Source organism: Nocardiopsis codii (genome assembly GCF_036327455.1).
Lineage (GTDB): Bacteria > Actinomycetota > Actinomycetes > Streptosporangiales > Streptosporangiaceae > Nocardiopsis > Nocardiopsis codii.
The window spans coordinates 115,344-170,412 of sequence record NZ_JAUZMY010000007.1 but is presented as its reverse complement, the minus strand read 5'-3'; the positions used below and the strand labels follow the sequence as shown (position 1 = coordinate 170,412).

At 72.6% G+C, this 55,069-nt stretch carries 59 protein-coding genes and 2 pseudogenes (1 of these 61 running past the window's edge); 32 read left to right on the top strand and 29 right to left on the bottom strand.

The window, feature by feature from the left end; all coding sequences use genetic code 11:
• The 5 genes from Q8791_RS09620 to Q8791_RS09600 form a co-directional block, all read left to right on the top strand.
• Window positions 1–870: the 3' portion of an ATP-binding cassette domain-containing protein gene (locus tag Q8791_RS09620; protein WP_330091271.1), read on the top strand. 807 nt of this gene lie to the left of the window's left edge; 870 of the gene's 1,677 nt are visible here — the last part of the coding sequence; the start codon falls outside the window, past its left edge; its stop codon occupies window positions 868–870.
• 329 nt (window positions 871–1,199) lie between these two features.
• Complete coding sequence (locus Q8791_RS09615; protein ID WP_330091270.1) at window positions 1,200–2,234, top strand: iron-siderophore ABC transporter substrate-binding protein; 1,035 nt, start codon at window positions 1,200–1,202, stop codon at window positions 2,232–2,234.
• Between the two features lie 2 nt (window positions 2,235–2,236).
• Window positions 2,237–3,274 (top strand): FecCD family ABC transporter permease, encoded by a 1,038-nt coding sequence (locus tag Q8791_RS09610; RefSeq protein ID WP_330091269.1) that lies wholly within the window; start codon window positions 2,237–2,239, stop codon window positions 3,272–3,274.
• Entirely contained in the window at window positions 3,271–4,323 is a 1,053-nt protein-coding gene (locus Q8791_RS09605) for a FecCD family ABC transporter permease (protein ID WP_330091268.1), read from the top strand. The genes Q8791_RS09610 and Q8791_RS09605 overlap by 4 nt, the downstream gene beginning before the upstream one ends.
• Window positions 4,320–5,147 carry an ABC transporter ATP-binding protein gene (locus Q8791_RS09600; protein ID WP_330091267.1) on the top strand — a complete coding sequence of 276 codons (828 nt, stop codon included), beginning with the start codon at window positions 4,320–4,322 and terminating at the stop codon, window positions 5,145–5,147. Before Q8791_RS09605 ends, Q8791_RS09600 begins: the two co-directional genes overlap by 4 nt.
• Before the next feature lie 194 nt (window positions 5,148–5,341).
• On the opposite strand, the gene Q8791_RS09595 is transcribed toward Q8791_RS09600, so the two are convergent.
• From Q8791_RS09595 to Q8791_RS09575, 5 genes and pseudogenes are all read right to left on the bottom strand, one after another.
• Entirely contained in the window at window positions 5,342–6,556 is a 1,215-nt protein-coding gene (locus Q8791_RS09595) for an AI-2E family transporter (RefSeq protein WP_330091332.1), read from the bottom strand.
• Window positions 6,557–7,030: 474 nt separating this feature from the next.
• A complete protein-coding gene (locus Q8791_RS09590; protein ID WP_330091266.1) occupies window positions 7,031–7,312 on the bottom strand; it encodes a hypothetical protein in 282 nt (93 codons plus the stop codon).
• Window positions 7,313–7,574: 262 nt separating this feature from the next.
• Window positions 7,575–7,760: pseudogene (locus Q8791_RS09585) on the bottom strand (BldC family transcriptional regulator); the annotation flags it as partial.
• 337 nt (window positions 7,761–8,097) lie between these two features.
• The gene (locus Q8791_RS09580; RefSeq protein WP_330091265.1) at window positions 8,098–8,325 is read right to left on the bottom strand and encodes a hypothetical protein; all 228 of its coding nucleotides are present in this window, start codon (window positions 8,323–8,325) and stop codon (window positions 8,098–8,100) included.
• Window positions 8,322–8,807: an ATP-binding protein gene (locus Q8791_RS09575; RefSeq protein ID WP_330091264.1), complete on the bottom strand. Its 486-nt coding sequence runs from the start codon at window positions 8,805–8,807 to the stop codon at window positions 8,322–8,324. The genes Q8791_RS09580 and Q8791_RS09575 overlap by 4 nt, the downstream gene beginning before the upstream one ends.
• Window positions 8,808–8,980: 173 nt before the next feature.
• Between Q8791_RS09575 and Q8791_RS09570 the strand changes: the two genes are divergently transcribed.
• The 3 genes from Q8791_RS09570 (at window position 8,981) to Q8791_RS09560 (ending at window position 10,420) form a co-directional block, all read left to right on the top strand.
• Window positions 8,981–9,808 (top strand): Scr1 family TA system antitoxin-like transcriptional regulator, encoded by an 828-nt coding sequence (locus Q8791_RS09570; protein WP_330091263.1) that lies wholly within the window; start codon window positions 8,981–8,983, stop codon window positions 9,806–9,808.
• The gene (locus tag Q8791_RS09565; RefSeq protein ID WP_330091262.1) at window positions 9,805–9,987 is read left to right on the top strand and encodes a DUF397 domain-containing protein; all 183 of its coding nucleotides are present in this window, start codon (window positions 9,805–9,807) and stop codon (window positions 9,985–9,987) included. The genes Q8791_RS09570 and Q8791_RS09565 overlap by 4 nt, the downstream gene beginning before the upstream one ends.
• A gap of 253 nt (window positions 9,988–10,240) precedes the next feature.
• The gene (locus Q8791_RS09560) at window positions 10,241–10,420 is read left to right on the top strand and encodes a DUF397 domain-containing protein (RefSeq protein WP_330091331.1); all 180 of its coding nucleotides are present in this window, start codon (window positions 10,241–10,243) and stop codon (window positions 10,418–10,420) included.
• A 356-nt stretch (window positions 10,421–10,776) separates the two neighbouring features.
• Here the strand turns inward: Q8791_RS09560 and Q8791_RS09555 are convergent, their stop codons facing one another.
• The 4 genes from Q8791_RS09555 to Q8791_RS09540 all read right to left on the bottom strand — a co-directional run bounded on the left by Q8791_RS09555 (window position 10,777) and on the right by Q8791_RS09540 (window position 13,356).
• Complete coding sequence (locus Q8791_RS09555; protein WP_330091261.1) at window positions 10,777–11,523, bottom strand: phosphotransferase family protein; 747 nt, start codon at window positions 11,521–11,523, stop codon at window positions 10,777–10,779.
• A 123-nt stretch (window positions 11,524–11,646) separates the two neighbouring features.
• Window positions 11,647–12,432, bottom strand: a complete 786-nt coding sequence (locus Q8791_RS09550) for a protein kinase (protein WP_330091260.1) — start codon at window positions 12,430–12,432, stop codon at window positions 11,647–11,649.
• Between the two features lie 153 nt (window positions 12,433–12,585).
• A complete protein-coding gene (gene cutA / locus Q8791_RS09545; protein WP_330091259.1) occupies window positions 12,586–12,864 on the bottom strand; it encodes a divalent-cation tolerance protein CutA in 279 nt (92 codons plus the stop codon).
• 219 nt (window positions 12,865–13,083) lie between these two features.
• On the bottom strand, window positions 13,084–13,356 hold the full coding sequence (locus Q8791_RS09540; RefSeq protein WP_330091258.1) for a hypothetical protein: 273 nt from the start codon (window positions 13,354–13,356) through the stop codon (window positions 13,084–13,086).
• A 24-nt stretch (window positions 13,357–13,380) separates the two neighbouring features.
• Here Q8791_RS09540 and Q8791_RS09535 point away from each other — a divergent pair, with 24 nt between their 5' ends.
• Both Q8791_RS09535 and Q8791_RS09530 read left to right on the top strand, forming a co-directional pair.
• On the top strand, window positions 13,381–14,406 hold the full coding sequence (locus Q8791_RS09535) for a protein kinase family protein (RefSeq protein ID WP_330091257.1): 1,026 nt from the start codon (window positions 13,381–13,383) through the stop codon (window positions 14,404–14,406).
• Between the two features lie 208 nt (window positions 14,407–14,614).
• Entirely contained in the window at window positions 14,615–14,749 is a 135-nt protein-coding gene (locus Q8791_RS09530) for a hypothetical protein (protein ID WP_330091256.1), read from the top strand.
• A gap of 192 nt (window positions 14,750–14,941) precedes the next feature.
• Here the strand turns inward: Q8791_RS09530 and Q8791_RS09525 are convergent, their stop codons facing one another.
• Window positions 14,942–15,517 carry a DUF6875 domain-containing protein gene (locus Q8791_RS09525; RefSeq protein WP_330091255.1) on the bottom strand — a complete coding sequence of 192 codons (576 nt, stop codon included), beginning with the start codon at window positions 15,515–15,517 and terminating at the stop codon, window positions 14,942–14,944.
• 331 nt (window positions 15,518–15,848) lie between these two features.
• On the opposite strand from Q8791_RS09525, the gene Q8791_RS09520 reads away from it, so the two are divergent.
• The 5 genes and pseudogenes from Q8791_RS09520 to Q8791_RS09500 form a co-directional block, all read left to right on the top strand.
• Window positions 15,849–16,670 carry a hypothetical protein gene (locus Q8791_RS09520; protein ID WP_330091254.1) on the top strand — a complete coding sequence of 274 codons (822 nt, stop codon included), beginning with the start codon at window positions 15,849–15,851 and terminating at the stop codon, window positions 16,668–16,670.
• Between the two features lie 296 nt (window positions 16,671–16,966).
• Window positions 16,967–17,563, top strand: a complete 597-nt coding sequence (locus Q8791_RS09515) for a TetR/AcrR family transcriptional regulator (protein ID WP_330091253.1) — start codon at window positions 16,967–16,969, stop codon at window positions 17,561–17,563.
• Window positions 17,564–17,618: 55 nt separating this feature from the next.
• Entirely contained in the window at window positions 17,619–18,434 is an 816-nt protein-coding gene (locus Q8791_RS09510) for an NADPH-dependent F420 reductase (RefSeq protein ID WP_330091252.1), read from the top strand.
• A gap of 75 nt (window positions 18,435–18,509) precedes the next feature.
• Window positions 18,510–19,208, top strand: coding sequence for a nitroreductase (locus Q8791_RS09505; protein WP_330091251.1), 699 nt, complete (start codon window positions 18,510–18,512; stop codon window positions 19,206–19,208).
• A gap of 220 nt (window positions 19,209–19,428) precedes the next feature.
• Window positions 19,429–19,548: pseudogene (locus Q8791_RS09500) on the top strand (VOC family protein); the annotation flags it as partial.
• 111 nt (window positions 19,549–19,659) lie between these two features.
• Here the strand turns inward: Q8791_RS09500 and Q8791_RS09495 are convergent.
• Window positions 19,660–20,022, bottom strand: coding sequence for a hypothetical protein (locus Q8791_RS09495; protein ID WP_330091250.1), 363 nt, complete (start codon window positions 20,020–20,022; stop codon window positions 19,660–19,662).
• A 185-nt stretch (window positions 20,023–20,207) separates the two neighbouring features.
• Here Q8791_RS09495 and Q8791_RS09490 point away from each other — a divergent pair, with 185 nt between their 5' ends.
• Window positions 20,208–21,062 (top strand): serine/threonine-protein kinase, encoded by an 855-nt coding sequence (locus tag Q8791_RS09490; protein WP_330091249.1) that lies wholly within the window; start codon window positions 20,208–20,210, stop codon window positions 21,060–21,062.
• A 201-nt stretch (window positions 21,063–21,263) separates the two neighbouring features.
• Here Q8791_RS09490 and Q8791_RS09485 read toward each other — a convergent pair whose 3' ends face one another.
• Window positions 21,264–21,944, bottom strand: coding sequence for a GntR family transcriptional regulator (locus Q8791_RS09485; RefSeq protein ID WP_330091248.1), 681 nt, complete (start codon window positions 21,942–21,944; stop codon window positions 21,264–21,266).
• 82 nt (window positions 21,945–22,026) lie between these two features.
• On the opposite strand from Q8791_RS09485, the gene acnA reads away from it, so the two are divergent.
• Entirely contained in the window at window positions 22,027–24,687 is a 2,661-nt protein-coding gene (gene acnA / locus Q8791_RS09480; protein ID WP_330091247.1) for an aconitate hydratase AcnA, read from the top strand.
• A 90-nt stretch (window positions 24,688–24,777) separates the two neighbouring features.
• Here the strand turns inward: acnA and Q8791_RS09475 are convergent, their stop codons facing one another.
• From Q8791_RS09475 to Q8791_RS09430, 10 genes are all read right to left on the bottom strand, one after another.
• Entirely contained in the window at window positions 24,778–26,313 is a 1,536-nt protein-coding gene (locus tag Q8791_RS09475) for a tripartite tricarboxylate transporter permease (RefSeq protein WP_330091246.1), read from the bottom strand.
• 1 nt (window position 26,314) lies between these two features.
• Window positions 26,315–26,860 (bottom strand): tripartite tricarboxylate transporter TctB family protein, encoded by a 546-nt coding sequence (locus Q8791_RS09470; protein ID WP_330091245.1) that lies wholly within the window; start codon window positions 26,858–26,860, stop codon window positions 26,315–26,317.
• A 24-nt stretch (window positions 26,861–26,884) separates the two neighbouring features.
• Window positions 26,885–27,895, bottom strand: a complete 1,011-nt coding sequence (locus Q8791_RS09465) for a Bug family tripartite tricarboxylate transporter substrate binding protein (protein WP_330091244.1) — start codon at window positions 27,893–27,895, stop codon at window positions 26,885–26,887.
• Window positions 27,892–28,311 (bottom strand): universal stress protein, encoded by a 420-nt coding sequence (locus Q8791_RS09460; RefSeq protein ID WP_330091243.1) that lies wholly within the window; start codon window positions 28,309–28,311, stop codon window positions 27,892–27,894. Before Q8791_RS09460 ends, Q8791_RS09465 begins: the two co-directional genes overlap by 4 nt.
• A 203-nt stretch (window positions 28,312–28,514) precedes the next feature.
• Window positions 28,515–29,549, bottom strand: coding sequence for an ABC transporter ATP-binding protein (locus Q8791_RS09455; RefSeq protein ID WP_330091242.1), 1,035 nt, complete (start codon window positions 29,547–29,549; stop codon window positions 28,515–28,517).
• A complete protein-coding gene (locus Q8791_RS09450; RefSeq protein WP_330091241.1) occupies window positions 29,542–30,561 on the bottom strand; it encodes an ABC transporter ATP-binding protein in 1,020 nt (339 codons plus the stop codon). The genes Q8791_RS09455 and Q8791_RS09450 overlap by 8 nt, the downstream gene beginning before the upstream one ends.
• Window positions 30,558–31,541: an ABC transporter permease gene (locus Q8791_RS09445; protein WP_330091240.1), complete on the bottom strand. Its 984-nt coding sequence runs from the start codon at window positions 31,539–31,541 to the stop codon at window positions 30,558–30,560. The genes Q8791_RS09450 and Q8791_RS09445 overlap by 4 nt, the downstream gene beginning before the upstream one ends.
• Window positions 31,538–32,476 (bottom strand): ABC transporter permease, encoded by a 939-nt coding sequence (locus tag Q8791_RS09440; protein WP_330091239.1) that lies wholly within the window; start codon window positions 32,474–32,476, stop codon window positions 31,538–31,540. The genes Q8791_RS09445 and Q8791_RS09440 overlap by 4 nt, the downstream gene beginning before the upstream one ends.
• A 4-nt stretch (window positions 32,477–32,480) precedes the next feature.
• Window positions 32,481–33,899, bottom strand: a complete 1,419-nt coding sequence (locus Q8791_RS09435; protein ID WP_330091238.1) for an ABC transporter substrate-binding protein — start codon at window positions 33,897–33,899, stop codon at window positions 32,481–32,483.
• A gap of 382 nt (window positions 33,900–34,281) precedes the next feature.
• A complete protein-coding gene (locus Q8791_RS09430; protein WP_330091237.1) occupies window positions 34,282–35,211 on the bottom strand; it encodes a 5-dehydro-4-deoxyglucarate dehydratase in 930 nt (309 codons plus the stop codon).
• An 89-nt stretch (window positions 35,212–35,300) separates the two neighbouring features.
• Between Q8791_RS09430 and Q8791_RS09425 the strand changes: the two genes are divergently transcribed.
• From Q8791_RS09425 to Q8791_RS09395, 7 genes are all read left to right on the top strand, one after another.
• Window positions 35,301–36,089: an IclR family transcriptional regulator gene (locus tag Q8791_RS09425; protein WP_330091236.1), complete on the top strand. Its 789-nt coding sequence runs from the start codon at window positions 35,301–35,303 to the stop codon at window positions 36,087–36,089.
• A gap of 59 nt (window positions 36,090–36,148) precedes the next feature.
• Window positions 36,149–36,352: an SMI1/KNR4 family protein gene (locus Q8791_RS09420; RefSeq protein WP_330091235.1), complete on the top strand. Its 204-nt coding sequence runs from the start codon at window positions 36,149–36,151 to the stop codon at window positions 36,350–36,352.
• 766 nt (window positions 36,353–37,118) lie between these two features.
• Window positions 37,119–38,369, top strand: coding sequence for an MFS transporter (locus Q8791_RS09415; protein WP_330091234.1), 1,251 nt, complete (start codon window positions 37,119–37,121; stop codon window positions 38,367–38,369).
• Between the two features lie 174 nt (window positions 38,370–38,543).
• A complete protein-coding gene (locus tag Q8791_RS09410; RefSeq protein ID WP_330091233.1) occupies window positions 38,544–39,620 on the top strand; it encodes an NAD-dependent epimerase/dehydratase family protein in 1,077 nt (358 codons plus the stop codon).
• Between the two features lie 71 nt (window positions 39,621–39,691).
• Entirely contained in the window at window positions 39,692–40,465 is a 774-nt protein-coding gene (locus Q8791_RS09405; protein ID WP_330091232.1) for a glycosyltransferase family 2 protein, read from the top strand.
• Window positions 40,462–41,133, top strand: coding sequence for a TIGR04282 family arsenosugar biosynthesis glycosyltransferase (locus tag Q8791_RS09400; protein WP_330091231.1), 672 nt, complete (start codon window positions 40,462–40,464; stop codon window positions 41,131–41,133). The genes Q8791_RS09405 and Q8791_RS09400 overlap by 4 nt, the downstream gene beginning before the upstream one ends.
• The gene (locus Q8791_RS09395) at window positions 41,130–41,801 is read left to right on the top strand and encodes a class I SAM-dependent methyltransferase (protein ID WP_330091230.1); all 672 of its coding nucleotides are present in this window, start codon (window positions 41,130–41,132) and stop codon (window positions 41,799–41,801) included. Before Q8791_RS09400 ends, Q8791_RS09395 begins: the two co-directional genes overlap by 4 nt.
• 39 nt (window positions 41,802–41,840) lie before the next feature.
• Here Q8791_RS09395 and Q8791_RS09390 read toward each other — a convergent pair whose 3' ends face one another.
• Both Q8791_RS09390 and Q8791_RS09385 read right to left on the bottom strand, forming a co-directional pair.
• Window positions 41,841–42,374, bottom strand: coding sequence for a hypothetical protein (locus Q8791_RS09390; RefSeq protein WP_330091229.1), 534 nt, complete (start codon window positions 42,372–42,374; stop codon window positions 41,841–41,843).
• Window positions 42,374–43,741: a molybdopterin-dependent oxidoreductase gene (locus tag Q8791_RS09385; RefSeq protein WP_330091228.1), complete on the bottom strand. Its 1,368-nt coding sequence runs from the start codon at window positions 43,739–43,741 to the stop codon at window positions 42,374–42,376. The genes Q8791_RS09390 and Q8791_RS09385 overlap by 1 nt, the downstream gene beginning before the upstream one ends.
• A gap of 188 nt (window positions 43,742–43,929) precedes the next feature.
• Between Q8791_RS09385 and Q8791_RS09380 the strand changes: the two genes are divergently transcribed.
• The 6 genes from Q8791_RS09380 (at window position 43,930) to Q8791_RS09355 (ending at window position 49,455) form a co-directional block, all read left to right on the top strand.
• The gene (locus Q8791_RS09380) at window positions 43,930–45,324 is read left to right on the top strand and encodes a hypothetical protein (protein WP_330091227.1); all 1,395 of its coding nucleotides are present in this window, start codon (window positions 43,930–43,932) and stop codon (window positions 45,322–45,324) included.
• 50 nt (window positions 45,325–45,374) lie between these two features.
• Window positions 45,375–45,950 (top strand): hypothetical protein, encoded by a 576-nt coding sequence (locus tag Q8791_RS09375; protein ID WP_330091226.1) that lies wholly within the window; start codon window positions 45,375–45,377, stop codon window positions 45,948–45,950.
• A gap of 245 nt (window positions 45,951–46,195) precedes the next feature.
• A complete protein-coding gene (locus Q8791_RS09370; RefSeq protein WP_330091225.1) occupies window positions 46,196–46,804 on the top strand; it encodes an RNA polymerase sigma factor in 609 nt (202 codons plus the stop codon).
• Between the two features lie 101 nt (window positions 46,805–46,905).
• A complete protein-coding gene (locus Q8791_RS09365; protein ID WP_330091224.1) occupies window positions 46,906–47,529 on the top strand; it encodes an SCO family protein in 624 nt (207 codons plus the stop codon).
• Window positions 47,526–48,791, top strand: coding sequence for a Dyp-type peroxidase (locus Q8791_RS09360; RefSeq protein WP_330091223.1), 1,266 nt, complete (start codon window positions 47,526–47,528; stop codon window positions 48,789–48,791). The genes Q8791_RS09365 and Q8791_RS09360 overlap by 4 nt, the downstream gene beginning before the upstream one ends.
• Window positions 48,792–48,891: 100 nt before the next feature.
• Window positions 48,892–49,455, top strand: a complete 564-nt coding sequence (locus Q8791_RS09355) for a copper chaperone PCu(A)C (RefSeq protein ID WP_330091222.1) — start codon at window positions 48,892–48,894, stop codon at window positions 49,453–49,455.
• Between the two features lie 44 nt (window positions 49,456–49,499).
• Here Q8791_RS09355 and Q8791_RS09350 read toward each other — a convergent pair whose 3' ends face one another.
• The 5 genes from Q8791_RS09350 to Q8791_RS09330 all read right to left on the bottom strand — a co-directional run bounded on the left by Q8791_RS09350 (window position 49,500) and on the right by Q8791_RS09330 (window position 53,135).
• Window positions 49,500–50,933 carry a PepSY-associated TM helix domain-containing protein gene (locus tag Q8791_RS09350; RefSeq protein WP_330091221.1) on the bottom strand — a complete coding sequence of 478 codons (1,434 nt, stop codon included), beginning with the start codon at window positions 50,931–50,933 and terminating at the stop codon, window positions 49,500–49,502.
• 252 nt (window positions 50,934–51,185) lie between these two features.
• Complete coding sequence (gene rpsN, locus Q8791_RS09345; RefSeq protein WP_330091220.1) at window positions 51,186–51,491, bottom strand: 30S ribosomal protein S14; 306 nt, start codon at window positions 51,489–51,491, stop codon at window positions 51,186–51,188.
• Window position 51,492: 1 nt separating this feature from the next.
• Window positions 51,493–51,729: a 50S ribosomal protein L28 gene (rpmB, locus tag Q8791_RS09340; RefSeq protein WP_330091219.1), complete on the bottom strand. Its 237-nt coding sequence runs from the start codon at window positions 51,727–51,729 to the stop codon at window positions 51,493–51,495.
• A gap of 42 nt (window positions 51,730–51,771) precedes the next feature.
• On the bottom strand, window positions 51,772–52,032 hold the full coding sequence (gene rpsR / locus Q8791_RS09335) for a 30S ribosomal protein S18 (protein WP_330091218.1): 261 nt from the start codon (window positions 52,030–52,032) through the stop codon (window positions 51,772–51,774).
• A 2-nt stretch (window positions 52,033–52,034) separates the two neighbouring features.
• The gene (locus Q8791_RS09330; RefSeq protein ID WP_330091217.1) at window positions 52,035–53,135 is read right to left on the bottom strand and encodes a CobW family GTP-binding protein; all 1,101 of its coding nucleotides are present in this window, start codon (window positions 53,133–53,135) and stop codon (window positions 52,035–52,037) included.
• A 335-nt stretch (window positions 53,136–53,470) separates the two neighbouring features.
• Here Q8791_RS09330 and Q8791_RS09325 point away from each other — a divergent pair, with 335 nt between their 5' ends.
• Window positions 53,471–53,755, top strand: coding sequence for a hypothetical protein (locus Q8791_RS09325; protein ID WP_330091216.1), 285 nt, complete (start codon window positions 53,471–53,473; stop codon window positions 53,753–53,755).
• Between the two features lie 382 nt (window positions 53,756–54,137).
• Window positions 54,138–54,926 carry a hypothetical protein gene (locus Q8791_RS09320; protein WP_330091215.1) on the top strand — a complete coding sequence of 263 codons (789 nt, stop codon included), beginning with the start codon at window positions 54,138–54,140 and terminating at the stop codon, window positions 54,924–54,926.
• The last annotated feature ends 143 nt before the right edge of the window (window positions 54,927–55,069 follow it).

Sequence of the window (55,069 nt, the reverse complement as noted above, 5' to 3'; positions counted from 1 at the left end):
GCCGAGTTCGAGCAGCAGAGGGCCGAGCACGCCCGCCTGACCCAGGACCTGTCGGAGGCCCGGAACCGGCTCGTCAGCGGTTGGCGCCCGGACAAGGGCACCGGCAAGCACCAGCGGGCGACCCGGGCCCCCGGCCTGGTGCGCGCCGTCCACCGGCGGCGCGACGACCTGGAGGAGCACGCGATCACCGTGCCCCCGCCCCCGCTGCGGTTCCGCATGCCCGAGCTGCGGGCGCGCCCCGGGACGACCCTGGTCGGCGCCGAGGAGGTCACCGTGGCGGGGCGTCTGGAGCAACCGGTCACGGTCGCGCTCGCGTCCGGCGCGCGGCTCGTGGTCACCGGGGCCAACGGCGCGGGCAAGTCGACGCTCCTGGCGGTGCTCGCGGGCCGGATCGAGCCGACTGGCGGCGGTCTGCGCACCGCCCGCACGGCCCGCGTGCGGTTGCTGGCGCAGGAGTCCCCGCGGGCGGACGCGCGTCGCGCCCGCGACGTGTTCGGCGCCCACCTGGGCCGGCTCGTCAGCTCGGGCGCGCTGGAGGAGGGGGAGGCCGTCCCCCTCTCCTCCCTCGGGCTGCTCTCGTCCGCGGATGTCGCCAAGCCGCTGCGCGAGCTGTCCATGGGGCAGCAGCGCAGGCTCGACCTCGCGATGGCGCTGGCGTCGCGCCCCGACGTGCTGCTGCTCGACGAGCCGACCAACCACCTCTCGATCGCCCTCGTGGAGGAGCTCACCGAGGGGCTCGGCTCCACCGGCGCGGCTGTGGTGATCGCCACCCACGACCGGCAGCTCCGACGGGACGTCGCGTCCTGGGAGCACCTGGTCCTGCGTCCCTCCGCGGCCGTCCGGCCCGCGGCGGAGGGGATCCCGCGGTGACCCGTCCGGGGCCGCGGCCGTGCGCCCGCCGCGGCCCCGGACGCCCGTCCCGGGGACAGGGGCGGCGGCGTGCGGTCGCGCGCCGTGTGCCGCGACCGGTGCGGGCCGCCGGTTCGGGCCGCCGGTGCGGGCCGCCGGTTCGGGCTGCTGCCGCGGAGGCCCGCGGAGGCGGGGGTCCGGCCGTCCGGCGCCTTCCCGCGGGGGGCTTCTCTCAGAGCTCTGCGGGGCGCAAACAGGAGGTTTTCATGCCTACCTCCGTTTTGGGATGATTTAGGGTCTGCTAATTTAGGCGAGCCTACCCTCATTCCTCCAAGAGTGGATGTATTCTGATGCGCTCCCATCGGTTCGCGGCACTGACCGCTGCCGCAGCCACGGTCCTGACCCTCGCCGCCTGCGGCGCTCAGCCGGAAGGCGAGGAGGCCGCCGCCGAAGGCGGCTCCGGCGAGTACCCCATCGTGATCGAGCACGCCCTGGGCACCACGACCATCGAGTCGCAGCCGGAACGCGTCGCCTCGGTGAACTGGGCCAACCACGAGGTGCCGCTCGCCCTCGGCGTCGTGCCCGTCGGCATGGCCGAGGCCAACTTCGGCGACGACAACGACGACGGCGTCCTCCCCTGGGTCGACGAGAAGCTCCAGGAGCTCGGCGCCGAGACGCCGGTGCTGTTCGACGAGAACGACGGCATCGACTTCGAGGCCGTCGCCGACACGCAGCCCGACGTCATCCTCGCCTCCTACTCCGGGCTCACCCAGGAGGACTACGACACGCTCAGCGACATCGCCCCCGTCGTCGCCTACCCCGAGGGCCCGTGGGCCACGTCGTGGCGCGACATCATCCGGCTCAACAGCCAGGCCATCGGCCTGGCCGACGAGGGCGACGAGCTGATCACCGAGCTCGAACAGGAGATCGCCGACGTCGTCGCCGAGTACCCGCAGCTCGAAGGCAAGTCGGCCATGTTCATGACGCACGTCGACCCGACCGACGTGAGCGAGGTCGGCTTCTACACCACGCACGACACCCGGACCCTCTTCTTCGAGGACCTGGGTCTGGAGACCCCCGGAAGCATCGCGGAACTCTCCGCCGGCACCGACCAGTTCTCCCTCACCCAGAGCACCGAGCAGATCGACGCCTTCGACGACGTCGACATCATCACGGGCTACGGCGACGACACGGGCGAGCTCCTCGACATCCTCCAGAGCGACCCGCTCCTCTCGAAGATGCCCGCCGTCGAGCGCGACTCCGTGTTCCTCCTGCCCGGCAGCTCCCCCCTCGCCACCGCGGCGAACCCGACCCCGCTGTCGATCTCGTGGGTGCTCGACGACTACGTCGCCGCGCTCGCCGAGGCCGCCGACAAGGTCCAGTGACGATGACCGACACCAGTCCCGCACCGGACGCCGACACCACACGGCGCCCGGTGCGGGCGCGGTCGCTCTGGCTGCTCCTCGCGCTCGCGGCGCTCACGGCGGCCATGCTGGCCTCCGTCGCCTGGGGCTCCCGCATCGTCGGCCTCTCCGACGTCGTCGCCGCCCTGGGCGGCGCGGACGAGACGATCGCCCAGGCCGCCGTCACCAAGCGGGTGCCGCGCACCGTCCTCGCGGTGCTCGTCGGCGCCGCCCTGGGCCTGTCCGGGGCGGTCATGCAGGGCGTGACCCGCAACCCCCTCGCCGACCCGGGCATCCTGGGCGTGAACATGGGCGCCTCGCTCGCCGTGGTCTGCGGCATCGTCTTCTTCGGGCTCACGTCCCCGAGCGGCTACATCTGGGTCGCGATCGGCGGAGCCGCCGCGGCGGCCGTCTTCGTGTACACCGTGGGCTCGCTCGGCCGGGGCGGGGCCACACCCCTCAAGCTCGCGCTCGCGGGCGCCGCCACCTCGGCGGCGTTCTCCTCGCTCGTGACCGCCGTCGTCATGCCGCGCAACGACGTGGCCGGGGGCTTCCGCATGTGGCAGATCGGCGGAGTCGGGGGCGCGTCCTTCGACGGCGTCGTCCGCGTCCTGCCCTTCCTCGCAGTGGGACTCGCCCTCAGCTTCCTGTCGGCGCGGGCCCTGAACTCCCTCGCCCTGGGCGACGACCTCGCGGCGGGGCTCGGTGAGCGTGTCGCCGTCGTGCGCGCGATCGCCGCCCTGGGCGCCGTGCTGCTGTGCGGCGCGGCCACCGCGGTCGCCGGTCCCATCATGTTCGTCGGCCTCGTCGTACCGCACATGTGCCGTCTGCTGATCGGTGTCGACCACCGGTGGATGCTGCCGTTCTCCGCCCTGCTCGGCGCGGCGCTGCTGACCGCCGCCGACGTCGTCGGCCGCGTCGTGGCGCGCCCGTCCGAGGTCGAGGTGGGCATCGTGACCGCGCTGATCGGCGCACCGGTCTTCATCTACATCGTCCGTCGGCAGAAAGTGCGTGCCCTGTGAGCGCGGAAACCGTCACCCGCCCCGTCGACGTCGAGGCCGTGACCCGCGGCCGGATCCGGCGCACGGCCAGGCGGGGCACCGTCATCGCGGTGCTCGCCGTCCTCATCGTCGCCGTGTTCGCCACCAGTCTCATGGTGGGCCGGACGTTCTACCCGCCGGCCGACGTCATCGCCGTGATCCTGGGCGAGCAGGTTCCCGGCGCGTCGTTCACCGTCGGCACCCTGCGCCTTCCCCGGGCGGTGCTGGCGGTCGCGGCCGGGCTCTGCTTCGGCATCGGCGGCGTCACCTTCCAGACGATGCTGCGCAACCCCCTGGCCAGCCCCGACATCATCGGGATCAGCTCCGGAGCCGGCGCGGCGGCGGCCTTCGCCATCGTGATGCTCTCGCTGGGCCGGACCGGGGTGTCCGTCGTGGCGATCACCGCCGGGCTCGCCGTCGCGATGCTCGTGTACGCCCTGGCGTTCCGGGGCGGGGTCGCCGGGACCCGCCTCATCCTCATCGGCATCGGCATCGCCGCGATGCTCGACAGCCTCACCAGCTACGTCCTGTCCCAGGCGGCCGAATGGGACCTCCAGGAGGCCATGCGGTGGCTGACCGGGAGCCTCAACGGCTCGACCTGGACGGAGACCGTCCCGGTCCTGCTGGCCCTGGTGGTCCTGGCGCCCCTGCTCCTCAGCCAGTCCCGCAACCTGTCGGCGATGCAGCTGGGGGACGACACCGCGTCCGCGCTCGGGGTGCGCGTCGAGCGCACCCGCGTCATCGTGATCGTCGCCGCTGTCGGCCTCATCGCCTTCGCGACCGCGGCGTCGGGGCCGATCGCGTTCGTCGCGTTCCTGTCCGGGCCCATCGCCGCCCGTATCGTGGGGCCCGGCGGCTCGCTCCTGGTGCCCTCGGCACTCGTGGGCGCGCTCCTGGTCCTGGTCGCGGACCTCGCCGGCCAGTACGCCTTCGGGACGCGCTTCCCGGTCGGCGTCGTCACCGGCGTGCTCGGCGCGCCCTACCTCGTCTACCTGATCGTCCGCACCAACCGCGCCGGAGGCTCCCTGTGACCGCGACCCACTCCCTGGAGGTCCAGGACCTCGCACTCGGCTACGGCGACCGGACGGTCATCGAATCCCTCGACCTCGTCGTGCCCCCGGGCGGGATCACGGTGATCGTCGGCGCGAACGCCTGCGGGAAGTCCACGCTCCTGCGGTCGATGTCGCGGCTCCTGGCCCCCAGGAAGGGCCGCGTGGTGCTCGACGGCAAGGAGGTGCACCGGATGCCCGCCAAGGAGCTGGCGCGCACCATGGGCCTGCTGCCCCAGTCGCCGATCGCCCCGGAGGGCATCACCGTCGCCGACCTCGTGGGCCGCGGACGCCACCCCCACCAGGGGATGTTCTCCCGCTGGAGCCGGGAGGACGACGCCGCGGTGGCGACGGCCCTGGAGGCGACGCACACCTCCGACCTCGCCGAGCGGTCGGTCGACGAACTCTCCGGCGGGCAGCGCCAACGGGTGTGGATCGCCATGGCGCTCGCCCAGCAGACCGACCTGCTCCTGCTGGACGAACCCACGACGTTCCTCGACGTGAGCCACCAGGTCGAGGTGCTCGACCTGCTCACCGACCTCAACAGGGACCGCGGCACGACGATCGTCATGGTCCTGCACGACCTCAACCTCGCCGCCCGCTACGCGGACCATCTGATCGCGCTCGCCGACGGGCGGCTGCACGCCATGGGCGAGCCCGAAGCGGTGCTGACGGAGGACAGTGTGCGAGCGGTCTTCGGCCTGGAGAGCCGGGTCATCCCCGACCCGACCACGGGCAGGCCCCTCATGCTCCCGCTCGGGCGCCACCACGTGAGGACGCCCTCGGGCGTGGCCGCGGAGCGGTGACAGGGCGGCCGGGGCGGGGTGTCGGCTCCCGGTGGGCCGATGCCCCCGTCACCGTGCTCTCACCGCCGCCGTCGCGGGAGGACACGCGCTCCGGAGGCCTCCGGAACCGCGCCCCGGCGCCCCGTGCCACCGGGGCGCTCACCCGCCACGCGGCCCCGCGTGCGCCGCACGCGGCGGGCCTCCGCCCGCCCCGTTCACTCCGTGGGCGGCAGGGTGGAACCGGGACGGGGGGAGGTCCCCGGCGCGGTCCCGCCGTCCCCGGGGGAGGTTTCGCCACCGTCGTCCTTGCGGGGCACGTCACCCTCCGCGTGCCTCCCGTTGTCCTCGCCGTGCTCGCCGGGTGACTCACCGGCCTCGGCGGCGGAGAGCAGGTGGTGCGCCTCGACCTCGTAGCGCCGGATGTAGGTGCTGAGGAAGGCCTGGAGGCTCGCGCCCATCGGCAGCGCGAGCAGCGCGCCGGGCGCGCCCAGGATGGCGACGCCCGCCAGGACCGACCCGAAGGCCACCGCCGGGTGCATGTCCAGGGTCTTGGCGGTGATGCGCGGCTGGAGCAGGTAGTTCTCGAACTGCTGGTAGACGATCACGAACACCAGCACCCACACCGCCGGCCAGACCCCCACCAGCAGTGCCACGAGCACGGGCACGGCGCCGCCGATGTAGGTGCCGACCGTGGGGATGAACTGCGACAGCACGCCCACCCACAGCGCCAGCGCGAACGCGAAGGGAATGTCCAGCAGGACCAGCACCGCGTAGTGCGCACCCGCGCAGACCAGGGCCAGGAGCGCCCGCGAGTACAGGTACCCGCCGGTCTTCTCGATCGCGATCTCCCAGGCCCGCAGTGTCTCGCGCTGCGTGCGCGGAGGAAGGACGGAGCAGATCACGCGCCGGAAGCGCGGCCCGTCGGCGCACAGGTAGAAGGTGAAGAGCGCGATCGCCAGGCCGTTGAAGAGCAGCGCCATGACCGTCGTCCCGGCCCCCCAGACGTTGTCGGCGATCGCGGAGGCGTACTGCTCGACGACCCCGCTGACACCGGAGATCTCGTTGAGCAGGGTCGTGGGGGAGTAGGAGGTGTCGAACGTGCTGTTGACCCAGTGCAGCGCGGCGCGGATCATCGCGGGCACCTCGGAGGCGAAGGCCAGGACCTGGCCGACCAGCATGGACCCGAGCAGGCTGAAGAACGCCGCGGCCAGCGCCACCACCAGGAGCATCACGGCCCCGGTGGCGGGGCCGCGCGGCCAGCGGTACCGGTGGAGCCAGTTGACCGCGGGTTCCAGCGCGAGTGCGAGGAACAGCGAGATCAGCAGCAGCACGATGAGGTTCTGCAACCGGACGAACAGCCACAGGGCGATACCGAACGCCGTGACGATCCACATGGCCAGCATCATGGCCCGGGGGAGCCAGGGCGGCATGCCGCCACCGCGGTCGTGGCGCGGGGACCGGGGAGGCATGGTGCTCGAGTACAAGCCGCTCTTCCTTCTGTGTGCCGCGCACGACGGAGCGCGCGCAGCGGTTCGGGGTGTCTCCCCGGACGATAGCGGTCTCCGGGGGGTGTTACGCCCGGTCGGCGCGGCCCGTGGCAGACCCCGCGGCCCCGCCGCCGGTCTCGCGGGAGGCCCACGGACGCACGGGCCCCGGAGCGGGCCCCGGTGGCGCGGTGACCGGGCGTCCTCCGCGTGTTCCGAGGTCAGCACCGGCCGGGTCGCGGGTGGCGCCTGCGGGGCTGCGGCGGCCACCCGGCACACCGGCCACCCGGCCGCTGGGCCGCGGACGAAGGACCGGCGCACCCCCACTCCCCGTCCCGCAGGGACGCACGGTCTCCGCGCCTCTCTCACGCGCGGCCGCGTGGGCATCCAGGGCTCTGACATGCGGTTTCGCTGAGCGCTTCACCGCTCGGGGGACGTCCCGGTGGCCTTCCGGCGCCAGTGGCGGATCGCGACGCCCAGGCGAACGGTGTCGGCGGCGTCCACCCGTGCGCGTGCGGCGTCCAGGCGGGCCTGCGCCGCCGCGACCTGCTGCTCGGCGGCGATCTGCGCCAGGCGGGCCAGGCCGGTGGCGGCGTCGGCGGCTGCCCGTTCCCGCTCCTGCATGAGGATGTCCGCGCGGTGTTCGGCGTGCTCGGTGTAGGGGCGCATGAGCGGGGTTCCGTCACTGGCCAGGTCGCTCACCCGGGTTCTTCTCCTCCAGGGGCCGTGCTCGACGTGGGCGGCGGGGACGAGCGCGGGCGGCGGGAGCCCACCGCCGGGCGGCCGGTGTCCGCGCTGCTCTCGCTGTGTCGGCCGGGCACGGGTCGCCCGCACATCAGGGATTCCCGTCCTGGGCGCGCAGGAGGGTGATCAGGCCGCCGATGTGGTCGGCTGCGGCGGGGTCGCCGTTGGCGGCGGCCAGGTCCCGGACCTCCTCCAGGGCGAGGATGACCGGCCCGTCTCCGGGGCAGCCCGTGAGCAGGGCGTTGATCTGGGTCTGGTGGTAGCGGCGGTGTCCGCCGAGGGTCCTGACCGAGTCCAGGCGGCCGTCCTTCTCCCAGCGGGTGACGGTCTTGGGGTCCACGCGGAACAGGCGGGCGACCGCGCCGGGGGTGAGCAGGGTGTCGGCGCTCTCGACCAGGTCGGGCAGCGGTGCGGAAGGCACGGTGGTTCTCCGTCGGTGTAGATCGGGGTCGTGGGTCGGTGTCGTGGATCGGGTGCGGACCCGGGGCCGGTCCGGGGAAGTACGACCGGCCCCGGGTCTGCGGGGCGGGGCCGCCGGCCCCCCTTTGGCGGCGGCCCCGCGGCCCGGTGCGGAAGCACCGGGCGGGGGAGCCCCCCGAAGGGGGCGTGTGGTGCGGAGTACCCCGGAGGGTTCGGAGGGGCGGCTGCTCCGGGCCCGGTGCGGTGCGGAGTACCCCGGAGGGTTCGGAGGGGGAGCCGCGCGGTGGCCCGGGACAGGGTGGACCGGTGGCCCCGGCGGGGGTTCAGGGGGAGCGGCCCGCGGCGACCGTTCGGGTCACGTGCCGCATCTGCCGGGCCAGCCGGTCGGGGTCCGCGTACCGGAGCGGGGTCGCCTTCGCGGGGCCGGTGTAGAACGCGACCCACATGCGCAGGGAGTACGACCACATCACCACCCAGTACGGGGCGTGGTGGCGGGCGAGGGCGGCGGCGAGGTCCTGCTGGTCGCGGTCGTGCGCGGGGTGCCACCTCATGGGTTCTCGATGACCGCGCGGACGGTCAGGGGGCCCAGGGCTGCGCCCTTCCACTCCCAGTCCCATTCCCAGTACACGGCCAGGTGGTCGACCAGGTGCAGGCCGGTGTGCGGTGGGCCGTGCCGGTTGCCGAGACGCGGGTAGGGGATGGGGGTGTCGCGCCGGGGGCCGCCGTCGGTCACCGACACGGTGATGAGGAACGGGTTGATGTCGACCACCACCCGGACGGTTCCACCGGGGTCCCCGGAGCGGGTGTGGCGGTGCGCGTTCGACACCAGGGCTTGCGCGACCTGGAGGGCGTTGCGCCTGGCCAGGCGGGGGACCACGGTCCGCATCCAGCGGGAGAGGGCGGGCGAGTCGCGCTCGTGGCCGAGGAGGATGCCGTGCCGGTGGGGTTCGGTGAACCCGATCCGGTGCGGGTAGGGCACTTTCGGTGCGGGGTTCGAGTCTGGTTTCGGTGCTGTGGCGCCGGTAGGCTGCATTCGTCTCACCTCGGGGGTTTCGGGGTGGGTCTGTGCCTCGGACGCCGTCGCAAGCGGCGGCCGAGGCCTTTTTCATGTCACCGACATTGCCAATCTCGGCCGCCTCAGGTCTAGGATTATCGCTGGACTCGGTTTCAGAACCTTGCGAAGCGGTTGGCTCAGATAATTGGTCGGTGATTCGGTTGAAGATCGACGGTGAGGACGACGAAGCGCGGTCCCGTTTCGGGAAGCTGCTCAAGAAAACCCGTGGTCTGGCTGGTCTGACGCAACAGAAGCTTGCCGCTGTGTCCCTCGTCGGCCAAAGCACGATCAGCGATTTGGAGCTTGGCAAGAAGGGGACACGGCGGGACCAAGTGGTGCGCCTTGACGCAGCTCTCAAGGCCAACGGGGTTCTGCTAGGTGCCTGGGACGCCGCGTTCTCCGGGCTCGGGGTGACGTCGTACTTCCGCGAAGTCGCTGAGGCCGAGCAAGCCGCCACAACCTTTCGGGACTACTCTCTCGGCTTGGTCCCAGGGATCTTCCAGGTCGAGGAGTACGCGAGAGCCATCAGTGAGATCGCTGAGCCTGATGCCACCGCGGAAGCGATCGGCCAGATCGTTAACGCCCGGCAACAACGTCAGCGGATTCTGGATCGTTCGCATCCACCGAGGATCACTGCCCTCTTGGATGAGGTGGTCCTAGTTCGCCGGTTTCGCAACCCCCACGTAATGCCTAAGCAGATCGATCGCCTGCTAGAACTGTCATATCGCCCACGAGTGGACATTCAGATAATTCTGAGCGAGGCCGAGGGGCACGCTGGCTTGGGTGGTTCGTTCACCGTGATGGAAGTCCCCGGCAATGGCTCGTTCGTCTACGTGGAGAGCCAGCAGACAGGTGTATCGCTGAAGCAACCGGAGATTGTGGCACGCTATGACCGAACCTTCGCGGAGCTGAGGAGCGCCGCACTGCCGGTCACGGCGTCGCGGTCCAAGATGCAAGAGATACGAGGCAACATCCGATGATGAGTAGAAGCTGGAAGAAGTCCAGCTACAGCAACGGGTCCGGCGGCCAGTGCGTGGAGGCACGGATCATGCCTGGTCAGAAGGCAGCTGTTCGGGACACCCAGAATCGGGAGTTGGGCCACCTAGCGGTGCCCGCCCCGGAGTGGACCGCTCTGGTGAACGCGGTGCGCGGTCGATAACCCCCTGTGCACGCGAAGAACCGCACCCCGTCAGTGTTGGTGACGCGGTGCGGTTCTCGTGTTCAGCGGGTTCAGGCTACCCGGGGTCAGGACCCGCTACCAGGACCAAAGCCCTTGCCGGTGCGAACCAGGCCACCAGCTCCGGGGCAACTCGGTTCTTGGGCCCGCCATGGGGTAGAAGCGGTGTGTTATCGCTGAAGCAAGCCGGGAGTGGTGGACCGCTATGGTCGAACGTTTTTCGGGGCAGCATCACATGATGACCGAGGACTGGAACAAGTCCACCTACAGCAACGCGGAAGGGGGTCACTGCGTGGAGGCCCGCCGGGATCAGGCCGCGGTCCTGGTGCGTGACACCCAGAACCGGGACCTCGGCCACCTGGCGGCCCCGGCTCCCGAGTGGACCGCCCTGATGGCGGCCGTACGCGGCCAGTAGTCACCGAGAACGGCACTGGTCCCGCCCAGGCGTGATGGTGAGGGGCCCGTTCTATTCAGCGGTTCAAGCTACCCCGGGGTCAGGACCCGCCACCAGGACCGAAGCCCCGTCATCCCTTGAGGTGTCGCTGCCATGCCTTCGCAGCGTCCAATATGGCCTCCAGCCACCCCTTCCTCCGGGCGCAACGCCGTATGGTGCCGGTGGCATACGAACCTGCGCACGGGCGAAAAACACCACCGCCTCCCGATCGAGCCGCCCCCACACCTCGGACGTCGCCAACAGCTTCTCCACGCAACCAGTCGGCCGGGTCGTGGTGTCGTGGTCACCTTGGGGGCCGGGTCGTAGCAGCGGGCGCCTCACAGCCGGGATCTCAGCACGTCGACCTCACAGCCCGGCGCGAAGGGGTCGAAGCCGTGCTCGACCAGCCAGCGAACCCCCAGCAGGCTTCGCAACGACCACCACGCGCGGATCACGTCGAGGTCGACGTCGGTGCCATAACCGGCGATGACGTCGTCGAGGTGCGCCTCGTGTCCGAGAGTCAAGGTGGCAAGGTCGAACAGGGCATCACCCCGGCCCGCCTCGGACCAGTCGATGATGCCGGTGACCTCGTCGCCGTCGACGAAGACGTGCTCGATCTGCAGGTCGCCGTGCGTGAACACCGGAGTCCACGGCCGGAGCGCGGCCTCGGCGACCTGGCGGTTGCGGGTGACCAGGTCAGCGGGCAGGACACCGTTCGTCACGAGCAACTCGCACTCACCGTCGAGTTCCGCCGCCAACTCGTCGGGGCCTCGGCGGCGCCGGCCTGGCCAGGGCGGCAACGGCGCCTCGTGCAACTGCCGGATGACGGCACCCGCTGCGGCCCACGCCGCCGCCGACGCGGTCGACGGCTCACCGAGACGGCCGAGCGCCGTCCCCGGGACGGCGGCGATCGCAAGCACGGGCGGCTTGCGCCACAGGACCTCCGGAGTCGGGACCGGCGCGAGGGACATCGCCCCGACCTCGACGTCGATGCGCGCCTGATCGGCGTCCACCTTCAAGAACACGTCGCCGACGCGCAGGGTCGCGCGCTCGGAATGGGCGACGACGACTTCGATCTCGTCCATGGGCGACCAGTATCCCGGGGATGATCGCCGACGTCGCCGGGTTTGTCGCGTGCGGTGACGCGGCCGACCACGCCCCGCCACCCGGCGGCCTCGTGCACCTGAGGGCAGAAGGTCCTTGCCTTCCTACCGTGCTCCCAGGCGCTTTGCCCACGCCTCGGCCGCCGCCGCCATAGCGTCCACCCACGCCTCGTCCGGCCACCTCTCCGCGAAGGAACGCTGCAGACCGGCGTCCGCTCGCGCGAACACCCGTGCCGCTTCCGGGTGGTGCTTCCACGCTTCCACTCCTGACACCCACTGCTCAGCTTCGGCCGGAGTGTGCCCTGACGCCACCAGTTGCACGGCCAGACACGACGGTGTCACCACGGGGGAGGCGAGTGTGGGCCACGACCAGTCCACGAACCACATCCGGCCCTCCTCGCTGATGAGGGCGTTCCTGGGGTGCAGGTCGGCGTGGGTCAAGGCGTTTCCCCGCATGAGAGGCAGGTCCTCCTCTGGGGTGAACCGGTCCCAGCGGGTTTCCTCCCACTCCGACGCGACTTCCGGGACCGGGAGAGTGTTGGTCCGGTTCACAGCCTCGATCAGAACTGGCAGGTCCGTGGACCCCGGGGCGAAATCGGTTGGGCGCCCGGTGATGGCCTCGAACCCCAGTACCAGCCACCCGGCCCTGCGCTCCTGCCACAACAGGGCGGGTGACAGGCCGCCTGTGTACGGGGCGACCGCAGCCTCCCGCAGAGCCTCGTCCAGGCGGCCCCCGGGACGGTCGGGGACGGCCTTGACGAACACCCGCTCGCCGCTGGCGGAGGTGACCACGACCGTGGTCGCGTTACTGTAGCCCCCACGTGTGGGTGCCACGGACACGAGGGGGCCCACCCTGTGGGTGATCAGGTCGTTCAGTTCAGGAGGAGTCATCACGGCCTCAGTTGCGGGGGTTGCACTCGCTGCGCGGGCCGCCGGGGCGGCATCCGCGCGCCCACGCCAGAAGCTCGCTCCGGTGCTCTGTCGCCTCGCGCACCGCCGCAGCTTGTCGGAGGTCGCCGAGGTGTTGGAGCTGGCCCGTACCTGCTAGGCGGGGTGAGGAGCCGTCGTGGTTCCGATCCACCGCAGGTAGTCCGGGGAGCCCGCCACGATCGCGGTCGCGACGACCTCCGGGTTGGTCCACGGGTGGTGCTCGACCAGGTGCGCCTCGATCCGCGGGTACTGGTCGGCGCGTGCCTTCAGGAGGAGCTGCCACTCCTGTCCGGTACCGAACTCACCCAGGTGCCAGAACACCGACGTGACGGGCCCGACGATCTGCGCGCCGGCCGCAAGCTTGGCCTCCACCGCGGACCTGGCCAGGTCCACCCCACTGACGTGAGCGCCTCTTCGGGGTCCTGCGGAGCAACGCCTCGGGCGTACCTGTCCCAGTAGCTCGGGATGTCCGTGGTGGTGTCGGGCATGGCGGTGGTCCTCGCGGCTCGGGTTGCAGAACCCGCACCACGGTAGCCACGCCACAGCAGGGACGGCAGGGGATCCACGAAAGAGGCCGACGCCCACGGCGGGCTCCGGCCTTCTGCCCCGAGGTCAGTGGCAGTTCGAGCCGGGGGCGCACGGGCTGCACTGCAACGCGTCGCGGTCCCACAGCGTCCAGTCCACCGCGAACCCGTTCTCCTGGAGGAGGCGAGCGGTCTTGGCCACGGTTCCGTCGTACTTGAACTCGATCTCGGGGACGTGCTCCAGGAACTTCCCGCCGAAGTAGGTGGCACAGAACTGCCACAGGATGGAGACCGGCGCACAGACGGAGGTAAAACAGTGAAAGCCCCTGACATGTCGCATGGCGCGCGTCTCACCGCCCATGGCGCGGTCTCCACATCCCTGGCCTTGCGCAGTGATCGCGCGCTGAGCGAGCTCGTGGACACGGCAGTACCGATCGGAACCGGTATCGGCGGGAAGTCGGCCCTGCTGGAGATCGCCGGAGCCCCGGTCTTCGTGAAGCGGGTGCCCCTCACGGACGTGGAGAGGCGACCTGAGCACGTCCGGTCCACGGCGAATCTGTTCGAGTTGCCCGTCTTCTGCCAGTACGGCATCGGTGCCATCGGCGGGCCGGGCTTCGGTGCCTGGAGAGAACTCGCCGTGCACACCATGACGACGAACTGGGTGCTCGCGACGGAGCACGAGGGCTTCCCCCTGATGTACCACTGGCGGGTGCTGCCGGATTCGACGCCCCTGCCCGAGGAACTGGCCGACATCGAACGGGCTGTCGCCTACTGGGGCGGCGGATCGCAGGTGCGCCGACGGATCGAGGCGCTCCAGCAGTCCTCGGCGAGCGTCGCGCTGTTCCTGGAGTACATCCCGCAGAACCTGCACCAGTGGCTGGGCACTCAGATCGAAGCGGGCGATGAGACGGCGGACCGGGCCTGCGCCATGGTGGAGAGAGGACTGCAAGCCACCACTTCGTTCATGAACGCGCAGGGGCTCCTGCACTTCGACGCGCACTTCGAGAACATCCTCACCGACGGCCGGCGCCTCTACTTCGCGGACTACGGCCTCGCGGTCTCCTCCCGGTTCGAGCTGTCGAAGGACGAGGCCGAATCCTTCGACCGGCATCAGGCCTACGACCGCTGTTACACCGCCGCGTATCTGGTGAACTGGCTGGTCACCGCCCTGTACGGATTTCAGGGGGAGGACCGGGACGGCCGCCGCCACGAGCTGGTGCGCGCCTACGCGGAGGGCGAGCGCCCCACCGGAATCCCCGAGGAGGCCGCAGCGATCATCGCCCGGCACGCGCCCATCGCCGCCGTGGTATCGGACTTCAACCGCGAGTTCCGGCACCGGAGCAGGCAGACCCCGTATCCGCTGGAGGCGATCCGCCGGATCGGCCGCGTGCACAGCCCGCGCGTCGACTGACGGACCCGCAAGACAGATGCCACCCGGTGTGGGGACCCGACGAGACTGGGCCGGTCGAACCAGGCCACCAGGTCGAGGGCGACTTACGGACCTTCTCACCGATATGGGACCGGCGAAAGTTGGTTTCGCAGCCCCCACGGTTTCCGTCTGTGGGGCGTGGGGGATTCCTGGGGCTGAACAAACACCCCAACACCCCTTGAGGAGAACGATGCGCCGCATCATCGCCGCACTCGCCCTGACCGTCGCCGCCCTGGGGATCACGGCCGCGCCCGCCAGCGCCGACGACTCGTGCGACCACCTGACGCAGGGCACGCCCCCCTGGTACGCGTGCGTCCTCCGGTAACACCGGTGCAGCCCCCACCCGCCTCCGCGGAGACAGGCGGGGGCGTCCGCCTTCCCGTCCACGTCCTGCGATCCCGGCAAGGGCGCTGGGATCATGGCGCCCTCAGGTACGGGTGCACGCTGTGGAACGCGCGCGGCCTCGGCAGACGTCGAGAGATGTGGCGGACAGACCCAGGGGCTGCTTCTGCGCCTTCTAGCGTCGTGCTTCGCGGTACAGCAGGGCGAAGAGCGGGTCCACCGTGCGTCCGGACCGGTAGTTGGCCCCGAAACGCCGGTCGTAGGCGTCGAACCGGCGCGGGTCGTCGTGGAGGAAGAGGATGTCGTGCAGGGCCATGTGCCGCAGGGCGAGCATCGGCAGCGGGGACCGCGAGACGGGGAAGGCGGGATTGCGTGCCGCACCCTCGTCACAACCGGGGTGGAACTGGCCGAGCATCATCCCCTGTTCGGCGAGCGACGTCTTGAGCGCGTCCTGGACGCGGTCGAGCAGACCGTGGTCGCCGGGGGCGAGGTCGGGCAGGAGCCCGACGACCGCGTGCAGGGTGCGGTTGGCGCTGGGCCAGCGTTCGCCTCGCAGGGTGTCCGCCATGGTGTCGAGGGCCCGCAGCAGCCCGTCCCGTTCCACGCAGTCGTGGAACACCTGTGTTCGCACACAGTCCGCGCGCAGGGCGGGGATCAGGAACGGGCACACCGCCCCAGGGCGCCCGACGCCTTCGTGGGGCCGGCACAGGTAGCTCTCGAACCACTGAACCGCTTTCTCGACCGCGTCCACTGAAGAGCGTCTTCCTTCCCGATCCGGCGGTCCGGTGCCTCCCGCGTCCGCGTGTCCGGCTGCTGAGGGGGGGAGGACCCCGCGCGCTGCTGGGAATGGGGGTGCCCTGGGCGATGGGCTGGACGTGGGGGACAGTGTTCCGTGGGGCCCAGGTGGCCCACCACGGACAGTAATCCGCCGTGGTGCGGGAGTCACGGTGTTGGCTGGAACCGGCCACCCCACACGAACGACCGCCCCCACGCGGAACCCTGCACGGGCAGCCCCGATATGGCCGAAGCAGGCCATCTGTGCACCCCGGATCCCGTCGTCGGGCGTGGCTAAAGTACCCACCATGCACGAGCCCGGCCCCCCGCCATCCCAGGGTCCCCGCCCTCCCCGACAGCCCGAGCACCAGGTGCCTCCACCCGGTCACAGGCCGCCCTCCGGCCCCCAGTCCTCCTCCGCCCCCCGGACTCCTCCCGGCCACCTAACTCCCCACGGACAGCCGCAGGGCCACCCCGGCCCCGGGCGGCCACCCGCCCCGCAGGCCCAGCCCAAGAAGGGTTCCGTCGGCAGGACCCTCGCCTGGATCGGCTGCGGCTGCGGCACGCTCCTCCTCCTCGTTGTGGCGGCGGCCGGGTTCGGCGGCGCGTACTACTTCGGCTGGTTCGGCCCGGAGGACGTCCACGCCGCGCCGCAGCCCCCGTGCGAACTCCTGGACACCGACGCCGCGGGCGAGATCGCCGGGAACGGCGAGAACCTGGAGGTCTACGAAGCCGACCACTCCTACGCGTACGGTGCCGCGGGCCTGGAGTGCGTCGTCGCCCCCGGGCACGGGGCCGCTTCCGGGCACCAGGTGGACCTGCGCACCACCGTCTTCACCACTGAGGTGAACGGGATCCGCAGGGAGAACGGCATCGAGGCCGCCACGGCCTACTTCTACGACACCCGCCCGGAGTCCGACGGCTCCGAGTCCGTGACCTGCCCGGACGGCAGGCTCCCGCTCAGCGGCACCCGGAACGGCGCCGGGCACGCCCTGTACCGCCTGGACAACCTCGTCGTGGAGGTCGAGGTGATGCCCGCGGCCTCCGGGGTCGGGGAGGCGCTCGACGAGGCGGGCCGCACCCAGGCGGCCGTGGACCTGCTCTGCGACGCCGTCGCCCTCGTGGAGTGACCGCGGGCGGCGACCGCCGCCCCGGTGTGACACCCCGGCCCGTCTCCGCCCACGCGGAGGCGGGCCGGAGGTCTGTCCTCCGCCTCCGCACGGGGCGACCGCGCTCCACCGGAACCCCGGGCGGCGGGCCTCCTGCGGGTGCGATGTGCCCGAGCGCGTCGACCGTCCGAGCCGCCCGGGCGTCGGTGGTCCGGCAGTGACGACTTGACCGGAGGCTGCCTCCGTTTTAAGCTCGACTCCATGCGGAGGCAGCCTCCGTTTTTTGGGGAGCGGAAACACGGGAGGCGGGAGGACGTATGAGCGCCGAGGGACAGCAAGGGCGCAAGCCCCGGGCGGACGTCCGGCGCAACCGTGCCGCCCTTCTCGAAGCGGCGCAGCGCCACTTCCTGAGGGACGGGGTCGGCGCTTCCCTGGAGGCGCTGGCCAAGGAGGCGGGCGTGGGACCGGCCACGCTGTACCGGCACTTCCCCACCCGGGAAGCACTGCTGGCAGCCGTGCTGCAGACGCGCTCCGAGGAACTGGTGGCCCGCCGAGCGGACATCGCGCGGCTCGGTGACCCCTCCGAGGCACTGCGGCAGTGGTTGCGGGCCCTGGAGGAGTACTTCAGCGCCTTCAGCGGGCTGCCCGAACCACTCATGGCCGCGGCCCGGGAGCGGGAACCGGACAACCCGCTCACCCTTCCCTGCGACGAACTCATCGCCACCACCGACGAGTACGTGCGGGCCGCACAGCTCGCGGGGCACACGCGGCCCTCGGTGAAGGGGTACGACCTGTACCTCGCGGCCGTCTCCGTCGCCTGGATCAAGGGCACCGGCACCACCGACGAGGACTCGCTCGACCGGCTGCGCGCACTCATCGAGAGCGGATACCGGGAACAGGACGACGAGGAGTAGGCCACCGGCCTCCCGCCACCGCCGGTTTCCGGCGCCGTCGGCCGTTCCGGCAGCCGTGCGCTCCCACCGGCCCGGCCGTCCATCACACCGCGCCCGCCCCTCCTCGGGGAGGGCGCACCTCCGAGAGGGACACACCATGAGAATCGGCATCATCGGCGCGGGCGCGATCGGACAGACGTTGGCGCGCACGTTCAGCGCGGGCGGACACGACGTCCAGGTGGCCAACTCCCGGGGCCCCGAGACGATCGACGCCTCCGCGCTGGAGTACGGGGCGGACGCGGTGAGCGCGGTCGACGCCGTCCAGGGCAAGGACGTGGTCATCCTGTCCGTCCCCTTCACCCGGATCCCGTCGGTGGCGGCCCTCCTGGCCCCCGTGCCCGGAGAGACCGTGGTCATCGACACCTCCAACTACTTCCCCCACCTCGGCGGACCCGTCGACGCCGTGGAGAGGGGCCAGGTGGAGAGCCTGTGGGTCACCGAGCAGCTGGGGCGGCCCGTCGCCAAGGCGTGGAACGCCGCCCTGGCCGGCACCCTGCAGACCAAGGGCGTTCCGGCGGGGACCCCGGGCCGCATCGCGCTTCCCGTGGCAGCCGACTCCCCGGAGGCGCGACGCGTGGCCATGCGCCTGGTGGACGAGAGCGGCTTCGACCCCTACGACGCGGGAGTGCTCGCCGACTCCTGGCGCCAGCAGCCGATGACGCCCGCCTACTGCACCGAACTGGGCCTCGAAGACCTGGGGCCGGCCCTGCGAGCGGCCGACCGCGACGAGGCCCCGCGCAACCGCGCCCGCATGATGGAGCGCTTCGCCACCCTCACCTCCGCGCCCACGCTGGAGGAGACCGTCGAGCTCAACCGCTCGCTCCACCGCTGACACACGACCCGCCCTGCCACGACCCCGTGGACACAGCCGTGCCCACGGGGACGAGCACCGTCAAGAGGAGACGCCGTGCCCACCACCGCCTCACCCTTCACCGACATCGCACGCGCCCGGCACTCGCCCCGCCAGTTCCTGCCCGCCCCCGTGTCCCCCTCGGACATCCGCGGCGTGCTGGAGGACGCCCAGACGGCCCCCTCCAACAGCAACACCCAGCAGTGGACGGTGCACGTCGTCTCCGGTGCGGCACGCGACGCCCTCAGCAAGGAACTGCTCCGGGCCGAGGAGGAGGGGCGGACCTCCCCCGATTTCACCGCCGACTACGGCGAGGGCGTCTTCCAGGAGCGGGCGCAGGCCCAGGCCGCCGGCCACTACCGGGCCCGGGGCATAGAACGCGCGGACCGGGAGGGCAGGAGAGTCGCGGTCCGGGAGAACCTGGAGTTCTACGGCGCCCCCCACGCCGCCTTCCTCTTCATGCCGGTCCTCGGCGACGGGGTGCGCACCGCCGGCGACATCGGCATGTACGCGCAGAACTTCCTGCTCTCGCTGGCGGCCCGGGGCCTCGGCGGCATTCCGCAGACCATCCTCGGGTTCTACGCCGACACCGTCCGCGAGTTCCTGGGCGTGCCCGAGGACCTCAAACTGCTGTTCGGCATCTCCTTCGGGACGGCCGACCTGGCGGCACCGGTGAACGTGGTCCGCAGGGGACGGGTGCCGCTCCGGCAGAGCGTCGTCCTGCACGACACCCCCGGAGTCCTCGACGGGCAGTAGCCCCACGGGCGGGCGCCGCCGCGCGGGTTCCGGCGGCAGTCCCGAGAGGCGCAGGTGAAACCGGGTCCCGGGCGGCCCTGAAAACCTCTGGCCCGTATTCGGCGCGTCCTGTACGGTCGCAGAATTGTTCCGCTGCGGGGCGCCCACAGAGTCCGTGCGCGGCCCCCGCGGTTCCCCGGCTGAGAGTGGGTCGTTGTTCATGGCGTGTCGTATCAGCGAGCTCGCGCTCGGTGCCCGCCCGGCCGACATCGGCCAGACCGGGCAGGAGCAGTGGCATGTCCTGGCCGACCCCGAGGGCAATGAGTTCTGCCTGCTCAAGGCCCGCCTCAACCCGCTCTGATCTGTCGCGGAGCCTCTCCCCGGCGGCGATGGGCCGACGGTTGTGGGGTCCCAGAACACCCACAGGCGCCCGGGGTCTCCCGGGCGCCTGTGCGTCACGCCCCCGGTGTCACTAGATCTCGTCGATCAGCTCAGCCCAGGACATCGGGTGGAACTTGGCGTCGTATCCACCGGTGGCGTCGTCGGGGTTGTCGCCCCGGCGCAGGGCCACGAGGTGGGCCCGCCGGTTGCTGTCGTCGCGCATCCGGATGCTGCCGGTGTTGTCGTCGGCGGAGATCCAGGAGTCGCCCTTGCCCGCGATGTCCATGCGCAGGGCGAAGCGGATCTGGTCGTCGTGGACCTTGGCCTCCTGGATGCCGACCATGGAGTTGTCGGAGCCCTGGGCGGCGATGTAGTAGTCGCTGCCCTTGAGCTGGACAGCCCGCTCCCACGAGCCGGTCTTCCCACGGCGGAACTGGAGGTTGGCGTCCTCCAACTTGGTCTCGGTCAGCTCGTCCTCAGCGGTGCGACGAGGATCTTGTCGGGACGGTTCCCGCTTCGGGCGCGATGCGGGCGGGTAGGCCTCCCCTCCCCGGTTTTCTTCGGCCGCGTCCCCGATGAGCGCTGCCTGCACCCCTCGGGGCCGAGTGCCATGGCGGAGATCCCAGAGGAGTGATCGCGATGGAGCGGTTTCCGTTCGACCACGCCGAGGTCGTCGCAGTGGCCGAGGCCGCCTGCGGTCGCGCCCTTCGGCTGCGCGAGGTGACCTCCCGGCGCGGGGCGGTCGTGTGGGACGTGACCGGACCGGAGGGGAGGGTCGCCGTCAAGGTCGGCAGCGGTGACGGCGAGGCAGCCGTGTCGAGGGAGGCGGCGGTTCTCCAAGAGCTGGACGTGCCGGACCATCTGGTCGCGTCCGGCCGGGGGACGGACAACTCGTGGCTGGTGACCCGGTGGTTCGAGGGACCGTCGACATGGGATGCCTTCGCCCGGTTCCGTGAGAGCGGTACAGGGCGCACAGAAGGGATCGAGACCGCGGCGGAACTGTGTGAGGCGGTCGCCACCACCCTCCACGACCGTGGCTGGGTCCATGGCGATCTCCATCCGGACCACGGAATCCACACCTCCGGCGGCGTCCGCCTGATCGACCTCGCGTGGACCTGGCGGGAGGGCTTGAGGCCGCCTCCCGTCACGGGCGTGGGCATCGACCACTTCGTGCCTCCTGAGCTGGCCCTGCGCGGTGCCGGAGATCTGCCGCTCGCCGGGGGTGCGGCCGCTGACGTCTACACCCTGGCCGCCACCGTGTGGACCTGCGCCACCGGATGCAGGCCCCTGGACTATGCGGCGGCCGGGATCACCCCGGAGCGCCTGACGTCGGACCAGCTCCGCGCGCGGATCGCCGCAGGACGGATCCCGCTCCGCACCGAGGAGCCGTGGCCCGAGCTCCAGTCGGTCCTGCGGCAGGTCCTGCTGAGCGGACCACATGACAGGCCCTCGGCGCGGGACCTCGCCCACTCCCTGATCCGCCTGGCCTCCTGACCCGGCCCGCGGCTCGCCCCTGGGATCAACCGGCGGGCTACGGCGTGCCCGCCCGTCACGTCGTAGGGGACATGTACACCGAGCGCGACCGCGTCGAGCAGTTCCACCCCGAGTCGCCGACTCCGACGGCTGCGGCGTAGCGCCCGCCGTGAGTGCCGGGCCGTGGCGGACCGCCGCGCCCGCGGCGCCCGGACGGGCGGCTCAGGTCGCCCGGGCCGCCTTCGGGCGCAGCGCCTCCATCGCCTGACGGCCCAGGCTCCGGGAGATGTGCTGCCGCATGATCTCCTCGGCGGTGCCGCTGTCGCCCTCGACCACGGCCTCCGCCAACCCCCGGTGCTCTCCGCGCACGCGCTCGACCTCCGACTCGGACCCGGCCCGGTGCCTGAGGGTGAACTGGCGGTAGCGGTCGGCCTTGTCCCACAGGCTGTCCAGGATCCCGATCAGGGGCTCGTTGTGCGAGGCGCGGTAGACGGCGCGGTGGAAGTCGCGGTGCGCGATCAGTGCCTGGATGCCCGACGTGCCGGTCAACGGGTCGAGCGCGCTCAGCGCCCGGCGGATCGCGCCGATGTCGCCGTCGGTGCGGCGCTGGGCCGCCCATCCGGCGGCGAGGGGGTCGACGTGCGAACGGACCTCGTACAGGCTCTGCGCCTCCTCGAAGGTCAGCTCCGTCACCCGGGCGTCCCTGTGCGTCTCCAGCGTCATGAGCCCCTCGGCGGCCAGGCGCTTGAGCGCCTCGCGCACGGGCGTGGTCGAGACGCCCAGTTCGGCCGCGATGCCCTCCTGGCTCAGTGCCGCGCCCGGGTGGAGCTCATCGGCGAGGATGCGCTGCTTGATCTCCTCGTAGGCGTACTGGCTCTTGCTGAAAACCGGCTTCGTCGTCACGAACGTCGTCCTCCCTGAGGAGGGCAGGATATCGGCCTCTCCTGACTTCTGACATCATGTAGCCTATAGGCTAGGAGGACTGATGTCGATCGATTCACACCGCAGCCGCCGGAGGCTGGGGTCCACGGCGGGCAGCGCCGAGTACTTCCACATCGGGGCGGTGCCGGGAACCGAACGGCTGCCCTTCGCGCACAAGGTCATGGTGGAGAACCTGCTGCGCCACGAGGACGGCGACCTCGTCACGGAGGCCGACATCAGGGCCGTGGCCGAGGGGCGCACCGGCTCGCACGAGATCGCCTTCCACCCCTCCAGGGTGTTCCTCCACGACACCAACGGCGTGCCCGTCCTGACCGACCTGGCAGCCCTGCGCGACGCGGTCGCCGAGCACGGCGGGAACCCCGCGGCCGTCGACGGAGTGATCCCCGCCGAGCTGACCGTCGACCATTCGGTGTCCACCGACTTCTTCGCCCGCCCCGACGCCCCGGAGCTCAACGTCCGACGGGAGTACGAGCGCAACGCCGAGCGCTACCGGTTCCTCAAGTGGGGCCAGCAGGCACTGGGCACCCTGAAGGTCGTGCCGCCCGGAGCCGGGATCATGCACCAGATCAACGTCGAGCACCTGGCCCGCGTGGTCGAGGTGCGCGACGGCCTGGCCTTCCCCGACACCGTGGCCGGGACCGACTCCCACACCACCATGGTCAACGGGCTGTCCGTGCTGGCCTGGGGAGTGGGGGGCATCGAGGCGGAGGCGGCCATGCTGGGCCAGCCCGTCTCGCTGCTCATCCCCCCTGTGGTCGGCGTGGAACTGGTCGGCGAGCTGCGTCCGGGCGTCACGGCGACGGACCTGGTGCTCACCGTCACCGAGAGGATGCGGCGCCTGGGCGTGGTCGGCCGGATCGTGGAGTTCTTCGGCGCCGGAGTCGGCTCCACCGGCATCGCCACGAGGTGCACCCTCGCCAACATGAGCCCGGAGTTCGGCTCGACCTCGGCGATCTTCCCCGTCGACGGCCGCACCCTGGACTTCCTGCGGCTGACAGGACGCCACGAGGACCACGTACGGCTCGTGGAGGCCTACGCCAAGGAACAGGGCCTGTGGCACGACCCCGACCACCGGCCGCGCTTCGACGAGACCCTCGTCGTCGACCTGGGCGAGATCACCCCGAGCCTGGCCGGACCCCGCAGGCCGCAGGACAGGATCGACCTGGCCGGGACCGGTGAGGCGGTGCGCGGCGCGCTCGCCGGGCTGGGGCGGGAGGAGGAGACGGGCGGGGACGGGCCGCGGGACGGAGCCGTCGCCATCGCCGCCATCACCTCGTGCACCAACACCTCCAACCCCGCCGTCATGGTCGCGGCCGGACTCCTCGCCCGCAACGCCGTACGGCGCGGGCTGCGCGTGGAACCGTGGGTCAAGACGAGCCTGGCCCCGGGGTCCCGCGTGGTGGTCGACTACCTGGAGCGCGCCGGCCTGATGCGGGACCTGGAGCAACTGGGGTTCGGCCTGGTCGGGTTCGGCTGCATGACGTGCATCGGCAACTCCGGGGCACTGGTGCCCGAGACGGCCGCCGCGGTCGAGGAGAACGGCCTGGTGGTGGCCTCGGTGACGTCGGGGAACCGCAACTTCGACGGGCGCATCAACAACGACGTCGCACTGAACTTCCTCGCCTCCCCTCCGCTCGTGGTGGCCTTCGCCCTGGCGGGGACGGCGGACGCCGACCTGACCGCGGACCCCCTCGGCACCGACCCGGACGGGAAGCCGGTCATGCTGGCCGACCTGTGGCCCACCGAGGCGGAGATCGAGGCGGTGGTCTCGCGGAGCATCGAACCGTCGATGTACACCGAGGTCTACCGCACGCTCTTCGACGGGGACGAGAACTGGCAGGGGCTCACCGCCCCCGAGGGTGCGCGGTTCGCTTGGGACCCCGACTCCGTGTACCTGCGCAGACCCCCGTTCCTGGACCTGGCCGCGGAGCGCGGTGCGGCGGAGGGCGCCGCTCACCGCGACATCGTGGGCGCCCGCGCCCTCCAGGTGTTGGGGGACTCCGTCACCACCGACCACCTCTGCCCGGCCGGGCGCATCCCCTCGGAGAGCGCCGCCGGACGGTTCCTCCGCGAGCGCGGCGTGCGGGTGCGCGACCTCAACACCTACGCCTCGCGGAGGGGCAACTGGCAGGTGATGAAGCTCGGCGGCCTGGCCAACCCGGGGCTCCGCAACGGGATGACCCCCGGGCTCCCGGGCGGCAAGGCCGTCGACCTCGGCCCGGACGGCGACGAGCGCACGGTCGACGACGTCCACGTCATCGCCGACCGGCACCGGGACCGGGGACAGCCCCTGCTGATCATCGGCGGCCGGGAGTACGGCACGGGGTCCTCCCGGGACTGGGCGGCCAAGGTCACCTCCCTCCTGGGTGTGCGCGCGGTCCTCGCCGAGTCCTTCGAGCGCATCCACCGCTCCAACCTGGTGGGCATGGGGGTGCTCGCGCTCCAGTTCGAGGACGGGGACAGCGCGCGCGGCCTCGGGCTGACGGGGGAGGAGGAGTACGCCGTCACGGGGCTGGAGGGACGCGACGAGGTCCCCGAGCGCCTGTCCGTCACCGCCCGGCACCTGGGCACGGGCCGGGTCACCGAGTTCACCGTGCGAGCCCGCCTGGACACCTCCCGCGAACAGCTTTACTACCGCCACGGCGGGCTGCTGCCGTACATCCTGCACCGAGCGCTGTCGGCGCCGGGGGAGGGCCGGGGCTGATCAGCGCCGCCGCGCGGCGCTCCGCGGCACGATGAAGGGCCGGCCGGGAGACCCCTCCCGGCCGGCCCTTCCGGCGTCGCGGCGCCGCGGTCAGCCCTGCGTCTCCAGGGCCTCCTCCCGGTCGGCCCCGGCCGGTGCGGCCGGGCGCAGCCGCCGCCACGCGGTCCAGGCCAGTCCCAGCAGGAGCAGGCTGTAGAGCGCGATGGTGATCGGGCTGCCGACCAGGGTGAGGGGGTCGTTCCCGGAGTTCGCCATCGCGTCGCGCAGCGAGTACTCCGCCAACGGGCCCAGGATCACCGCGATGAGCACCGGCGCCAGGGGCACACCCGTGCGCCGCATGGCGAAGGCCAGGACGCCGAGGAGGCACATGAGGACCAGGTCCGTCTTGTTCGCACCGGTGGCGTAGACGCCGAGGCAGGCGAAGACCGTGATGCCCGCGTAGAGGTAGGACTGCGGCAGCAGCAACAGCTTCGCCCACAGCGGGGCGAAGGGCAGGTTGATGACGAGCAGCACGACGGTCGCCAGGAGCAGGCCCGCGAGCAGCGCCCACACGATGTCGCCGTTGCGCTCGAACAGCAGCGGCCCGGGCTGCATGCCGTACTGCTGGAAGGCGGCCAGCAGCACGGCCGCGGTGGCCGAGGTCGGCAGACCCAGCGACAGCAGCGCGCCCATCGCGCTTCCCGCCGTCGCGTTGCCCGCGGCCTCCGGAGCGGCCACGCCCTGGATCGCCCCCTTGCCGAACATCGGCTTCCTGCGGCGCTTGTCCAGCTGGCGTTCGGTGCTGTAGGCGAGGAAGGTCGGGACCTCCGCGCCCCCGGCCGGGATGATGCCGAAGGGGATGCCGATGCCGGCGCCCCGGAGCCAGGCGGGCAGCGCGGCCCGGAACTCCCGGCCCGACAGCCAGGGCCTGCCCGCGGAGGGGATCAGCTTGTGCGCGCCCCGGTGCCCCACGCGTCCGGCCGCGTACAGCACCTCACCGACCGCCAGCACGGCCACGGTGATCACGACGATGCTGATCCCGTCGAAGAGCGCCGGCATCCCGAAGGTGAAGCGCGCGGTGCCCGTCGACTGGTCCGTGCCCACCAGGGCCAGCCCCAGCCCGAACGCCAGGGCCGCCAGGCCCTTGAGGGGCGACTCGGAGACCACGGCGGAGATCGCGACGAAGGCGAAGAGCGCGAGGGCGAAGTACTCGCCCGGACCGAACCGCGTCGCCAGGTCGGCCATGGAGGGCGCGAAGAAGACGACCAGCACGGTGGCCAGGATGCCGCCGGTGAACGCGCCGATCGCGGAGGTGGCGAGCGCCTGCGGGGCCCGCCCCGACCGCGCCATCCTGTGGCCCTCGAAGGTGGTGGCGATCGCGGTGCTGTTGCCCGGGGTGTTCATGAGGATGCCGGCGGTGGAGTCGCCGAACAGCCCGCCGAAGTAGACCCCGCTGAACATGATGAGCGCCGCGAGCGGGTCGAGCGTGAACGTCATCGGCAGCAGCAGGGCCACGGCCATGGCCGAGCCCAGGCCGGGCAGGACGCCCACCGCCGTGCCCAGGAACGCGCCGAGGGTGATCCAGACGAGGTTCATCGGGGTCAGGACGGCGCCGAACCCGCCGAGGAGGTGTGTCAGCTGTTCCATCTCACAGACCCCCCAGGACGCCCGAGGGGAGGTTCAGGCCGAGCATGCCGCTGAACACGATCTGGATCACCGCGGCCATGACGAAGCCGACGGTCAGGTTGCGCAGCAGGTTCCGGTTGCCCAGCCCCGTCGCCACGGCCGTGAACATCAGTGTGGCCATGACGAGCCAGCCCAGGACGTCGATCAGTCCGCTGAAGGCGGCGATGCCGAGCAGGACGAGGCCCACGGCCCGCCAGTTGGTGCGCTCCTCGGCGGCCAGGGAGCCGCGCCGCTCCGGGGTGCGCCGGAGCGCCGAGACGATCAGCAGGACGCCGATCACGGCGGCGAGCGCGGCCACGAACCAGCCGACCCCCTGGGGTCCGAGGAGCCCGCCGTCGCCGATGACGTCCATTCCCGTGTTGCCGATGACGAGCGTGACCGCCATGACCAGCAGGAGGCCGCCGATGATCAGCTCGCCGCGGCCGTCCCAGAAGGACAGCGCCCGCGGCGGCGCCTGCGCCTGGGGCGGGTCGGCGGCCGAGCCGCTGTCGAGGTCTGTGTGTGACATGTTCTCTCCGTGAAGTCCTCGGGCTCAGGAGCCCGAGATGAGGCCGAGGTCGGTCATGAGCGTGCGGATCCGGATCTCCTCGTCGGTGAGGAACTCCGCGAACTCCTCCGGGCCGGCCCAGTTCTGCTCCCAGTAGTTGCGGTCGATCGCCTCCTGCCAGGAGTCGGCCCCGTACATCTCCTCCGTGATCGCCAGGAGCTCGTCCCGGTCCTCCTCGCCGATGCCGGGGGCGGCGACGATGCCGCGCCAGTTGACCAGGTCGACCGAGGGGTACCCGAGTTCGGCGGTGGTCGGCACGTCGAAGCCGTCGAGGCGCTCGGGGGCCACGACGGCCAGGGCCCGCAGCCGCTCGCCCTCGATGAGGTCACGGAAGTCGTTGAACCCGGTGACCCCGATCCGGACGGTGCCGCCGGCGTCGGACAGCAGGGAGATCGTCAGCTCCCCGCCCCCGGCGTGCGGCGTGTAGTGCAGGTCGGCGGGGTCCAGCCCCGCCGCCTCGGCCAGCTGTCCCGCGACCAGGTGGTCGGGCGATCCCGCAGACCCGCCGCCCACCGGGATGCTCGGGTCCTCCTTCCAGGCCTCGACGAAGTCGTCGAGGGTCTGCCAGGGGGAGTTCGCGGGCACGGCGATCACCTCGAAGTCGTCGGTGAGGCGCGCGATCGGCGTCACGTCGCTCAGCCGGACCGGCGAGCCGCCCATCTCCACGCCGCCGACCATGGCGGCGCCGGTGATCATCACGGTGGTCGGTTCACCTTCGAGCCGGCTCAGCTGGCCGAGGCCGATGGTGCCGCCCGCGCCCGGGACGTTGACCACCTGGACGTTGTTGACGATCGAGTCCGTCCTGGTCGCCTGCTGGAACTCGCGGGCGGCCAGGTCCCAGCCGCCTCCGGCCGCGGCCGGGGCGATGACCGTCAGGGCGGAGCGGGCACGCGAACCCTCGTCCCCGCCCACGGCGTCCTGGACCGCGAAGAACCCGGTCGTCACGACCAGGGCGAGCCCGACACCGGCGCTGACGAGGCCCTTGTCGCCGATCACGAGGAGGCTCCCGTTCTCCGGGACCCGTTGTCGGACTTGACCGCGAGCACGGGGCACGCCGCCTCCAGGAGGAGGCGCTGGGCCGTGCTGCCCATGAGCAGCTTCCCGATCGCGGACCGGTGCCGGACCCCGATGACCAGCAGTCCGGCGTCCACCTCCTCGGTGAGTTCCAGGAGCGCTGCCGCCGCGTCCGCGTCGGTCAGCCGCACGGACCGCGCCCGCACCCCCGCGCCCCGCGCGCGCTCGACGAGCTCCTGGATCTCCGGCGGGTTCACGGCCCGCGTGTCGGCGGCGGCGTCGTGCGAGACGGCGTTGGCGATCACCAACTCGCTGCCCTGGAGACCCGCCTGCCGGACTGCCTGTGCGAACGCCGCCTCCGCGGACTCCACAGGGGCGTGAGCAAGCACCACTGTCATCTGCTCCTCCTCGAACACCTCGTGACTGGCATCACAGTGTGCAGTGTATAGGCTGTATCATGTGTGTTAATCCGTCAATAGCAGCAGGTGACACGGCAGGCGGGTCACGCCGCCGGGCCGCGGCCCACGAGGAGGGGGGAGGAGGGGCCGGGGCGGTTCCGCGTCCCGAAGGACCGCGCGGGAACCGGACCCCGGCCCCGGGATCATCCGCCGGACGCGCCCGAACCCGCGGCGGCGGCCTCCAGCGGGAAGTGGCAGGCGGCCGTGTGCGCCGGGTCCCCGGGACCCGCCTCCACGGGCGGGGCGACCCGGGCGCACAGGTCCTCGGCACGCCAGCACCGGGTCCGGAAACGGCACCCCGACGGCGGGTCGACCGGCGAGGGCACCTCGCCGGTCAGCAGGATGCGCTCCCGGGAGGGCCCGTCGGCGCCGAAGGGGGACGGAGCCGAGGACAGCAGCGCCGCCGTGTAGGGGTGGCGCGGGTGCGCGAAGATCTCCTCGGTGGTCCCCGTCTCGACCACGCCGCCCAGGTACATCACCGCCACGCGGTCGGCGACGTGGCGCACCACCGACAGGTCGTGGGAGATGAACACGTAGGAGACGCCCAGGTCGGCCTGGAGTTCCGCGAGCAGGTTCAGGACCTGTGCCTGCACGGACAGGTCCAGGGCGGACACGGGTTCGTCGCACACGATGACGTCGGGGTCCAGGGCCAGCGCGCGGGCGATCCCGATGCGCTGCCGCTGCCCGCCGGAGAACTCCTGCGGGTAGCGGTGGGCGTCGGTGGCCCTCAGCCCCACCATCTCCAGCAGCCGCCGCACCCGCGCGGCCCGGTCCTGCCGCGGGACCAGGTCGCGGTGGGTGCGCCACGGCTCGCTGATCAGCTCCGCCGCGTTCAGGCGGGGGTTGAGGGACGCGAAGGGGTCCTGGAACACCATCTGCACCCGGCGGCGCCAGGCCAGGAGCTGCCTGCCGCGCAGCGAGAACGGGTCGGTCCCGTCGAAGCTCAGCGTCCCCCGGTCCGGCCGTTCCAGCATGAGCAGGACCCTGGCCAGGGTGGACTTGCCGCATCCCGACTCGCCCACCAGCGCCAGCGTCTCGCCGTGACCCAGGGTGAGGTCGACCCCGTCCAGGGCGCGCAGGGAGGTACTGCCCGACGCGCTCCTGGGCACCTTGAAGCTCTTGGTCAGGCCGCTCGCCCGGAGCAGCGGCCCGGCGGGCTGTGCCGTGGTGTCAGGCATCGGCCGACTCCCTCCAGTAGTGGCAGGCCGCCGTGCGGCCCTGGTCGTTTTCGACCAGCTCGGGCCGGTGCGTGGCGCACCGCTCGCGCGCCAGGGGACAGCGGGTGCGGAACGCGCACCCGGTGGGGACCGCCCGCAGGTCGGGCGGGCTGCCGGGGATGAACCGCAGCGGCTCCCCCCGTTTCCCCCCGCCCGGGACCGAGGCGAGCAGGCCCCGGGTGTAGGGGTGGCGGGGGGCCGCGAAGACCTCCCCGATCGGCCCGGTCTCCACGATCGCCCCGGCGTACATCACCGCCACGTGGTCGGCGTGCTCGGCGGCGACCGCCAGGTCGTGGGTGATGAGGACCAGCGCCATGTCCCGCTCGGCCCGCAGGTCGCGCAGCAGCTCCATGATCTGGGCCTGCACGGTGACGTCCAGGGCGGTGGTGGGCTCGTCGGCGAGCAGCACCGACGGCCGCAGCGCCACCGCCATGGCGATCAACAGCCTCTGGCGCATACCGCCCGAGAACTGGTGCGGGTAGGCGTCCACCCGCGACCGGGCCTCGGGGATGCCCACCCGTTCCATGAGCTCCACCGCCCTGGCCCGGGCCGCCCTGCGCGACAGCCCCTCGTGGATGCGGAACGGCTCGCCCAACTGCGCGCCCACCGTGTAGACTGGGTTGAGCGCGGTCAGCGCGTCCTGGAACACGATGGCCAGTTCCGGGCCGGCCAGACGGCGCCGCTCCGGCGCCCCGAGCGCCAACAGATTGGAGCCGTTCAGACGGATCTCGCCGCCGACCACGTCGGCGACCGGGTCGAGCAGCCCGGCGATCGCCAGCGCCGTCATGCTCTTGCCGCACCCGGACTCGCCCAGCAGTGCCAGCGTCCGGCCGGAGCGCACGGTGAAGCTCACGTCCCGGACGGCGTGCGCGACCCCCTCGGGGGTGCGGATGTCGACCGAGAGCCCCTCCACCTCCATCGCGGCCGGGTCCGCGGGCCGTGCCCGGCGGGTGCTCTCCTGGAGCGCGTTCATTCCGCTACCTCCTCAGCCTTGCGGGCGGTCCTGCGGACCCTGCCGCGCGGCACGGTCAGCCGCCACCTCTGGGCGGGGTCGGTCGCCAGCCGGGCCCACGAGGCCAGGGTGGTCGCCGAGATGGTCGTCATGACGATGGCCAGACCGGGGAAGACCGCGATCCACCAGGCCGTCTGGAGTTCCTGGCGCCCCTGGGCGACCATCAGCCCCCAACTCAGGTCGGGCGGCTGGATGCCGATGCCGAGGAAGCTCAGCGACGACTCCGTGAGCATCACGAAGCAGAAGTCGAGCGTGGCGACGGTGATCAGGGTGGGCATCACGGTCGGCGCGACGTGGCGCCGGATGATGCTCCCGCTGCTCGCGCCGAAGGTGCGGGCAGCGTCCACGAACAGGCGGCTGCGCAGCTCGGCGGACTCGGCGCGGGCCGTGCGCAGGTAGACCGGGACGCGGGCGATCGCGAGAACCAGGACCAGGGTGGCGATGCTGGGCGAGAACACGTACAGGACGACGACCGCCAGCAGCAGCGACGGGAAGCTCAGGACCACGTCGGCGATCCGCATGGACACGCTCTCGCGCCAGCCGCGGTGGTAGCCCGCCCACATCCCCCAGGCCGACCCCACCACGAAGGAGACGAGGACCGCCGGCACCGCCACCGCGAAGGTGGTGCGCGCCGCGACGACCAGCCGGGCCGCGACACTGCGCCCCAGCGAGTCGCTGCCGAGCACGAACGCCCAGCCGTTGTCCAGGGTGAACGGCGGCAGGTCGACCGAGTGCAGGTTCTGCCGGGTGGCGAGGTCGCCGAGCAGGAACGGGCCGACCACCGCGGCGGTGGACATGGCCAGCAGCACCAGCGCGGCCAGGCAGGCGACGCGGTCCTTCAGCAGCAGGGCGAACAGGCGGGGTCGCGGCGCCGCCGCGGGCGCGGTGTCCGCCGGGGCGGGGTGGTCGCCGGTCTCGGACAAGGGATCTCCGTTCGTCATGTCGTCACCCCCTGGCGCACGCGTGCGTCCAGCAGCGCGTAGCAGGCGTCGATGAGGATGTTGAGCGCGAAGATCGTCACGGCTGTCAGCAGCACCGCCGCCTGGAGCACCGCGAAGTCGCGTTGCAGGATCGAGTCGATCATCAGCTTGCCGATGCCGGGCCAGCCGAAGATCGTCTCGACGACGACGGCGCCGTTGACCAGGCCCACGGTCAGGTCTCCCGCGACCGTGAGCGCGGGCGCGGCGGCGTTGCGCAGGGCGTGGACGAAGATGACGCGCCTCTCGCCGGCCCCCTTGCTGCGGGCCACCTTGGCGTAGGGGGCCGACAGCGCGGAGACCATCGAGCCGCGCACCACCTGGACCAGGACGCCGAACGGGCGGATGAGGAGCGTGGCGATCGGCAGGACCCACGCCCCCATCCCGTCGGTCCCGGAGGTGGGCAGCCAGTTCAGCGTCACCGCGAACACCAGGACGCCCATGATGGCGAACCAGAAGTCCGGCACGCTCGCCGACGCGGACGACAGGAGGCTCGCGAACCGGTCGGCGACCGAGTTCGGGCGGTAGGCGGCCAGGCTGCCGACCACCACGGCCGCCGCGATGGCGATGGCCATCGTGGCCCCGGCCAGCTGGAGGGTCGCGGGGAACGCCTGGAGCACCGCCTGGGCGGCGGGCTGGGCGGTCCGCAGCGACTCGCCGAAGTCGAGGCGCACGATCTGGGACAGGTAGTCGAGGAACTGCACGGCCACCGGCTGGTCGAAGCCGTTCCTGGCGGCGAACTCGGCCCGCATCTCGGGTGTCGCGCTGAGGGGCAGGTAGAGGTTGGCCGGGTCACCGGTCAGCCGCGCCAGGAAGAACACGCCCAGGACCACCGCGAGGAGCGGCAGGGCGCTGGAGAGGATGCGGCGCCGTAGGAAGACGAGCATGGAGTCGGACACCGCCTCAGTCGTTCCGCTGCATCTCGCTGAGGCGCAGCTCGTCGTTGGTGGCCGAGTTCGGCGTGTAGGACACGTTCGACGCGACGGCCATGATGCCGGTCATGTGGGCCAGCACCGCGTCGCGGACCACCTCGTCGTTCTGGTGGGAGAGCGCGTCGGCGAACGCCTGCTGGCGCTCCTCCTCCTGCGCCTGCTCGGCCTCCCGGGTCAGGTCGTCCAGCTCATCGGTGCCGTAGCTGCTCTGCGCCCCCTCGGAGCCGTAGATCTGCTCCATCGTGAACGCGGCGTCACCGGCCTGGTTGCCGTGCTGGGCCTGGAGCAGCGTCGGACCGGCGTCGGCGGGGAACGGGCGCAGCAGGTACTCCAGCCAGGCGTTGACGTCGAGCATCTCGATCTCCACGTCGAGCCCGGCCTCGATGAGGGAGCTCTGCACGACCTCCATGGCCTCCGACGCGCGCGGGTAGATGCCGTTGCGGCCGATGATGGTGATGGTGGTGTCGACGGGCACGCCGTCCTCGCGCGCCTCCTCGATCAGGGAGGCGGCCCGCTCCGGGTCGTGGGGCCAGGCCCCGATGTCGGGGTTGTGGCCGGTGACGCCCTCCGGGACGATCTGCCCGGCGGGTTCGCCGAGCCCGGCGAAGACCGAGGCGACCAGCCCCTCCTTGTCGATCGCGTAGTTGATGGCCTGGCGGACGCGGAGGTCGTCGAGCGGCTCCTGGGTCGCGTCGATGCGCATGTAGGAGGTCTCGTTGTTGGGGAACTCCACCGCGAAGTCGCCGGCGCCGTCCTCGGGGGCGAGCCCGACGGCGATGTCGGCCTCGCCCTGGGAGACCATCGCGGCCCGGATGCTGCCCTCCGAACGCCAGACGTACCTGGCCGTCCCGTAGGCGGGCGCCTCGCCCCAGTAGCCGTCGTAGCGCTCCAGGGTCAGGCTGGTCCCCTGCTCCCACTGCCCGACCTGGTAGGGGCCGGTGCCCACGGGTTCGCGGACCTTTCCGTCGGCGCCGGTACTGGTGGGGACGACCTCGACGAAGGACAGCCGCAGCGGAAGGATCGGGTCGGGCTCGGCGGTGGTGACCTCCAGCGTGGTGGCGCCGGTGGCCTCGGCCGTGAGTTCGCTGTCACCGAAGACGTAGCCGTCGACGTTGCAGTCGATGTCGGAGTTGACGGTGCGCTCGATGGAGAAGGCGGCCGCCTCGGCGTCGAACGCCGTGCCGTCGTGGAAGGTGACCCCGTCGCGCAGGGCGAACGTCCACGTGGTGTCGGAGGTCTGTTCCCAGGCGGTGGCCAGCGCCGGTTCGAGCTCCCCGGTGTCGGGGACGCGTTCGGTGAGCGCCTCGGTGATGTTGGAGCGCGTCACCCGGCCGGTCGCGGTGAGCGAGGCGTCGCAGGGTTCCAGGGTGGGCGGCTCCTCGGGCAGCACGATGCGGATCGTGTCGGCGGCGTCGCCGTCGCCGGAGTTCGCGACCGTGCACGCGGTTCCGGCGAGGAGGATGCCGACGGCGGCGAGGGCGCCGGCGGCCCGTGCCGGACGCCGGTGGGACGCACGGGGGTGGGGGGGGCATGGGTTGCTCCGAGATCTGCCCTGGGTGGGGCGAAGGGGAGGGATGGTTCGCCCGGGGGGCGGGAGACGTGTGGGGGTCGGTGGACGGTGTGGGCGGGGCCCGGGGCGGGGTGGGTCCGCTCCGGGCGGCGGGGCGTCGGTCAGGGATGCGGGGGGAGCGCCGGGGAGGGAGGGGCGGTGCCGGGGCGGATCACCGCGGACCGGGGGAGAGGCGCGTGCGCGCCGTCGGAGGCGGCGGAGCTCACGCGCCCGCCCCCGCCGCGACCGCCAGTCCGCGGTCGATGATCCGCCCGAGCTCCTTCCTGTGCTCGGGCGCCACCTCGCCCAGCGGCGGGCGCACCGGGCCGGCTGAGCGCCCGCCGATCTCCAGCCCCGCCTTGACCAGGGACACGGCGTAGCCGGGTGTGGTGTTGCGCAGTGCGGCGAGCGGGACGTAGAACTCGCGCAGCAGCTCGTCCTGGGCGGCCTCGTCACCGCGTGAGAAGGCGGCGAAGAAGGCGGTGGCGACGGCGGGGGCGAAGGAGAGCACCGCCGAGGAGTAGGAGGCGGCGCCGAGGGCACTGTAGGCGCGGGCGAAGGTCTCGGCGGTCGGCATCCCGTTGAGCAGCGGGAGCCTGCCGCGGGTCGCGGTCATGGTGCGCTGCAGCAGCTCGATGTCGCCGTGCCCGTCCTTGAGGGCGACGACCTGCTCGCTGCCGGCGAGTTCCGCCACGGTCTCGGGCGCGAAGACCGCGGTGGCCCGCTGGTAGGGGATCAGGCCGAGTCCGGTGGAGTCCAGGAGCTCCAGGTAGTGGGCGAGCAGCCCGTCCTGCGGGCCGACCTGGAGGTAGGGCGGGAGGACGAGCGCGCCGTCGGCGCCCTCCTCCTCGACCGAGCGCAGGTACTGCTTGGCGGTGCGGGTCCCGCCGCCGACACCCGCCAGCACGGGGACGGCTCCCCTGACGCGGGCGACGGCCGCGCGCACCACCGTCCGGTGCTCGTCCAGGGTCAGCGAGGCGAACTCGCCGGTCCCGCAGGCGACGAACAGCGCACTGGGCGCGGCCTCGACCATCTCGTCGAGGTGGTCCCCGAAACGGGGGATGTCGAGTTCCCCGGAGGGGGTGAAGGGGGTGACGGGGAAGCCGAGCAACCCGGTGAGGGAGCCTGCGAGCGCTGCGGGAGTGGGGGGCATACAGAGACCTCATGTCTACATATGGAGACGGTATCTATACTGATAGACGGAACAGTAAATTGGTGTCTCAGATCACGTCAAGGATGAACATGGAACTTTCCGAGGGGCGAGACGCGGAAACCCCCCAGGTGACGGGGGTCCGCCCGGTGAAGTCCGCCGAGCGGGCGATCGCGCTGCTGGAGTACCTGAGCGCGGCCGACACCCCGAGATCCCTGCGCGACATCACCTCCGACCTCGGCTTTCCCCGGGCCAGTGCCTACGCCCTGCTGATGACGCTGGTCCACAGCGGCTGGGTGGATCCCGACGTCACCGGGTCCAGGTACCGTCTCGGGATCCGCGCCCTGCGGGTGGGCGCCTCCTACGTCGAACACGACGACGTCGTGCGGCGGGCGCAGCGCGTCATGGACGAGATCTCCCAGGAGTGGGGGGAGACCGTCCACCTCGCCCGCCTGGACGCCCACGAGATCGTCTACCTGGCGACGTGCATCTCCCGGCACTCCCTGGCGGTGGTCTCCCGGCCCGGCCGCCGGCTGCCCTGCTGGGCGACCGGACTCGGCAAGGCGCTCCTCGCCGAACGCCCGTGGGAGGAGACGGAGGCGCTGATGCCCGAGACGGTCCCGGCCCGCACCCCCCACACCATCACCGACCGCGCGCGGATGCGGGCCGAGCTGGAGCGCGTGAGGGAGCGCGGCTACGCGATCGACGAACAGGAGTCCACGGTGGGGCTGCGGTGCTTCGCGGTGGCGCTCGACTTCGGAGGAGGGGGCCCGCCCAAGGAGGCGCTCAGCTTCTCCGTCCCCATCGTCCGGCTGGACCCCGAGCGGGAGCGGGACATCGTGCGCGCACTGCTCAAGGCACGCGACCGCATCGTGCGCTGACCCCGCCCCGGCGGCACGGCGCCCGGGGCGCGGGTCCGGTGGAGGGAGCGCCCGGGGACGTGACGGTGCGTACTGGCAGGATCGGCGCCATGGACGCGGACCTGACACAGCTGGCGGACCTGGTCGAGGGGGCGCCGGAGCTGGGGCGGGGCCCCTTCGCCCCGGTGCCGGAGCACGACCTCCGCGCGGCGGAGGAGCGCGTGGGACGGCTGCCGCCGTCGTACCGGTGGTGGCTGGGCGATCGGCGAGGACGTCGAGGGTGACGGCGACCTGCTGACGGACGACCTGGTGGGCCGGCTGGGGGAGGGCGCGCCGGACCGGGCCGCTCCCGCGGCGCCGACCGCCCCCGCGGGGGTCGCGGCGGCTCCTCCGGGCCGGATCGGCCGGGCCCCGGGCCGCGACCGACCCCTCTGTCCGCCTTCCGGGGCGGGAGCGATGTCCGGTCCGCCCCTTCCCGCCGGGCGGCGTCGCCCGCCGGTCTCCTCCGGTGCCCGTCCGCGTCCCGGTGGAGATGGGACGGACCGTACCTGGTGTTCCAGGTGGGCCTCCGGTGCGAAGTGCTCGAGACCACACTCTCCGCTTTGGTGGTGTCGCCCTCGGTGAGGGAATTCCCCGGATAGCTTCGGACGGGGGAAATAAACATAAGCTTCCCGCGGCCGAATGTCCCCCCGTGCGGCATGTGTCCCCGGCGCCGGTGGGCGACAAGTGGGATCTGTTGGTCATTGCCATTCTTTCCGGTGTTCTCCTTTGTTGCCGAGAAAAAGAATATCTCGGGTGATCTCCCCATGTGGTGCAAAATTGCGAAACTTCTGAATTGAGCCATTTGTGGCTCTGCAAAATAAACTCCGGGAATAACATCTCTTCGGGTTGTGGCCCTTGTAATCTCGTGTTTTCGGCCGACCATGGGTCTGGCAGGGAGAGCGCGGACCCACGGCTGTGTCCGGATGCACCCCTCGTCGCCACCGCCGCCCATGTCCGCTCCGTCGGCGACGAACGATTCCATCGGCCCAGACAACCTGGAGAGTGTCCGTGAAACCCGACACCGCCCATTCCAATCCCGAACGCGGAACAAGTGAGAAAAGGGCCCTGTACGCCCGATCGGCCCTGGCCGGGTACTTCTTCCTGACCGGGGCCGTGCTTCCCGTGTGGGCGTCACGCATCCCCGCGGTCAAGGAGCAGAGCGGTGTCGGGGCCGACGAGTTGGGCCTCGCACTCCTGTGCATGGGCGTGGGCGCGATCATCACGGCGCGCGTGGGCGGGGCACTCCTCGACAGGTGCGCTCCGCGGTTCGTCATCGCTCCGGCCGCGGTCGCCGCCTCGCTCTGCCTGGCGCTGCCCGGGGCCGCCACCGGGCCCCGTGAGCTGGCCGTCGCCCTGTTCGTGCTCGGCTCCGCCCACTCCCTGCTCAACATCAGTGTCAACACCCACGCGGCCTTCCTCCAACAGCCGCTCGGGCGTCCGCTGCTCTCCTCCTTCCACGCCTTCGTGTCGCTGGGCGCGTCCTTCGGCGCCCTCTGCGGAGTCGTCACCGCCCACGCCGACCTGGGCCCCCTCGCCACCTTCCAGGCCATGGGCGCGCTCCTGGCCGTCGCGGCCCTGATCCCCGCGAGAGCGCTCGTGCGGTACACGCCTCCGACCGCCGACAGCACCCACGGCGGCGGCAGGGTTCCCCGTAGGCCCCTGCTCTCCCCGATCCTCCTGGCCCTGGGCGCGATGACCATGGCCGCCATGCTCTCCGAGAGCGCCGTCCAGGACTGGAGCGCGCTCTACGCCCAGGAGAGCGTGGACGCGTCCGCCGCGATGGCGGCCGCCGTGTTCGCGTCGTTCACGGTCATGATGACCGTCGGCCGCATCATGGGGGACCGGCTGGCCCTGTTGCTGGGCCGGGTGAACCTGCTCCGGTCCGGTGCCCTCACCGCGGTCTGCGGTTTCGCCCTCGCGCTCGGCCTTCCCACACCCGCCACGGTCCTGGCGGGGTTCGCCCTGATCGGCCTGGGGCTGTCGTGCGCGGTGCCCCAGCTGTTCAGCGCGGCGGCGGAGATCGACCCACGGCACGTCGGAAGGAACCTCGGGACGGTCGCGGCGATCGGCTACGTGGGCCCCCTGGTGGGAGCGCCCGCGATCGGCCTGCTCTCCGCGCAGGGCGGAGTGGGCACGGGCCTGCTCGTGCCCGTGCTCCTCACCGGAGCCCTCGCCCTGAGCGCCGGCTCGGCGCGTCGGCGCACCGGGGCGGGAGCGGCCGACACCGCAGGCCGGGGCGGGCGAACCGGTTCGGCCTGAGCCGGGCGGTCGCGGACAGAGGACCTCCTCCCCCCGCCCGCGTCGACCGACCCCCGAAGTACGACCGACCGCCGCGGGACCCGGTGAACGGACCCGACGGGCAGACCGCGCAAACCCCGCACCGCGCGTGGCGGATCCGACTACGGTGAGTGATCGAACCGTAGGTTGGGGACCATGCGCGTACTAGTCACCGGCGGGGCCGGGTTCATCGGATCACGGGTGGCGGAGGAACTCCGCCTGGCCGGGCACGAGGCGGTGACCCTCGACGCCTACCTGCCCCAGGCCCATCCGGGTCGCGGCCCCGAGGGGGAATCCGTCGACGTCGTGGCCGACATCCGGGACGGCGGCGCGGTCGAGCACGCCCTGCGGGGGGTGGACGCGGTCTGCCACCAGGCGGCGATGGTCGGACTGGGCTCCGCGGACTTCCTGGACGCCCCCGACTACGTGGGCTGCAACGACCTGGGCACGGCGGTCCTCCTGGCCGCCATGGCCCGAGCCGGGGTCCGCGACGTCGTCATGGCGGGTTCGATGGTCGTCTACGGCGAGGGGCGGTACACCTGTCCCGAGCACGGCGACGTCCGTCCCGGCCCGCGGTCGCGGGAGGACCTGGAGGCCGGGGTGTTCGACCCCCCGTGCCCCCGGTGCGGAGCCGCGCTCGAACCCGGCCTGGTCGGGGAGGACGCGCCCGCCGACCCCCGCAACGTCTACGCCACCACGAAGCTGGCGCAGGAGCACCTGTGCGCGTCGTGGGCCAGGGCCGTCGGCGGGCGCGCGGTGTCGCTGCGCTACCACAACGTGTACGGGCCGGGGATGCCGCGCGACACCCCGTACGCGGGAGTCGCCTCCTTCTTCCGCTCGGCCCTGGCCCGGGGCGAGGCGCCCCGCGTGTTCGAGGACGGTCGCCAGCGGCGCGACTTCGTGCACGTCGGCGACGTCGCCCGGGCCAACGTGGCGGCGCTGGAGGCGGTGCGGGGCCGGGCGCGGGGGGAGCTGTCCGCCTTCAACACCGGCAGCGGGACGCCGCACACCATCGCCGAGATGGCGCACGCGCTGGCGGACGCGTACGGCGGCCCCGGGCCCCGGATCACCGGTGAGTACCGGCTGGGCGACGTCCGGCACATCACGGCGTCCTCGCGTCGGCTGACGGAGGAGCTGGACTGGCGGCCGAGGGTCGGCTTCGCCGAGGGGATGGCCGAGTTCGCCCGCGCCGGGCTGCGCGGATCGGTCGGGGCGCCCGCCCCGACGAGCTGACGGCCGACGCGTCCGCGTGTCGCGACCGCTCTTCACGCCTGGTGAGCACATCGATTCGTAACGTGATCAAGATGACCGGTGAACCTCATGAGCACGACCGCGCACACGACGACCAGGCGGGAGGGAGCCCGCGCACGACGGGCGACGGCCCGCCGCCTGTCGACGTGGTTCTCCCCTGCCTGGACGAGGCGTCCGCCCTGCCCTGGGTCATGGAGCGGATACCGCCGGGCTGGAGGGCGATCGTCGTGGACAACGGCTCGACGGACGGATCGGCCGCCATCGCCGCGGACCTGGGAGCCCTCGTCGTCACCGAACCGCGCCGGGGCTTCGGGGCGGCGTGCCACGCCGGCCTGACCGCGGCGACCGCCGAGTTCGTGTGCTTCTGCGACTGCGACGCCTCGCTGGACCCCGGACTGCTCCCGCCGATGGTGGAGCGGATCCGGGCCGGCGGGGCGGACCTCGTCATGGGGCGGCGGCGCCCCGTCCGCCGCGGAACCTGGCCGGTGCACGCCAGGGCCGGCAACACCGTCGTCGCGCGGATGCTGCGCGCCCGGACCGGTGTGAGGGTCCGCGACATCGGCCCGATGAGGGCGGCCAGCAGGACCGCCCTCATCGGACTGGGGATGACCGACCGGCGCTCGGGCTACCCGCTGGAGACGGTCGTGCGCGCCGCCGACGCCGGGTGGGGGATCGAGGAGGTGGACGTTCCCTACCTGCCCCGCTCGGGGGCGTCCAAGGTGACCGGGACCTGGCGCGGAACCTGGACCGCCGTGCGCGACATGACGGCGGTGCTGCGCGAGCCCCCGGCCCGGCACCCCGTGCGAGCCGAGGAGGGGACGCCGTGACCCGCCCCCGCGACGCCGGACTCCCGCCCGGGGACTCCACCCTGGTGGTGATCGCCAAGGAGCCCGTCCCCGGACGGGTCAAGACCCGGATGACACCGGAGTACACACCGGAGGAGGCCGCGGTGCTCGCCGAGGCGGCCCTGGCGGACACCCTGCACACCGTGTGCTCCCTCCCGGCCCGCAGACGGCTCCTGGTGCTGGAGGGCAGCCCCGGACCCTGGCTCCCGGACCCCGGCTTCGAGGTCGTGCCCCAGACCGGCGGCGGTCTGGACGAACGGCTCGCGCACGCGTTCGCCGCGTGCTCGGGGCCCACCCTGCTGATCGGGATGGACACCCCGCAGGTGAACCGGGCGCTCATGGGACCCGCCCTCGCACCGGGCGCGTGGGACCTCGTCGACGCGTGGTTCGGCCCGAGCGAGGACGGCGGCTTCTGGGCGCTCGGCCTGGCCGAACCCGACCCCGCCCTTCTGCGCGGCGTCCCGATGTCGACGGAGCACACCGGCCGGATCCAGCGCGAGCGGCTGGTCCGCGCGGGTCTGCGCGTGGGCGACCTGGAGAGGGTCACCGACGTCGACACCGCCCGCGACGCCGCGCTCGTGGCCTCCCTGATACCCGACAGCCGCTTCGGCAGGGCCGTCCGGCTCGCGAGGGCGGGGTGCCACAGGTGAGCGCCGCCGGGACCGGGATCGACGCCGGGGCGGCTCCGTGGCTGTGCGACCCCTATTCCCAGGCGCTCTCCAGCGGACGCGGCCCCCTGTTCCTCCGCCGGTCCGACGGGTGGATGCTCCCCCTGGAGGTCGAACGCTGGTGCGGGGGGACCGACGCCGCGGACGAGAGCGTCCTGGAGCGCTCCGAGGGCGACACCCTGGACGTCGGGTGCGGCCCCGGCCGCATGGTCGCCACGCTCACCGCCCGCGGACGCCGGGCGCTGGGCGTGGACACGAACCCCGTGGCGGTGTCGCGGGCGGTCGAGGGAGGCGCCCGGGCGGTGTGCTCCTCGGTGTTCGACCCGCTGCCCGGGGAGGGCGGTTGGTGTACCGCCCTGCTGCTCGACGGCAACATCGGTATCGGCGGCGCGCCCGGCGACCTGCTCGCCCGGGTACGGGAGATCGTCCTGCCGGGAGGACTGCTCATCGTCGAGGCCGCCGCCCAGGACGTCCACGAGCGGGTGACGGTGCAGGTCACCGACGGCTGCGGGGATCCGGGAGCACCGTTCCCGTGGGCGAGGGTCGGGCTCCCGGCCCTGCGGAGGTGCGCGGGTTCCTCCGGATGGACGTGGACGGAGGCATGGCACGTGCACGGACGCAGGTTCGCCGCGCTGCGCGCACCGCGCTGAACCGCGCCGGCGGGGGACCGGCGCCGCACCGCCCGGCACTCAGGGCGTGCGTGCGGCCCGTGCGGCCCGTGCGGCCCGTGCGGCCCGCGCGGCCCGTGCGGCCCGCGCGTACCGGACCGCGCCCAGAGCCGCCGACGCGGCGAACAGGACCGCGCAGACCGCCGCCCAACGGTGGCCGAACGGTTCCCCGGTCAGGCCCGTCTTGGAGACGTAGGCCTCCGGGGGGCCCGCGATCAGCGGGAGGTACACCAGGAGCAGCAGTGCCGAGACGACCGCCGGGACGCGCACGTGGCCCAGGAGGAGCACGCGCGCCCGGCCCGGCTCCCGCCACGAGCCGTCCGCGCTCCGGGGACGGCCCAGGACCGCGAACCGGAGGACGCGGTCGACCAGGCTGTAGGCGGGGACCAGGACGAGGTCGTGCAGCAGGGCCGCGCCCGCGAACCACACGGCGATGGCCCACGGGCTGCCCCCGGCGAGGAGGCGCACCCCGGCGTAGGCGGCGAGCGCGAGCACGCCGGCCATCAGCAGGAGGTGCCACGGAGAGGCGCCGTACCAGCGCCGCAGGAGGCCCATCACACCTCTCCGAAGCCGAGCCGGGTGACCCACTTCGTGTTGTGCACCCCCGGGTTCGCGGGCACGATCACCCTCGCGGGGTAACCGTGGTCGGGCGACAGGTCCTCCCCGTTGACGCGCAGGGCCAGGAGCGACCGCGGGTCCGCGACCTGGTTGCCGCGGAGGGCCGCACTGGCGAAGGCGCCCGAGCGCTGGGCGGACTCCACGAGGACCCCTGGAGGCCCCGCGGCCCCGACCAGGGCGGCGAGGTCGGACAGCCGCACCCCCTCCCAGTCGAGGTCGCGCGTCGACCACCCCTCCACGCACGCGATCGGCAGCGCCGACCGGTACCGGGGCAGGGCGAGCAGCTCCTCCCTGGTGAGCACGACCTCGCGGTCTCCGTTCCGGACCGTCAGCCGCCAGCCGGGTCCCGTGTCGGCGTCGGTGACGCCCGCGTACGCGGCCGTGGTGTTGACCGGGAAGCCGTCGGCCCCGTCGGCGGGCAGCCTGCCGTGCGGCGCCAGGACCGCCGTCCGCCGCAACGGGCCGCCGAGGCTCTGGCCGACCGTCGTCAGGAGCAGCGCCAGCGAACCCAGCCCCACCGCGCCCAGCAGGGTGCGGCGCGAGGCCGTCTCCGGGGCGGGGTCCGGCGCCACCAGGCCGTCGTCGGCCCGGCCGCGGCCGGACGCATCGCCCGGGCCCCGCCCCGGACCGCGTCCGCGCAGTGCACGCACCATGGTCGGCAGCTTCAGGGCGACATGGGCGACGAGGCCGGAGACGAACACCCAGGCGCCGTAGAAGTGCAGGGGGTAGAAGGAACCGGGGAAGACGTACTCCAACTGGACGTTGAGGACACCGGTCGCGAAGACGAACAGCGCGCCGCCCACCAGGAACAGGACGGACAGCCGTTCCAGCGCGTGCGCGAGCGACCGGACCGGGGGCCAGCGGAACAGGAGGGGCACGACCGACCAGAGCTTGGCCAGCAGCACGGGGACCAGCGTGATGCCGAGCGTGACGTGCACGCCCTGGGTCAGCCGGTAGAGCCACGGGGGGTCGGTCGGCCAGGGGAAGAGGTAGAAGCCGAGGACCCCCTTGTCGGGCGTCATGTCGTTGGAGGCCAGGTCGGGGTTGTAGGCGGCGTAGGAGAGCAGGCCGGTGACGAACAGCACCGGGACGCCGACGAGCAGGACCGCCCCCAGCAGGGACGTCAGCCGCGGCCCGCGCAGCGGACTGCGCCAGAACCCGGGACGGGTGGGGCCGAACGGGGGACCCTCCCCGAGGAGCGCGAGCACCCCGCCGACCGGCCGGCGGGGGACGGGGCCGGGGGCCTCCGCGCGCACGGCGTCCGACCGGCGCCGCCGACGCGGGCCACCGCCCTGCTCGTCCACGTGGTCCCTCGCCTCCCGGGACGATGGGTCGACCCACGGTCATGCTAGGCCGACCGCGCACGGCAGGGAGGGACCGCCCGACCTGCGGTGTGTCCGGACGCGACCCGTCCGGGCAGTGGATTCCCCGGCCCCGGCGACACGCCGCCGCACACCCCGCCACGGGGGCGCACGTGTCCTACGGTGACGGCGTGACGCAGCCAGAACTCCACCGGAACGACCGGAAGACGACCGGCCCGCCCCGGTCCGGCCTCCGCGCCGACCTGTGCGCCGTCGCCCTGGCCGGGCTCCTCTTCGCCGCGGCAGCCGTCGTCGGCACCTGGATCGAGCGCACCCACGGCGTCCTGCACGTGGCCTGGCCGCCGCTGTACGCGTCCTGGCTGCCCCACACGGGACCCGGCACGGTCCCGGCCCTCGCCCTGGCGGCGGCGGTGGCGGCCTGCGGGCCCGCGGTCGCGCGCGCCCTGCCCTGGCCCGCCCTGGTGGGGGCCGCGTGGGCCGCGTCCACGCTCTGGACCGCCGCGCTCGCCCTGGTCGACGGCTGGAGGCGCGGGATCGCCGACCGCCTCCTGTCGCCCCACGAGTACCTGTCCTCGGTGGACCGCTTCGAGGACGCGGGTGCCGCCGTGCGCACGTTCACCCGGCACATCCTGGTCGGGCAGCCGGACAACTGGCCCACCCACGTGGCAGGGCACCCCCCGGGCGCCGTCCTGACGTTCGTCGCCCTGGACCGGGTCGGCCTCGGGGGAGGGGAGTGGGCCGGGCTCTGGTGCATCCTCGTCGGCGGTTCGGCCGCCGCGGCCGTCCTGGTCGCCATGCGCGCGCTCGGCGCGGAGGCGTCGGCGCGCCGCGCGGCGCCGTTCCTCGTGCTGCTGCCCGCCGCGGTGTGGACGGGGGTCTCCGCGGACGGCTACTTCGCGGCGGTCACCGCGTGGGGCCTGGCCCTCCTCGCCGTGGGCGCGGCGCCCGGCGCCCGCGCGCCGCGCACCGCCGCCCTGGCGGCCGGGCTGCTCCTGGGGTGGGCGGTGTACCTGTCCTACGGGCTGGTCCTCGCCGCGATCCCGGCCGTGGCGGTACTCCTGTGCGCGCGGAACGCGCGCCCCCTGCCCTACGCCCTGGCGGGCGCCATGATCGTCGCCGCGGCCTTCACGGCCGCCGGTTTCCTGTGGTGGGAGGGGTACCACCTGCTCGTTGAGCGCTACTACCAGGGGGTGGCGGCGGTCCGCCCCTACGCGTACTGGGTGTGGGCGAACCTGGCCGTCGCGTGCCTGGCGGTCGGGCCCGCGACCGTGGCGGGCCTGCGCCGGGCGCCGTCGCCGCTGCCCGGGGCCGCGGGCGGTCTGCGCCGGGCGCCGTCCCGGGAGACCGCGACGACGGCCCTGCTCGCCGCCGCCGCGCTCGGCGCCATCACGGTCGCCACCCTCTCCGGGATGAGCAAGGGCGAGACCGAGCGCATCTGGCTGCCGTTCGTGCTGTGGCTGGTCCCCGCCGTCGCGCTCCTGCCCGAGCGCCACCACCGGGGGTGGCTGGCCGCCCAGGGAGCCACGGCCCTCCTGGTCAACCACCTGCTGCTCACCGGCTGGTGACCCCGGCCCGCCGTCGCCCTCCCCCGCGGTGGTGAGACGATGGCGGGGAGATGTCCGAGAGCGAGTCGTGCCGCCCGTTGCGCGCCGGGGTGTTCACCCTGGTGTGCGCGAGCCTGTCCGCGCACGGGCACGCGCTCAGCTCCGGTCACGACGTCCCGTTCGTCGGCCTCCTCGCGGGGATGGCCGTCGTGTTCGCCATGGCGTGGGCGGCCACGAACCGGCGCCAGGGATGGGCCACCCTCACCGGGTGGATGCTCTGGGGCCAGTTCGCCCTGCACGTCGCGTACAGCTACGTCGGTTCGTTCGCGGGGCCGCACACCGCCTCCCACGGCGGTGACGCGGTGGTCCGGGCGGCCATGCCCGCGTGGACGATGATCGCGACGCACGTGGTCTTCGCGCTGGCCAGCGCCTGGTGGCTGCGCCGCGGGGAGACGGCGCTGTTCGCCTTCCTGCGCTTCATGGCGCTCTCCCTCTTCCCCCTGCTGGTGCTGATCGGCGGCCTGCCCGCACCGCGCGGCCCCGTCGTCCCACGCCTGCGGACCGCGGACGCACCCGTCCGCATCCGCCTGCCGTACCTGCGGCACACCCGCATCCTGCGCGGTCCTCCGCTCCTGTCGCCCGCCTGAGACCCGCGTTCGCCACGCCTCCCGGAAGGCGTGGTCACGGCCGCCCGTGCCCTGACCCGCCTCCGCCGCGTCGTTCCGGCACCGCCCCGCCGTGCCGGGGAACGGTCGAGCGCGCCGTCCGGGCCGCCCTCAGCCCTTCCGGGCGCGCCTCGCCCAGACGAGTGCGCCCCTTCCGACGAGTACCGCGCGGTCCTCCGCCGACCCGTGTCCCGGTGACCGCGCGTGCGGCGACAGAAAGAACGGACATGCCTTCCCTCTGTGATGCCACTTCCCCCGCGCCCTCCGACCGGCCGCCGGCGCCGGACGGGCCGCGCGACCCCGGCGGCGAGCACGGCGAACTGACGGCGCTGGCGATGCGCGCCAAGGAGGGCGCGGGGGACGCGCTGGACTCCCTCTTCGCGCGCACCCGCGACGACGTGGCGCGCTTCATCGCCCGCCGGGTGGACCCCTCCTGGGTGGACGACCTGACCCAGGAGACCTTCTCCCGCGCCCTGCGCGGCCTGGACCACTACGCGGGACGCGCACCGGTGCGCGCCTGGCTCTTCTCCGTGGCGCGCCACACCGTGGCCGACCGCTACCGGGTCCAGAGCCGGACCCCCCGCCACGACGCCGTCGACGAGTGGGCCGAGGAGGGGGTGTCCGCCCACCAGGGACGCTTCGACGAGTACCTCGCCCTCCTCTACCTGCTGGAGGAGCTTCCCGAGGACCGCAGAACGGCCTTCGTGCTCACCCAGATCCAGGGCATGCCCTACGCGGAGGCGGCCCGGGCCCTCGGGACCCCCGTCGGCACGGTCCGCTCCCGCGTGGCGCGCGGCCGACGCGACCTGGCGCGCATGCTGCGCCAGGCCGCCTGACCCGGCTGCGGGGCGGTGCGACGCCACCGCGCCGCCCCGCCCCCGCACACCCCCGGCCCGACCACGGCCGGACACCGACCCCGAGAACGAGAACGAGACCCATGCCCTACCGACACCGCACCACCACCCTCGCGGGCGTCGCGCTCAGCGCCGCCGCCCTCGCCCTCGCCACCGCCTGCTCCGCAGCCGACCCGGTCGCGGAGGCCGACTTCTACCTCGACCTGTCCGACGACCCCATGGCGGCCTCGGCGACCGAGCTGGCGACCCTCGACGGCGACCCCTGGGGCTTCACCGACGTCGCCGACGACCGGCTGACCCTGCTCTTCTTCGGCTACACCAGCTGCCCCGACGTGTGCCCGATGACGATGGCCGAGGTCGACCTCGCCCTCGACGGGGCCGGCGACGCGGCCGGCGCCTACGACGTCGTGATGGTGAGCACCGACCCCGCCCGCGATACCGCCGAGCAGCTGCGATCCTGGCTCGACCGGTTCGACCCCTCCTTCCACGGGATCCGGGGGGACGTCGACGCGACGGTCGAGGCCGCCCGGGACTACGGCATCGCCATCGACCCCCCGGAGGAGACCGAGGGGCAGTACCTGGTCACCCACGGCGGCCGCGTCGTCGTCCTCCTGCCCGGGGGCGAGGCGGCGGGCATGTTCGACGAGGGCGCCGAGGCCGACCAGATCGCCTCCCTGCTCCCGGCACTCGCGGACACCCTCCTGTGAGACGCCGCACCGACCACGCGAACGGGCCCTCCCGCCGGAACCTGCTGACCGCCACCGGCGCGGCCGGGCTCGCCGGGCTGGCCGTCGGCGCGGGCGCCGGACACGCCCTCGCCGACCGCCGGCTCGGGGAGGAAAACGAGCACGCGCTCGCCCCCGCCCGCTCCCGGGCGGGGGACCGCGACGGCATGCCCCCGGCGCTCCGGTCACCCACGCCCTCCCAGGTCCAGCTGGTCGCGGTGGACCTGCGCGCGGACGCGGGAGAGCCGACGCGTGAAGCCGCGCGCCGGGTCCTGCGGACCTGGGGGCGGGAGATCCGCGCCCTCCACGAGCAGGGCCTCCACACCCGGGTCGAGGGAGCTCCCACCCAGGGGCTCCTCCCGGCCTCGCTGGGCATCACCCTCGGGCTGGGCGCCTCACTCCTCGACAGAGCCGGGGCGGGGGACCGGATCCCCCCGCACATGGAGGAGATCCCCGCCTTCGCCACCGACAGCCTGGAACCCGCCTGGTGCGGCGGGGACCTGCTGCTCCACGTCGCGGCGGAGGACCCGGTCGTCGCCTCCTCCGCGGTCGGGCACCTGGTCGGCGCCGTCGCGGGCGACGTGCGGCCCCGCTGGTCCCTGCCCGGGTTCCAGCGCTCCGCGGCGGCGGCGGACGACCCGACCGCCACACCGCGCAACCTGATGGGGCAGATCGACGGCACCGTCAACCCGCGCTCCTCCGACCCGCTGTTCGGCCCGCAGGTCCTGGCCGCGCACCCCGAACCCTCCCTGGCGTGGATGGACGGCGGCTCCTACCTCGTCGTCCGCCGCATCCGCATGCTCCTCGACGACTGGTACTCCCTCGACCCCGGGGACCGTGAGGCCGTCATCGGCCGTCGGCTCTCCACCGGCGCCCCGCTGGGAGGCGGCGCCGAGGACGACCTCCCCGACCTGGCCGCCGCAGGGGAGGACGGCGAGCCGGTGATCCCCCGCGACGCCCACATCCGGCTCGCCTCTCCCGAGAACACCCTGGGCGCGCGGATGCTGCGCAGGGGGTACAGCTACGACCTGGGCTGGGACGCCGGAGGCCACCGGCAGGCGGGCCTGATCTTCACCGCCTGGCAGGCCGACCCCAGGACGGGCTTCACCCCGGTGCAGCGCGCCCTGGACGAAGGGGGAGACGCCCTCCACCCGTACGTCCGCCACGAGGGGAGCGCCCTGTTCGCGGTGCCCCCGGTGCGCGACGGCGACCCCTGGGCCGCGCACGACCTGTTCCCGGGGTGAGAACGCGCGTCCCGGGAACCCCGAGGGCCCCCGGGACGACTCCGAGGACGGGCACGCGTCCCACCCGCACGACCACGACCACGAGGAAGCCACGAACACCATGCCACTCGAACGGCCCGGCGCCGTACCCCTGTCACGGACCGCCGCTCCCGCCGCGCTGTCCGCCCTGCTCCTCCTCACGGCCTGCGGGACGGGGGACGCGCCCGCGCAGGTGGCGGCGGAGGCCGCCCCCGACGACCCCAGGGGCCGTGCCGCGGACGGCGACCTTGAGGTCACCGGCGCGTGGGTCCCCGAACCCGCCAACCCCGGGATCGCCGTCCTCTACCTGGAGGTCTCCAACGCCGCCGACGAGGACACCGCCATCACCGGCGTCTCCACCGGGGCCTCGCCCGACGCGGACCTGTGCAGCACCGAGACCACCGGCTCCGGAGCCTCCCGCATGCGCGTCGTGGACGAGATCCCGGTGGCGGCGGGCGGCGCCACCGCGCTGGTCGACGGCGGTTACCACATCATGGTCAACGACCTGGCCGAACCCCTGGAGGCGGGCGACGAGGTCGCCGTCACGCTCGCCTTCGCCGGTGAGCGCGAACTGGAGTTCACCGCACCCGTACAGCCCATGGCGGCCGGCAGCGCACCCGTGACCGACCACGGAGGACACCACTGACGGGTGGCCGCCCCGCCCGGGGCGGCCCGCGGAGGGCCCTCCCCTCACACGGGGCGGGACCCCGTGGCCGGAGCGCCCGCCGCCCCGGCGGACACGGGGTTCCCGCCCGCCGCGCGGGGCGGGCGGCCCGCGCGCCGCCCCACAACCCGGTCCACCGCGAGGAACGCCAGAAGTGACACCCCGAGCAGAGGCACGGCCCACCCGATCGCCGCGAGGACGGCGGCCACCGCCACCCTCCACGGCCACGACAGGGCACGGAAGGCGCCGCGCGGATACGGGCGGCCCACCCCCAGGGCGTGTGTCCGCGTCGGCCTGCGCTGCCACCACATGCGGTACCCCCACACGATGACCGCGACCAGCCCCAGGGCGAGGGCGGTCAGCACGAGCTGGTTGGGCACGCCGAACAGCACGCCCATGTGGGCGTCGATGCCCCACCGGCTGAGCTTGGCCATGAGCGGGTAGTCGGCGAAGCGCACGACGTCGACGACCTCGCCGGTGTCGGCGGCCACGGACGCCGCGTCCACGCTGGAGGGCCAGGACCGGTCGATCTGGGTGACCGTGTAGGGGGCGGCGGGGTCCCGCGGGACGGAGACCTCGACGAGCCCGTCCAGCCCCGCGTCCCGGGCGCTCGCCAGCACCGTGTCGATGCCGGCGTCCACCCCGGGTGTGGCGTTCGGCGTCCCGGCGGAGACGGAAGGGGTGGACCAGGCCAGACGTTCCCGCAGCTCGGTGATGTTCGCCCCCGCGTACTGGGACCAGGTCATGCCGGTCGCCGACAGGAACAGCAGCCCCGCCAGCAACCACAGCCCGGTCGCCCCGTGCACGGACACCGACCGGGAACGGCCCGGAGGGGCACCCGCGCCGGGGACCAGCAGGCGGCGGGCGCTCCTGCGGCGCCGCAGGGACGCCGACACCCACAGGGCGGCGCCGCCCAGGGCGACCGCCCACAGCCAGCTCGCGGCGAGTTCGCTGTACAGGCGGCCCGCGTCACCCAGGTGCAGGTTGCGGTGCAGCATGTCGACCCAGGTCCGGGCGGGCAGGGCGCCGCTCGTGCCGTAGGTCTGCATCGTCCCGAGGACCTCGCCGCCGTAGGGGTCGACGAACACCGTCATCCGGTGGCTCTCCGCGAGTCCGGGAAGGTCGAAGAGGACCCGGGTGGAGTCGCGATCCCCGGTCGCCGGACGCACCGCGTCGAGTTCGGCGCCGGGCAGCTCCGACCGCGCGACGCGCACCTGTTCGTGCAGCGCGAGGGGGGCGCCGTCCGGTTCGACGTACAGCTGCTCCGCGTACACCGCCTGCTCGATCTGCGGCGTCCACACGTACAGGAGCCCCGAGACGGCGGCGACCAGGATGAAGGGGGCGACGAAGACCCCGGCGTAGAAGTGCAGGCGCAGGACCAGGGGGCGCAGGGCCGCCCAGGCGCCGCGGCGTCCCGGCCGGGCCCGGTCCGCTGCCGACTCGTCGGGTTGGCGTTCCACGTGTTCGTTCTCCTCACGGCGACGCACCGGGACCTCGTGCCCGGTGAAGGGTGATCCCCTCTGTTGTCGTCCGCGGGGGCGCCCCGGTTCCCGGCCGCCGGTCCGGTTCCGGCGTGCTCCCCGCCCGCGCGGTGCGCACCGGAGCCCGGGGCGGGTACACCGGCCCGGAGGCGGGGGCTTCCGAGCCGGTGCCGGGAGCACGGGGTGCGGCGGAGCGTCCGGCACTCCGCCGCACCCCGACGGAGAGCGTCCCTACCAGCTGGACTTGGTGACTCCCGGCAGCTCCCCCCGGTGGGCCATCTCCCGGAAGCGGATGCGGGACAGGCCGAAGCGCCTCAGGTGGCCGCGGGGGCGGCCGTCGACGGCGTCCCGGTTGCGGACCCGGGTGGCGCTGGCGTCGCGGGGCTGGCGCCTGAGTTCGGCCGACGCCGCCGCGCGCTCCTCGCTCCCGGTGTGCGGGCTCCTGATCAGGCGTGTGAGTTCGGCCCTGCGCTCGGCGTAGCGGGCGACGACGGCCCTGCGCTGCTCGTTGCGGGCGATCTTGCTCTTCTTGGCCATCTCAGACCCTGCCTCCCCGGGCGCGGATGTCGGCGACCACGCGCTCGATCCCCCGCGCGTCGATCACCTTCATGCCCTTCGCGCTCACCCGGAGCGTGACGAACCGCCGCTCGTCGGGCAGCCAGTAGCGCTTGGACTGGATGTTGGGGTCGAACCTGCGCCTGGTGCGCCGGTGGGAGTGGGAGACGGCGTTGCCGAAGGCGGGCGCCTTGCCCGTCACCTGGCATACACGGGACATGGTCGGTCCTCTCATCGTGGTGGTGCGGTCGCCGGAACCTGTTCAGGGTCGTCCGGCACGGAGGGTGGAGGGGTAGGGGAGCAGGGCCATCTCGCGCGCGTTCGCGATCGCGGAGGCCACCAGCCTCTGCTGGCGGGCGGTGACCCGGGTGACCCGGCGGCTGCGGATCTTGCCCTTGTCGGAGACGAACGTGCGGAGCAGGGCGACGTCCTTGTAGTCGACGAAGTCCTGGTCGCCCAGCGGGTTGGCGGACGTGCGGGCGGGGCCGCGCCTGGTCGCGCGGCGCTCTGTGCGGTCGGGCATGGCTACCTCTCCGAGAACTCGGCGAAGGGGTCGGTCGTGTGGTCCTGGAGGGTCTCCTCGTCGGTGACCAGGCAGGAGTCCAGGATCTCGACGAGGGCGTCGCCGTCCAGGTCGATCCCGGTGAAGGCGAGGTGCTGCCGGCGGTCGCCGATGTCCGGCTCCCAGTCCAGGAGGGCTGAGGCGCGGCGGGCCTCGGACACCAGGTCCAGGGCGGCACCGGGCAGCGCGTCCATCCAGGGGCCGCCGTTCTCCACCATGAGGAGTTCGTTGTGGGAGTCCCAGACGAGGAGGCTGTCCGGCCGGCTGGCGAGCCAGAAGCGCCCCCGGCCGCGCAGCCCCATGGACACGACGGTCTCCAGGGCGTCGGCCAGCCGCTGGGGGTGCAGCGGCCGTGTGCGCGTCCACGTGACGGTGCGGACCCGGCCGTCCGCGCGGTCCCCGTACTGGGCCCAGACCGGGTTCAGGCGGGCGTGGGCCGACCCGGGGTCGAACAGGCCGTGGGCGAACTCCTCCAGGTGCGCGCCCGGTGGTACGACCACCGCCCCGGGGTTGAGCTGTTCGAGGAGGGCCCGGGCCTCCGCGCGCTCCGAGGAGCCGTGCAGCACCACGACCGAGGGGTACTCGATCTGGCGGACGAGGACCTCGGTGACCGTGCGCTCGTCGTCCCGTGCGATGTCCAGGCCCCGGTCGCCGAGTTCGTCGGCGCTGGTCAGGTCGTCCAGGAGGAGGTCGCTGTCCACGGCGGTGACGACGCAGGCCAGGGTGAGCGAGGGCTCCGCCGCGACGGACTCGGCGATCAGCCGCGGTTCCACGCCGTCCCAGGCCTCCACGACGCAGAGGTCGTGGAGCCCCTCCTCCGCCATCCGGACGAGGAGGGGCAGGAGGTCCTCGCGCAGCGTGCAGGAGGCGCAGGCGTGGACGAGGTGCACCTCGCGGCGGTCGGCCCGGCCGGAGCCGTCCCTGGTGACCCGGTGGACCGTGCCCTCACCGATCTCCCCGAGGTCGTGGTGGACCACCACGGATCCGGGCGAGGCGGCGAGCAGGTCGTCCGAGGTTGTTCGGCGTGCCGACCGGTGAAGGCCGGAGATCAGTACCACGCGCATCGGGTTCTCCCCTCCATGGGCAGACCTCTCCCTGTTTTGAAAACGATTTTCATTGTCGAATTCTACACGGGTCGCACCCGGACCCGTCCTCCCGGGGGGCCGGGCGCGGTCGTCGGGGGTGTCGGGACGGTGCAGCGGCGGTGGGACGGGGGACGGGGGAACGCCGACGGCCCGCCCCAGGGAGGGGGCGGGCCGTGGTGGGAGGGGTGTGCGGAAGTCCGCACACTTCAGCTCGGGTCAGGGCGTCCTCGGCCCCTCGGGCGTGTGACGTCCTCGACTTCATGGTGGACCGGGCCCCGATCTCTCCGGAAAGCTCGTGCACCCCCGGCACATCGGTGACGATCGGCGCCGGCGGCACCGGACTCACCTTCCCGATCAACGACTGCCAGGACCCGTGGATCGACGCCATTCCGAATCAGGGAAAGCTGGGCCAGATCTTCGAGGGCGAAGTGCGGAGGCAGAAGACGCTGGACTACGGCATGCTCTTCGAGGCCGACAACACCGCGGTGGTCCCGAGGCTGTCCGACTACGCGTGGGCCGAGGTCAACTACCGAGGCCCCCAAGGAACGACTCGAAAGGACTTCACCCTGTGGACGGATCTCGGCTGGGTTCCGTGGTAGGCATCTCACACATATAGTGAAGCGGAAGGGCTCCCGAGTTCGGGAGTCCTCTCTATTTTCCCTTTCGAAATCGGCGAAAATGAAAAGAAGAAAAGAATACTCGAGCCTCCTGGCCTCTCTCTTCCTGATCACTGCCTGTTCCACAGTCCCATCTCCACAGCAGGCATCATGGGAGCTCGTCGACGAAGCCCCGATCCAGGGACGCGAGGGACATTCCATCGTATGGACAGGGGAAGAAGTCATCGTCTGGGGAGGGAGAGCCGGAAACGATCTCGCTGATGGCGCGGCCTACGACCCCACAACACAAACGTGGCGCCCCATCGCGGCACCCTCGGGTTTCACGAGCCGCTACGGGCACACCGCCGTATGGACCGAAGAGGGCATGTTGGTCACCCAGGGGCAGAGCGCGTCGGGAGATGTGTCCGACAGCATGATCTATTCCCCGTCTTCTGACACCTGGCGGGCCGCCCCGTCGTCCGGCATCGGAACCAACGTCGTCGACCATTTCGCGATCGACAACAGTGCTGTGATTCTGTCTGCGGAAGCGGTCCATGTCTATGATCACGACACCGAGGCGTGGACTCGGGGTGATACGAGGTTTCCAGTCGTGGACGGCGCCCTGATGGAAACAGGAGAAGTTGCTCTCGTCGGCATCGGCGAGGAAGGAGAGCTGAGCTTCGAAGCGGTATTTCCTGGCTCGGATACGTATCGTCCTCTACCAGCGCGGGGAATCCAGGAAGGCCCATGGGACAGGGCTTCTCTTGTCAGCTCCGAGCGGGGGGAACTTTGGCTGGTTTCCTCCCGCGGCGCGACCTCCCCTTCTTTCGTCTACTCCCTTGCGGAGGATGACACATCCTGGAATCTGGCGTACGAGGACGCATCTCTCCACCTCCAGGCTTCCGGGAACCAGGGAAGCCCTGCAGAATCGGTGCTCCTCGAATGGATCCAGGGCAACCTCGTATCGGTCCGCGCGGGATCGATCGGGGCCTACGACACTGACACGGGACAACTCACCGCCTACCAAGCCGACAACGATGCCGCACCCTGTCTCCTGGGGGACTACTCCGTCGTCGCCGACGATCAGCTGGTGTCCTGGTCCGGACCGAGCTGCCGAAACGATGCTCCGCCCAGCTATCCGGCGGAAGGATTGATCGTGGACCTTCCGAGCTGAACTGCCCCCCGGGTTTCCTGGCAGGTGTGACCGGAAAGCCCGCACCTACACCCCCTTGACCAAGTGCGCGGGTGCGAGCTTTCCTACGGTCACGAGCGCCCCACCCGAAGTGCGCGCCTCTGCTCTGTGGCGTCCTCGTGAGT

Bases quoted from the DNA above. Each gene is read 5' to 3' on its own strand.
- Q8791_RS09550 (WP_330091260.1), bottom strand. From the start codon at position 12,432: ATGACTCCTCCTGAACTGAACGACCTGATCACCCACAGGGTGGGCCCC.
- Q8791_RS09555 (WP_330091261.1), bottom strand. From the start codon at position 11,523: ATGGACGAGATCGAAGTCGTCGTCGCCCATTCCGAGCGCGCGACCCTG.
- Q8791_RS09445 (WP_330091240.1), bottom strand. From the start codon at position 31,541: ATGACGAACGGAGATCCCTTGTCCGAGACCGGCGACCACCCCGCCCCG.
- Q8791_RS09375 (WP_330091226.1), top strand. From the start codon at position 45,375: ATGTCCGAGAGCGAGTCGTGCCGCCCGTTGCGCGCCGGGGTGTTCACC.
- Q8791_RS09595 (WP_330091332.1), bottom strand. From the start codon at position 6,556: ATGCCGCCCTGGCTCCCCCGGGCCATGATGCTGGCCATGTGGATCGTC.
- Q8791_RS09575 (WP_330091264.1), bottom strand. From the start codon at position 8,807: ATGCAGCCTACCGGCGCCACAGCACCGAAACCAGACTCGAACCCCGCA.
- Q8791_RS09490 (WP_330091249.1), top strand. From the start codon at position 20,208: ATGGAGCGGTTTCCGTTCGACCACGCCGAGGTCGTCGCAGTGGCCGAG.
- Q8791_RS09355 (WP_330091222.1), top strand. From the start codon at position 48,892: ATGCCACTCGAACGGCCCGGCGCCGTACCCCTGTCACGGACCGCCGCT.
- Q8791_RS09330 (WP_330091217.1), bottom strand. From the start codon at position 53,135: ATGCGCGTGGTACTGATCTCCGGCCTTCACCGGTCGGCACGCCGAACA.
- Q8791_RS09615 (WP_330091270.1), top strand. From the start codon at position 1,200: ATGCGCTCCCATCGGTTCGCGGCACTGACCGCTGCCGCAGCCACGGTC.
- Q8791_RS09580 (WP_330091265.1), bottom strand. From the start codon at position 8,325: ATGAGGTGGCACCCCGCGCACGACCGCGACCAGCAGGACCTCGCCGCC.
- Q8791_RS09405 (WP_330091232.1), top strand. From the start codon at position 39,692: ATGACCGGTGAACCTCATGAGCACGACCGCGCACACGACGACCAGGCG.
- rpsN (WP_330091220.1), bottom strand. From the start codon at position 51,491: ATGGCCAAGAAGAGCAAGATCGCCCGCAACGAGCAGCGCAGGGCCGTC.
- Q8791_RS09560 (WP_330091331.1), top strand. From the start codon at position 10,241: ATGATGACCGAGGACTGGAACAAGTCCACCTACAGCAACGCGGAAGGG.
- rpsR (WP_330091218.1), bottom strand. From the start codon at position 52,032: ATGCCCGACCGCACAGAGCGCCGCGCGACCAGGCGCGGCCCCGCCCGC.
- Q8791_RS09460 (WP_330091243.1), bottom strand. From the start codon at position 28,311: ATGACAGTGGTGCTTGCTCACGCCCCTGTGGAGTCCGCGGAGGCGGCG.
- rpmB (WP_330091219.1), bottom strand. From the start codon at position 51,729: ATGTCCCGTGTATGCCAGGTGACGGGCAAGGCGCCCGCCTTCGGCAAC.
- Q8791_RS09455 (WP_330091242.1), bottom strand. From the start codon at position 29,549: ATGCCTGACACCACGGCACAGCCCGCCGGGCCGCTGCTCCGGGCGAGC.
- Q8791_RS09430 (WP_330091237.1), bottom strand. From the start codon at position 35,211: ATGCCCCCCACTCCCGCAGCGCTCGCAGGCTCCCTCACCGGGTTGCTC.
- Q8791_RS09390 (WP_330091229.1), bottom strand. From the start codon at position 42,374: ATGGGCCTCCTGCGGCGCTGGTACGGCGCCTCTCCGTGGCACCTCCTG.
- Q8791_RS09520 (WP_330091254.1), top strand. From the start codon at position 15,849: ATGCACGAGCCCGGCCCCCCGCCATCCCAGGGTCCCCGCCCTCCCCGA.
- Q8791_RS09515 (WP_330091253.1), top strand. From the start codon at position 16,967: ATGAGCGCCGAGGGACAGCAAGGGCGCAAGCCCCGGGCGGACGTCCGG.
- Q8791_RS09320 (WP_330091215.1), top strand. From the start codon at position 54,138: ATGTTGGTCACCCAGGGGCAGAGCGCGTCGGGAGATGTGTCCGACAGC.
- Q8791_RS09530 (WP_330091256.1), top strand. From the start codon at position 14,615: ATGCGCCGCATCATCGCCGCACTCGCCCTGACCGTCGCCGCCCTGGGG.
- Q8791_RS09450 (WP_330091241.1), bottom strand. From the start codon at position 30,561: ATGAACGCGCTCCAGGAGAGCACCCGCCGGGCACGGCCCGCGGACCCG.
- Q8791_RS09425 (WP_330091236.1), top strand. From the start codon at position 35,301: ATGGAACTTTCCGAGGGGCGAGACGCGGAAACCCCCCAGGTGACGGGG.
- acnA (WP_330091247.1), top strand. From the start codon at position 22,027: ATGTCGATCGATTCACACCGCAGCCGCCGGAGGCTGGGGTCCACGGCG.
- Q8791_RS09410 (WP_330091233.1), top strand. From the start codon at position 38,544: ATGCGCGTACTAGTCACCGGCGGGGCCGGGTTCATCGGATCACGGGTG.
- Q8791_RS09540 (WP_330091258.1), bottom strand. From the start codon at position 13,356: ATGGGCGGTGAGACGCGCGCCATGCGACATGTCAGGGGCTTTCACTGT.
- Q8791_RS09610 (WP_330091269.1), top strand. From the start codon at position 2,237: ATGACCGACACCAGTCCCGCACCGGACGCCGACACCACACGGCGCCCG.
- Q8791_RS09470 (WP_330091245.1), bottom strand. From the start codon at position 26,860: ATGTCACACACAGACCTCGACAGCGGCTCGGCCGCCGACCCGCCCCAG.
- Q8791_RS09565 (WP_330091262.1), top strand. From the start codon at position 9,805: ATGATGAGTAGAAGCTGGAAGAAGTCCAGCTACAGCAACGGGTCCGGC.
- Q8791_RS09370 (WP_330091225.1), top strand. From the start codon at position 46,196: ATGCCTTCCCTCTGTGATGCCACTTCCCCCGCGCCCTCCGACCGGCCG.
- Q8791_RS09365 (WP_330091224.1), top strand. From the start codon at position 46,906: ATGCCCTACCGACACCGCACCACCACCCTCGCGGGCGTCGCGCTCAGC.
- Q8791_RS09475 (WP_330091246.1), bottom strand. From the start codon at position 26,313: ATGGAACAGCTGACACACCTCCTCGGCGGGTTCGGCGCCGTCCTGACC.